The 55,521-nt window shown below is 72.1% G+C and carries 53 protein-coding genes, 1 pseudogene and 1 riboswitch (1 of these 55 only partly in view); of the genes and pseudogenes, 22 read left to right on the top strand and 32 right to left on the bottom strand.

Annotated features, from left to right (window positions below; genetic code table 11):
• The first annotated feature begins 34 nt into the window (after nt 1–34).
• Complete coding sequence (thrS, locus tag ACWCQ1_RS07730) at nt 35–1,273, top strand: threonine--tRNA ligase (protein ID WP_451026053.1); 1,239 nt, start codon at nt 35–37, stop codon at nt 1,271–1,273.
• Nucleotides 1,274–1,316: 43 nt separating this feature from the next.
• Complete coding sequence (locus ACWCQ1_RS07725; protein WP_451026052.1) at nt 1,317–2,282, top strand: nucleoside hydrolase; 966 nt, start codon at nt 1,317–1,319, stop codon at nt 2,280–2,282.
• Nucleotides 2,283–2,312: 30 nt separating this feature from the next.
• On the opposite strand, the gene ACWCQ1_RS07720 is transcribed toward ACWCQ1_RS07725, so the two are convergent.
• Complete coding sequence (locus ACWCQ1_RS07720; RefSeq protein ID WP_358597994.1) at nt 2,313–3,395, bottom strand: Nickel transporter NicT; 1,083 nt, start codon at nt 3,393–3,395, stop codon at nt 2,313–2,315.
• A 26-nt stretch (nt 3,396–3,421) separates the two neighbouring features.
• Nucleotides 3,422–3,610: riboswitch (cobalamin riboswitch) on the bottom strand.
• An 80-nt stretch (nt 3,611–3,690) separates the two neighbouring features.
• Between ACWCQ1_RS07720 and ACWCQ1_RS07715 the strand changes: the two genes are divergently transcribed.
• Nucleotides 3,691–4,050 carry an ArsR/SmtB family transcription factor gene (locus tag ACWCQ1_RS07715; RefSeq protein WP_358597632.1) on the top strand — a complete coding sequence of 120 codons (360 nt, stop codon included), beginning with the start codon at nt 3,691–3,693 and terminating at the stop codon, nt 4,048–4,050.
• 159 nt (nt 4,051–4,209) lie between these two features.
• On the opposite strand, the gene ACWCQ1_RS07710 is transcribed toward ACWCQ1_RS07715, so the two are convergent.
• A complete protein-coding gene (locus tag ACWCQ1_RS07710) occupies nt 4,210–5,130 on the bottom strand; it encodes an LAETG motif-containing sortase-dependent surface protein (RefSeq protein WP_451026051.1) in 921 nt (306 codons plus the stop codon).
• A gap of 334 nt (nt 5,131–5,464) precedes the next feature.
• A complete protein-coding gene (locus ACWCQ1_RS07705) occupies nt 5,465–6,217 on the bottom strand; it encodes a DUF4142 domain-containing protein (protein WP_133044048.1) in 753 nt (250 codons plus the stop codon).
• Between the two features lie 264 nt (nt 6,218–6,481).
• On the opposite strand from ACWCQ1_RS07705, the gene ACWCQ1_RS07700 reads away from it, so the two are divergent.
• Nucleotides 6,482–7,168, top strand: coding sequence for a DUF6445 family protein (locus tag ACWCQ1_RS07700; RefSeq protein ID WP_133044049.1), 687 nt, complete (start codon nt 6,482–6,484; stop codon nt 7,166–7,168).
• A gap of 46 nt (nt 7,169–7,214) precedes the next feature.
• On the opposite strand, the gene ACWCQ1_RS07695 is transcribed toward ACWCQ1_RS07700, so the two are convergent.
• Complete coding sequence (locus tag ACWCQ1_RS07695; protein WP_133044050.1) at nt 7,215–7,583, bottom strand: DUF6479 family protein; 369 nt, start codon at nt 7,581–7,583, stop codon at nt 7,215–7,217.
• Between ACWCQ1_RS07695 and ACWCQ1_RS07690 the strand changes: the two are divergent.
• A pseudogene (locus ACWCQ1_RS07690) lies at nt 7,533–7,658 on the top strand (hypothetical protein); the annotation flags it as partial. The gene ACWCQ1_RS07695 and the pseudogene ACWCQ1_RS07690 sit on opposite strands and share 51 nt — an antisense overlap.
• A 145-nt stretch (nt 7,659–7,803) precedes the next feature.
• Here ACWCQ1_RS07690 and pstB read toward each other — a convergent pair.
• The 7 genes from pstB to pstC form a co-directional block, all read right to left on the bottom strand.
• Nucleotides 7,804–8,568, bottom strand: coding sequence for a phosphate ABC transporter ATP-binding protein PstB (gene pstB / locus ACWCQ1_RS07685; protein WP_358597997.1), 765 nt, complete (start codon nt 8,566–8,568; stop codon nt 7,804–7,806).
• Between the two features lie 91 nt (nt 8,569–8,659).
• Nucleotides 8,660–9,550 (bottom strand): sortase, encoded by an 891-nt coding sequence (locus ACWCQ1_RS07680; RefSeq protein WP_358597641.1) that lies wholly within the window; start codon nt 9,548–9,550, stop codon nt 8,660–8,662.
• An 82-nt stretch (nt 9,551–9,632) separates the two neighbouring features.
• On the bottom strand, nt 9,633–11,627 hold the full coding sequence (locus ACWCQ1_RS07675) for an Ig-like domain repeat protein (protein WP_451026050.1): 1,995 nt from the start codon (nt 11,625–11,627) through the stop codon (nt 9,633–9,635).
• A 253-nt stretch (nt 11,628–11,880) separates the two neighbouring features.
• A complete protein-coding gene (locus ACWCQ1_RS07670) occupies nt 11,881–14,487 on the bottom strand; it encodes a hypothetical protein (RefSeq protein ID WP_358597647.1) in 2,607 nt (868 codons plus the stop codon).
• On the bottom strand, nt 14,484–16,151 hold the full coding sequence (locus ACWCQ1_RS07665) for a substrate-binding domain-containing protein (RefSeq protein WP_358597650.1): 1,668 nt from the start codon (nt 16,149–16,151) through the stop codon (nt 14,484–14,486). Before ACWCQ1_RS07665 ends, ACWCQ1_RS07670 begins: the two co-directional genes overlap by 4 nt.
• Nucleotides 16,151–17,443 (bottom strand): phosphate ABC transporter permease PstA, encoded by a 1,293-nt coding sequence (gene pstA, locus ACWCQ1_RS07660; protein ID WP_358597652.1) that lies wholly within the window; start codon nt 17,441–17,443, stop codon nt 16,151–16,153. The genes ACWCQ1_RS07665 and pstA overlap by 1 nt, the downstream gene beginning before the upstream one ends.
• Nucleotide 17,444: 1 nt before the next feature.
• On the bottom strand, nt 17,445–18,461 hold the full coding sequence (gene pstC / locus ACWCQ1_RS07655; RefSeq protein WP_358597655.1) for a phosphate ABC transporter permease subunit PstC: 1,017 nt from the start codon (nt 18,459–18,461) through the stop codon (nt 17,445–17,447).
• 246 nt (nt 18,462–18,707) lie between these two features.
• Here pstC and ACWCQ1_RS07650 point away from each other — a divergent pair, with 246 nt between their 5' ends.
• Nucleotides 18,708–19,109: a luciferase domain-containing protein gene (locus ACWCQ1_RS07650; RefSeq protein WP_133044058.1), complete on the top strand. Its 402-nt coding sequence runs from the start codon at nt 18,708–18,710 to the stop codon at nt 19,107–19,109.
• A gap of 135 nt (nt 19,110–19,244) precedes the next feature.
• Nucleotides 19,245–21,212: an NHL repeat-containing protein gene (locus tag ACWCQ1_RS07645; RefSeq protein ID WP_358597658.1), complete on the top strand. Its 1,968-nt coding sequence runs from the start codon at nt 19,245–19,247 to the stop codon at nt 21,210–21,212.
• A gap of 24 nt (nt 21,213–21,236) precedes the next feature.
• Here ACWCQ1_RS07645 and ACWCQ1_RS07640 read toward each other — a convergent pair whose 3' ends face one another.
• Entirely contained in the window at nt 21,237–21,431 is a 195-nt protein-coding gene (locus ACWCQ1_RS07640; protein ID WP_358597661.1) for a DUF397 domain-containing protein, read from the bottom strand.
• A 5-nt stretch (nt 21,432–21,436) separates the two neighbouring features.
• A complete protein-coding gene (locus ACWCQ1_RS07635) occupies nt 21,437–22,318 on the bottom strand; it encodes a helix-turn-helix domain-containing protein (protein WP_358597664.1) in 882 nt (293 codons plus the stop codon).
• A gap of 210 nt (nt 22,319–22,528) precedes the next feature.
• Here ACWCQ1_RS07635 and ACWCQ1_RS07630 point away from each other — a divergent pair, with 210 nt between their 5' ends.
• Nucleotides 22,529–22,966 (top strand): ATP-binding protein, encoded by a 438-nt coding sequence (locus tag ACWCQ1_RS07630; protein ID WP_358597667.1) that lies wholly within the window; start codon nt 22,529–22,531, stop codon nt 22,964–22,966.
• On the opposite strand, the gene ACWCQ1_RS07625 is transcribed toward ACWCQ1_RS07630, so the two are convergent.
• Both ACWCQ1_RS07625 and ACWCQ1_RS07620 read right to left on the bottom strand, forming a co-directional pair.
• Nucleotides 22,959–23,423 (bottom strand): hypothetical protein, encoded by a 465-nt coding sequence (locus ACWCQ1_RS07625; protein ID WP_451026049.1) that lies wholly within the window; start codon nt 23,421–23,423, stop codon nt 22,959–22,961. The two genes, ACWCQ1_RS07630 and ACWCQ1_RS07625, sit on opposite strands and share 8 nt — an antisense overlap.
• Nucleotides 23,424–23,643: 220 nt before the next feature.
• Nucleotides 23,644–24,054, bottom strand: a complete 411-nt coding sequence (locus ACWCQ1_RS07620; RefSeq protein WP_451026048.1) for a hypothetical protein — start codon at nt 24,052–24,054, stop codon at nt 23,644–23,646.
• A 362-nt stretch (nt 24,055–24,416) separates the two neighbouring features.
• Here ACWCQ1_RS07620 and ACWCQ1_RS07615 point away from each other — a divergent pair, with 362 nt between their 5' ends.
• Nucleotides 24,417–25,085 carry a DUF4328 domain-containing protein gene (locus ACWCQ1_RS07615; RefSeq protein ID WP_451026047.1) on the top strand — a complete coding sequence of 223 codons (669 nt, stop codon included), beginning with the start codon at nt 24,417–24,419 and terminating at the stop codon, nt 25,083–25,085.
• Here the strand turns inward: ACWCQ1_RS07615 and ACWCQ1_RS07610 are convergent.
• Together ACWCQ1_RS07610 and ACWCQ1_RS07605 are read right to left on the bottom strand one after the other, a co-directional pair.
• Complete coding sequence (locus tag ACWCQ1_RS07610; protein ID WP_451026046.1) at nt 25,063–25,929, bottom strand: SCO2400 family protein; 867 nt, start codon at nt 25,927–25,929, stop codon at nt 25,063–25,065. The two genes, ACWCQ1_RS07615 and ACWCQ1_RS07610, sit on opposite strands and share 23 nt — an antisense overlap.
• Nucleotides 25,930–26,080: 151 nt before the next feature.
• Nucleotides 26,081–27,145 (bottom strand): chitinase, encoded by a 1,065-nt coding sequence (locus ACWCQ1_RS07605; RefSeq protein ID WP_358597681.1) that lies wholly within the window; start codon nt 27,143–27,145, stop codon nt 26,081–26,083.
• Nucleotides 27,146–27,357: 212 nt separating this feature from the next.
• On the opposite strand from ACWCQ1_RS07605, the gene ACWCQ1_RS07600 reads away from it, so the two are divergent.
• Together ACWCQ1_RS07600 and ACWCQ1_RS07595 are read left to right on the top strand one after the other, a co-directional pair.
• Entirely contained in the window at nt 27,358–28,503 is a 1,146-nt protein-coding gene (locus ACWCQ1_RS07600; protein ID WP_451026045.1) for a sugar ABC transporter substrate-binding protein, read from the top strand.
• A gap of 165 nt (nt 28,504–28,668) precedes the next feature.
• A complete protein-coding gene (locus ACWCQ1_RS07595) occupies nt 28,669–29,460 on the top strand; it encodes a COG4705 family protein (protein ID WP_451026044.1) in 792 nt (263 codons plus the stop codon).
• Nucleotides 29,461–29,476: 16 nt separating this feature from the next.
• Here ACWCQ1_RS07595 and ACWCQ1_RS07590 read toward each other — a convergent pair whose 3' ends face one another.
• The 3 genes from ACWCQ1_RS07590 to ACWCQ1_RS07580 are packed head-to-tail and all read right to left on the bottom strand — an operon-like array spanning nt 29,477 to nt 32,250.
• The gene (locus ACWCQ1_RS07590) at nt 29,477–30,295 is read right to left on the bottom strand and encodes an SAM-dependent methyltransferase (protein WP_358597690.1); all 819 of its coding nucleotides are present in this window, start codon (nt 30,293–30,295) and stop codon (nt 29,477–29,479) included.
• A gap of 45 nt (nt 30,296–30,340) precedes the next feature.
• Nucleotides 30,341–31,000, bottom strand: coding sequence for a response regulator transcription factor (locus tag ACWCQ1_RS07585; protein ID WP_133044069.1), 660 nt, complete (start codon nt 30,998–31,000; stop codon nt 30,341–30,343).
• Complete coding sequence (locus ACWCQ1_RS07580) at nt 30,988–32,250, bottom strand: sensor histidine kinase (protein WP_358597696.1); 1,263 nt, start codon at nt 32,248–32,250, stop codon at nt 30,988–30,990. Before ACWCQ1_RS07580 ends, ACWCQ1_RS07585 begins: the two co-directional genes overlap by 13 nt.
• Before the next feature lie 171 nt (nt 32,251–32,421).
• Between ACWCQ1_RS07580 and ACWCQ1_RS07575 the strand changes: the two genes are divergently transcribed.
• The 3 genes from ACWCQ1_RS07575 to ACWCQ1_RS07565 all read left to right on the top strand — a co-directional run bounded on the left by ACWCQ1_RS07575 (nt 32,422) and on the right by ACWCQ1_RS07565 (nt 36,102).
• Nucleotides 32,422–32,658, top strand: coding sequence for a hypothetical protein (locus ACWCQ1_RS07575; protein ID WP_165954851.1), 237 nt, complete (start codon nt 32,422–32,424; stop codon nt 32,656–32,658).
• On the top strand, nt 32,655–33,374 hold the full coding sequence (locus ACWCQ1_RS07570) for an ABC transporter ATP-binding protein (RefSeq protein WP_358597699.1): 720 nt from the start codon (nt 32,655–32,657) through the stop codon (nt 33,372–33,374). Before ACWCQ1_RS07575 ends, ACWCQ1_RS07570 begins: the two co-directional genes overlap by 4 nt.
• Before the next feature lie 208 nt (nt 33,375–33,582).
• Nucleotides 33,583–36,102, top strand: coding sequence for an FtsX-like permease family protein (locus tag ACWCQ1_RS07565; RefSeq protein ID WP_451026043.1), 2,520 nt, complete (start codon nt 33,583–33,585; stop codon nt 36,100–36,102).
• 12 nt (nt 36,103–36,114) lie between these two features.
• Here ACWCQ1_RS07565 and ACWCQ1_RS07560 read toward each other — a convergent pair whose 3' ends face one another.
• The gene (locus ACWCQ1_RS07560) at nt 36,115–36,588 is read right to left on the bottom strand and encodes a hypothetical protein (protein WP_358597705.1); all 474 of its coding nucleotides are present in this window, start codon (nt 36,586–36,588) and stop codon (nt 36,115–36,117) included.
• A 183-nt stretch (nt 36,589–36,771) separates the two neighbouring features.
• Here ACWCQ1_RS07560 and ACWCQ1_RS07555 point away from each other — a divergent pair, with 183 nt between their 5' ends.
• Both ACWCQ1_RS07555 and ACWCQ1_RS07550 read left to right on the top strand, forming a co-directional pair.
• Nucleotides 36,772–38,043, top strand: a complete 1,272-nt coding sequence (locus tag ACWCQ1_RS07555; RefSeq protein WP_358597708.1) for a sensor histidine kinase — start codon at nt 36,772–36,774, stop codon at nt 38,041–38,043.
• Nucleotides 38,031–38,681 carry a response regulator gene (locus tag ACWCQ1_RS07550; RefSeq protein ID WP_133044074.1) on the top strand — a complete coding sequence of 217 codons (651 nt, stop codon included), beginning with the start codon at nt 38,031–38,033 and terminating at the stop codon, nt 38,679–38,681. Before ACWCQ1_RS07555 ends, ACWCQ1_RS07550 begins: the two co-directional genes overlap by 13 nt.
• A gap of 179 nt (nt 38,682–38,860) precedes the next feature.
• Here ACWCQ1_RS07550 and ACWCQ1_RS07545 read toward each other — a convergent pair whose 3' ends face one another.
• Complete coding sequence (locus tag ACWCQ1_RS07545) at nt 38,861–39,517, bottom strand: TetR/AcrR family transcriptional regulator (RefSeq protein WP_358597711.1); 657 nt, start codon at nt 39,515–39,517, stop codon at nt 38,861–38,863.
• Nucleotides 39,518–39,620: 103 nt separating this feature from the next.
• Between ACWCQ1_RS07545 and ACWCQ1_RS07540 the strand changes: the two genes are divergently transcribed.
• On the top strand, nt 39,621–40,652 hold the full coding sequence (locus tag ACWCQ1_RS07540) for a medium chain dehydrogenase/reductase family protein (protein ID WP_358597713.1): 1,032 nt from the start codon (nt 39,621–39,623) through the stop codon (nt 40,650–40,652).
• Nucleotides 40,653–40,735: 83 nt separating this feature from the next.
• Here the strand turns inward: ACWCQ1_RS07540 and ACWCQ1_RS07535 are convergent, their stop codons facing one another.
• A complete protein-coding gene (locus ACWCQ1_RS07535) occupies nt 40,736–42,088 on the bottom strand; it encodes a S53 family peptidase (RefSeq protein ID WP_358597716.1) in 1,353 nt (450 codons plus the stop codon).
• Between the two features lie 164 nt (nt 42,089–42,252).
• Nucleotides 42,253–43,671, bottom strand: a complete 1,419-nt coding sequence (locus ACWCQ1_RS07530; protein ID WP_451026042.1) for a helix-turn-helix domain-containing protein — start codon at nt 43,669–43,671, stop codon at nt 42,253–42,255.
• Between the two features lie 186 nt (nt 43,672–43,857).
• On the opposite strand from ACWCQ1_RS07530, the gene ACWCQ1_RS07525 reads away from it, so the two are divergent.
• Together ACWCQ1_RS07525 and ACWCQ1_RS07520 are read left to right on the top strand one after the other, a co-directional pair.
• On the top strand, nt 43,858–44,604 hold the full coding sequence (locus tag ACWCQ1_RS07525; protein WP_451026041.1) for a DUF4232 domain-containing protein: 747 nt from the start codon (nt 43,858–43,860) through the stop codon (nt 44,602–44,604).
• Between the two features lie 109 nt (nt 44,605–44,713).
• A complete protein-coding gene (locus tag ACWCQ1_RS07520) occupies nt 44,714–45,307 on the top strand; it encodes a hypothetical protein (protein ID WP_358597724.1) in 594 nt (197 codons plus the stop codon).
• A 26-nt stretch (nt 45,308–45,333) separates the two neighbouring features.
• On the opposite strand, the gene ACWCQ1_RS07515 is transcribed toward ACWCQ1_RS07520, so the two are convergent.
• Nucleotides 45,334–46,374: a LacI family DNA-binding transcriptional regulator gene (locus ACWCQ1_RS07515; protein ID WP_358597727.1), complete on the bottom strand. Its 1,041-nt coding sequence runs from the start codon at nt 46,372–46,374 to the stop codon at nt 45,334–45,336.
• 84 nt (nt 46,375–46,458) lie between these two features.
• Nucleotides 46,459–47,232, bottom strand: a complete 774-nt coding sequence (locus ACWCQ1_RS07510) for a polysaccharide deacetylase family protein (protein ID WP_358597730.1) — start codon at nt 47,230–47,232, stop codon at nt 46,459–46,461.
• Between the two features lie 175 nt (nt 47,233–47,407).
• Here ACWCQ1_RS07510 and ACWCQ1_RS07505 point away from each other — a divergent pair, with 175 nt between their 5' ends.
• Nucleotides 47,408–47,782 carry a hypothetical protein gene (locus ACWCQ1_RS07505; RefSeq protein ID WP_133044084.1) on the top strand — a complete coding sequence of 125 codons (375 nt, stop codon included), beginning with the start codon at nt 47,408–47,410 and terminating at the stop codon, nt 47,780–47,782.
• Between the two features lie 42 nt (nt 47,783–47,824).
• Here ACWCQ1_RS07505 and ACWCQ1_RS07500 read toward each other — a convergent pair whose 3' ends face one another.
• Together ACWCQ1_RS07500 and ACWCQ1_RS07495 are read right to left on the bottom strand one after the other, a co-directional pair.
• The gene (locus tag ACWCQ1_RS07500; protein ID WP_451026040.1) at nt 47,825–48,652 is read right to left on the bottom strand and encodes an MBL fold metallo-hydrolase; all 828 of its coding nucleotides are present in this window, start codon (nt 48,650–48,652) and stop codon (nt 47,825–47,827) included.
• A 142-nt stretch (nt 48,653–48,794) separates the two neighbouring features.
• Complete coding sequence (locus ACWCQ1_RS07495) at nt 48,795–50,267, bottom strand: MFS transporter (protein WP_133044085.1); 1,473 nt, start codon at nt 50,265–50,267, stop codon at nt 48,795–48,797.
• A 141-nt stretch (nt 50,268–50,408) separates the two neighbouring features.
• Here ACWCQ1_RS07495 and ACWCQ1_RS07490 point away from each other — a divergent pair, with 141 nt between their 5' ends.
• Entirely contained in the window at nt 50,409–51,353 is a 945-nt protein-coding gene (locus ACWCQ1_RS07490; RefSeq protein ID WP_358597739.1) for a LysR family transcriptional regulator, read from the top strand.
• A 9-nt stretch (nt 51,354–51,362) separates the two neighbouring features.
• Here the strand turns inward: ACWCQ1_RS07490 and ACWCQ1_RS07485 are convergent, their stop codons facing one another.
• The 3 genes from ACWCQ1_RS07485 to ACWCQ1_RS07475 form a co-directional block, all read right to left on the bottom strand.
• On the bottom strand, nt 51,363–52,169 hold the full coding sequence (locus tag ACWCQ1_RS07485) for an AfsR/SARP family transcriptional regulator (protein WP_133044086.1): 807 nt from the start codon (nt 52,167–52,169) through the stop codon (nt 51,363–51,365).
• 165 nt (nt 52,170–52,334) lie between these two features.
• The gene (locus tag ACWCQ1_RS07480; protein ID WP_451026039.1) at nt 52,335–53,450 is read right to left on the bottom strand and encodes an IS701 family transposase; all 1,116 of its coding nucleotides are present in this window, start codon (nt 53,448–53,450) and stop codon (nt 52,335–52,337) included.
• 182 nt (nt 53,451–53,632) lie between these two features.
• On the bottom strand, nt 53,633–54,244 hold the full coding sequence (locus tag ACWCQ1_RS07475) for a TetR family transcriptional regulator (RefSeq protein WP_358597746.1): 612 nt from the start codon (nt 54,242–54,244) through the stop codon (nt 53,633–53,635).
• A gap of 182 nt (nt 54,245–54,426) precedes the next feature.
• On the opposite strand from ACWCQ1_RS07475, the gene ACWCQ1_RS07470 reads away from it, so the two are divergent.
• The gene (locus ACWCQ1_RS07470) at nt 54,427–55,197 is read left to right on the top strand and encodes an SDR family NAD(P)-dependent oxidoreductase (RefSeq protein ID WP_358597749.1); all 771 of its coding nucleotides are present in this window, start codon (nt 54,427–54,429) and stop codon (nt 55,195–55,197) included.
• A 118-nt stretch (nt 55,198–55,315) separates the two neighbouring features.
• On the opposite strand, the gene ACWCQ1_RS07465 is transcribed toward ACWCQ1_RS07470, so the two are convergent.
• Nucleotides 55,316–55,521 carry the final stretch of an HAD family hydrolase gene (locus tag ACWCQ1_RS07465; RefSeq protein WP_358597752.1) on the bottom strand. Its footprint extends 520 nt past the window's final position, so 206 of the gene's 726 nt are visible here — the last part of the coding sequence; its start codon lies beyond the right edge, outside the window; the stop codon is at nt 55,316–55,318.

Genomic DNA, 55,521 nt, shown 5'->3' with positions numbered 1-55,521 from the left:
GGTCGCCCGTCCCTCCCGAGTGAGGAGTAGGACCATGCACGACCACCGACGTCTCGGGCGTGAACTGGCGCTGTTCGACACCGATCCGCTGATCGGCGCGGGGCTGCCGTACTGGCTGCCCGACGGCGCGACCGTGCGGCACGTGCTGGAGGAGTACGTGCGGGGGCTGGAGCGGGCGGCCGGGTACCGGCACGTGTACTCGCCGGTCCTCGGTAAACGCGAGCTGTACGAGATCTCCGGGCACTGGGCGCACTACGGCGACGACATGTTCCCGCCGATGCGGCTGGGCGGCGAGGAGGTCGTGCTGCGCCCGAGCCTGTGTCCCCACCACGCCCTGATCTACCGCTACCGCTCCCGCAGCTACCGGGAACTCCCCTTGCGGATGGCCGAGTTGGGCGGCATGTACCGCTCCGAGCCGTCCGGGGTGCTCGGCGGGCTGACCCGGGTGCGGTCCATCCAGCTCAACGACGCCCATGTCTTCTGCACCCTTCAGCAGGCGGTGCAAGAGGCGCGCGGGGCCTTGGAGTTGATCGGGCGGGCCTACGCGGACCTGGGCATCCGGGCCGCCCGTCACCGTCTCTCCCTCCCGGGCGAGGGCGGCAAGTACGTCGCGGATCCGGCCCTTTGGGAACGGGCCACCGCGCTGCTCCGCGAGGTGCTGGACGGGGCCGGCGTCGCCTACGACGCGGTCGAGGGCGAGGCCGCCTTCTACGGCCCCAAGATCGACGTGCAGATCACCGATCCGGCCGGGCGCGAGTCGACCCTGTCCACCGTGCAGATCGACTTCCACCAGCCCGAACGCTTCGACCTGCACTACATCGGCGCGGACGGGGCGAGGCACCGGCCGGTCATGGTGCACCGCAGCGTCATCGGCAGCATGGAGCGGGCGGTCGCGCACCTCGTCGAACAGCACGGCGGCGCCTTCCCCGCCTGGCTCGCCCCCGTCCAGCTGATGGTGCTTCCGGTGTCCGAGCAGCAGCGCCCGCAGGCGCAGGACCTCCTGACCAGAGCCCTCGCCCGTGGTCTGCGGGCAGAGCTCGCCGGCCCCGAACACGGCTCCCTCGGCGCCCGCGTCCGAGCCGCCCGTCTGGTCCCCTACCAGGCGGTGATCGGCGAACAAGAGGCGACCGAGGGCCTGGCGGCCCCGCGCCTGCGGGACGGAACCCGCCCCGGAGCCCTGCCGGCTGAGGAACTACTGCGCCGGATCGACGCGCAGGTGGCAGCCAGGAGCACCGCGTTGTGGGCGCCCGCAGAGAGGTCGGCCAGGGATTAAGGTCGGTCCCGTACCGATGGTGTGGCGAAGAGGGGGGTCCGCTGTGACCGGTCAGCCCGTTCCGGTGATCATCGACTGTGACACCGGTGTCGACGACGCCCTCGCCCTGCTCTTCGCCGTGCGGCACCCGGGGATCGATCTGCGGGCGGTGACCTGTGTCGCCGGGAACACGGACGTGGACGGCGTCGTGCGCAACACCCTCACGGTGCTGGAGCAGGCCGGCGCCCCGGAGATCCCCGTCGGACGGGGCGCCGAGCGGCCGTTGATCGAGCCGGTGCGCACGGCACGGCATGTGCACGGGGTGGACGGCATGGGCGACATCGGTCTGCCCGCGCCGACCCGCGCCCCGGCCGACGTGGACGCCGTGACGCTGCTGCGCCGCGAGATCCTCGCCTCGCCGCGCCCGGTGACGCTGGTCCCGACGGCGCCCCTGACCAACATCGCGCTGCTGCTGCGGACGCACCCGGACGTGGTCCGCAACATCGAGCGGATCGTCTTCATGGGCGGCGCGGTCGCGACCGGGAACGCCACCGCGGTCGCCGAGTTCAACGTCTGGCACGACCCGGAGGCCGCCGCCGTCCTGCTCACCGCCGGCGTGCCCATCACGATGTACGGCCTCGACGTGTTCCAGCGGGTCGTGGTGCCGGGCGCGGACGTACGACGGCTGCGGGCGAGCGCGGAGCCCGGCACCCGTCTCGCCGGTGAACTCCTCGCCCACCGCCCGTCCTCGCCGGACCCGGACAGCGACGAGATCGCCGGCGGGCTCGGGGACGCGGGCGCGGTCTGCTCCGTCGCCGACCCGGCCGGCATCACCACCAGCCTGCTCCCCGTCGAGGTCTCCCTCGCCCCCGGACCCACCCGGGGACAGACGATCGTCGACCGCCGCGCCCGCCCCGGCGAGTCCGAGATCCACGAGGGCGCCCGCGCACAGCCCCTGGTCGACGTGGCCCTGGACGTGGACGTGCCCCGCTTCGTCAAGCTGTGGCTGTCGGCGGTCGAGAGGCCGTGACGGCGCGCGGGCCGGCGAAGACGGTGCGGGTCACGGGCTTTCCGCCGCCCGCACCGACCACTTCTGTTCCACCTTCGCCACCCGCCAGTAGGTCAGCGCCGCCGCCCACACCACCACGAACAGGCCGACGATGACGTAGCCGACGTTGTCCAGGTCGAGGCCGGCGATCCAGCCCGTGACCGAGTCGGTCAGGTCGAACTTCTCGTGCAGGACGCCCACCAGCTCGATCGTGCCGATGAAGAAGGCCACGGCGATGGACAGACCGGTGATGGTCAGGTTGTAGAAGACCTTGCGGACCGGGTTGGAGAAGGCCCACTGGTAGGCGAAGTTCATGAACGTGCCGTCCAGCGTGTCGAACAGGCTCATCCCCGCCGCGAAGAGCAGCGGCAGGCACAGGACCGCGTACCAGGGCAGTCCCGCCGCCGCGCCGGAGCCCGCCATCACCATCAGCGTGACCTCGGTCGCGGTGTCGAAGCCGAGCCCGAAGAGGAAGCCCAGGGGGTACATCTGGCCCGGGCGGGTGATCGACCTGGTGAGGCGGCCGAGGATCCGGTTCATGAAGCCCCGGGAATCCAGGTGGGCTTCGAGCTCCGACTCGTCGTACGTCCCCGCCCGCATCGCCCTGAAGACCTTCAGGATGCCCATCAGGGCCACCAGGTTGAGCGCGGCGATGATGTAGAGGAACGTGCCCGAGATCGTCGTACCGAGGAAGCCGAGCACCTTGTGGGTGCCGGAGTTCTCGTTCATGACCTTGCCGGCGAGCGCCGTGCCGCCGGCGATCATCGCGGCCAGCACCACGACCACGCTGGAGTGCCCCAGCGCGAACCAGAAGCCCACCGACACCGGCCGTTTGCCGTCGGCCATCAGCTTGCGGGTGGTGTTGTCGATCGCGGCGATGTGGTCGGCGTCGAAGGCGTGCCGCACGCCCAGCGTGTAGGCGGTGACGCCGAGGCCGATGCCGAAGGCCTTGGAGCCGACCTCGTAGTGGCCGGGGACGACGAGGAGGAAGAGGATCCCGAAGGCGGCGACGTGGAGGGCGGCGATCACCGCCACCAGCCCCACGGTCTTGACGGTGTCCTCGCGCCGCCAGCGGAAAGAAGCAGCGTCGGGCATGTTCACGCTCCAGCACCTCGTGGATCACTTCGTGAGATGCCGTGGCCGGTCTCCTGGCTGACGGGTCGTGCGTCCCCGGTCCGCCTTCCCGGCCGTGGTGAAACGGCCAGTGGCTGTCCCCTGCGGGACGTGGACCGGTGACTTCCCGATCACAGTGGCGAGGGCCGCGTCGGCATCGCACCGACTTCCCGAACACCACGGCCCGCCCACCGTAGGGGGGAGCGGCCCTTCCTGCATAGCTGCGTACCTGTGCAGGTATCGAAGATCACAGAGGCACGCCTGCGAGGATGTGTGCATGCATCTCGTCCCGGCCGACCGCGCGGAGCGCCGCACCATCGACGGCCACCGGGTGTGCGACGCCATCGCCGCCATCGGTGACGAGGCCCATGTGCGCACCTGGGCCGACCGCTTCTCGCTGCTCGCCGACCCCAAACGGCTCGCGCTGCTGCTCGCCCTGCACCGCACCGGCCCGCTCGCCGTCTCCGACCTCGCGATCGCGACCGGCATGAACGACCCCGCCGTCTCCCAGGCCCTGCGCCTGCTGCGGGCGGCCGGGGTGGTGGCCGGCGATAAGGAGGGCCGCGTCGTCCGCTACCGCCTGGTCGACGACGACACCCGCCTCCTCCTCAAACACTGCACGGCCGACGGCACGTGACAGCTGACGGCGCGTAGCAGCCGACGGCACGCCGCGCATGACCTTCAAGGCACACGACCAGCACCCGCACCGCACATCACCAGCACCGCACGACCGGTGCCGCGCGTGACGAACGCCCCGGAGCGGGGGATCTCCGGGGCGTTCGTCTTCGGGGGTGGTTCAGGAGCGGGCGCCGCGGCGGCGCTTGCTCGCGACGACGATCGCCGCGCCGCCCGCCAGGAGCGCCGCCGCGCCGCCGGCGATCAGGCCGGAGTCGCTGCCGCCGCCGGTCTCGGCGAGGCCGCCGCCACCGCCGTTCGGCGTGGCCGCCGGGACGGTGGTGGACGCCGAGGCGACCGGGGTGTCGGTCGAGGCCGGGGTCGACTCGGAGGCGCTCGGCGTCGGGGTGGCGCTCTCGGAGGCCGGGGGCGTCGACGGCGGCGTGGAGGCCGGCGGGGTGCTCGGGGGCTGCGACTCGGTCGTGCAGTCCTTCGTACCGCCGTTCCAGGACGCGATCAGCTTGTCCTTGATGACCGCGTGGTCCGGGCCGGCCGGCAGGTCGCCGTGCTGGAACCCGTCCTTGGCGTCCAGTTTGCCGTCGAACTTGGTGGCGCCGCGGTAGAGGTCGATCTGCGCGAAGCAGCCCGCGTCCGGCACAGCGATGTCCAGCGAGTCGGTCTGCCCGGGCTTGACGGTCACGGTGTCGAAGTCGACGAAGACCTGCTGCCCCGAGGTCGCGAAGCTCGCGCCGTGGGCGAGGTAGGAGGCGAGCGAGGCGGTGCAGGTGGAGGCGTCACCGGCGGTACGGACCTTGATGTGGACCTTGCCGTCGTCGGTGGGCTTCAGCGTCTGGTCGTCGACCTTCACCGAGTCGTAGAAGTCCGTGCCGTCCAGCGAGAACTGGCAGCGGTCGGCCTCCGTCTTGGTGCCCGCACCGGTGCCGGGCTTGTAGGAACCGCCGGCCTTCCAGCCGTCACCGCCCGGAGTTCCGCCGTGGGCCCAGGCGCCGGAGGCGGCGGCGACGGTTGCGGCGCACAGGGCGAGCGACGCGGCGCCCGTCCCCATGAGGCGGCGCACGGTGACACGTCTCACTATGGACATGCGGATCCCCATCTTGGCGTGCGTGACCCGGGCACGGCGGCGCGGGACAGCATGCGGCGGCCGGCCGTGCCGGGGAGAATGGTCTGTGAAAACACCGGGCCCATTGGTCACATGCGCCTCAGTGCGCTCACATGGTGGATCTCCCGGCCGAACACTGTCAACCTGCGGTGACGCGCCGAAAGTTCAACCAGCCATCACGATTACGCCACAGTAGGAACGGGCGGATCCGCTTCCGTTCGACCGCCCGAACCTCTTGACCGACAGGAGTTGTTCGACCCTTCCCGTAAGGCCGTACGACCGTTCCCGCGGGGCCGTACGAACGTTCCCGCGGGGGCTATCCCACCGTCGGGCTCGGGCTGACCGCGGTGCCTCCCGCGCCGCCCGTGCCGGGCGAGGACTCACCGGGCAGGATCGGGGGCTGGGTCGTCGTGTCCACCGGCGGGGTGAGCACGATCTGGGGCTGGCCCGCGAGCGGGGGCGGCGGGGTCAGGTCCTTGGCGGGCAGCTTCGGCGGGGTGGTCTCCTGGAAGAGCACCTGGTCGAAGTTGACCAGCCCGGTCTGCTCCATGACCGTGATGTGGTCCAGGACCGTCGCGTTGGCCTGGTCGGCCAGGGCGCGCACCACCGTGTTCTTGGTCGTGGAGCGGATCTTCGCGATCGTGTTGAAGATCGAACCGTGCGTCACCCGCAGGATGTTGGCGAAGTCCGTGTCGAACTGCTTGCCGCTGTCCGCCTTGAGGGTGTTGACGAAGCCCACCTGCTGGGGGCTCGCGATGTTGGGGATCGTGATGTTCAGCATCGTGCTGATCTTGCGGCAGCTGGCGTCCAGCGCCGCGTGACCGTCGATCAGGTGCTTGCTGGCGATCTTGACCGCCTGGCTCTGGCCCTTCTGCAGGCCCAGCTGGCCGACGGGGTACTCCCACAGACCGGCCGCGCGCACCTTCACCACGAAGTCGCGGTCCGACTCCGTCAGCGGACCCCACTGGGTCTGAGCGATGACTCTGGTCCCTGAGGCCGACACGGTGTTCACCCCGAGCATCGCGGGATAGGCGAGTGCGGCCAGAGTCAGACTCAGAGCACCGCCCACGAAGAGAGTTCCCGTCGCGTTCCGCGAAAAGCGCACCGTGCCTCCTGCCCGGTCGGGGATCCGCCGTCGTGCGGCGGGGTAGGACGGTGTGGAATACGGACCGGACCCGGCGCGGAACCTTTTGGTTTGGTAAAAACCAGGGGATGTGAGCCATGTCTCCGGGGAGTTGGCGGTCCGGCCCTTCGGTGGTCATGACAAGTCGTTGACGGAATGTTGACCTGTTCACGGGAGAGTGCGGGGGAATCCCCGACCTAGATTCGGCCCATGCCCCCACAGCCCCCGCCCCGGGTCCCCGCGGCCCTTCCTGTCCTGCCCTACCGCAAGCCCACCAAGGGCCGCGACTACTGGGTCATCGACGACGTCCTGCCGGACGTGGACGCCGTACGGGAGCGCTGTCTGGCGAAGGACGACTGGGTCAAGGGCTACCCGTACACCTCGGAGACCTGGCCGGGCCTGCGCACCATGCCGGGCCTGGAGCCCGACGAACTCGCCCGCGTCGAGCGCCTGGTGAAGAAGGCGACCGGGGCGAAGGAGCTGTGGGTGCAGCAGGCGCCCGGCGGCGGCACGCTCAACCACAACTGCGTCCAGGTCGTCGGCGAGGGCGAGAGCGAGCCGCGGCCGCACACCGACTCACGGTCGCTGTGCCGGTACGCGGCCGTGCTGTACCTCAACCCCGGCGTCGGCAAGGACTGCGGCACCGCGTTCTACCGTCAGTCGCTGCCCGGCGGACGGCTCGGCGGCAACATCGTCCAGGCGCCGCACAACAACCTCGTCGAGGCGCTCGGCACCCGGTTCGTGCCCGGGGACCACTTCGAGGAGGACGTACGCGTCCCCCACAAGTACAACCGGCTGCTGCTGTACAACGCCAACCTGGTGCACAGCGCGACCGGTTACTCCGGCAGCACGCTGGAGGACAAGCGGATGACGGCCGTCTTCTTCTGGATGGCCTGAGCCGGCCGCTCCCGCCGCGGGGCAGGCGGGACTTTCGCAACAGGCGCTAGCGCACGCCCAGGCCACCGCTGCCGAAGGAGCCGCTGGAGCCGGGCATCCAGCGCCGTCGGTGCTGGTCCTTGCCCGTCTTGCTCGACGCGCGGTGCATCTCGTGGGGCATCAGCCGTTTTCCGTCCTCGGAGAGCGGCACCTCGTCCGGTTCGCGCACCTCGCGCATCTCGCGGACGGCCCCGCCGTCGGGAAGGTGGGGCTGCTCGTCCGGGAGCGGCCGCGGCAGCTCGCGGTCGCGCACCCGCATGCCGAACCAGAAGGCCCAGACCAGGGCACCGGCGATGACCAGGCCACCGATGAAGGCGCCGACCACGTGGCTTACGTCCACCGACGTGGCCGCCATGACAAACGTCGCCGTACTCATGGCTCGATTATCGACCCAAACGCCGCGAAAGGAGAGGTCGAGCACATCGGCTCCACCGCGGCCCCGACCCTCGCGGCCAAGCCCATGATCGACCTCACGCCCGCCGCGCCCGCCGCCCACGCACAGCGCCCGGCGGGGAAACCCCGGCCGGGCGCCTGCATGAACCGCTCAGGGCCTGATCGACACAACCACGTGTCGCAACGACCGTCGGAAACCGCCGTCAGCCGAAGCGGCCCGCCACGTAGTCCGCCGTGCGCGGGTCCTTCGGGGTGCCGAAGACGTCGTCCGTCGGGCCCGCCTCGACGATGCCGCCGGGGGTGCCCTGCTCGGCGAGGAAGAAGGCGCACTGCTGGGAGACGCGGGCCGCCTGCTGCATGTTGTGGGTGACGATCACGACCGTCACCTGGTCGGCGAGCTCGTGGATGGTCTCCTCGACACGGCGGGTCGAGGTGGGGTCCAGCGCCGAGCACGGCTCGTCCATCAGCAGCACCCGGGGCCGTACCGCCAACGCCCGGGCGATGCACAGGCGTTGCTGCTGGCCGCCGGAGAGCGCGCCGCCCGGCTTGCGCAGCCGGTCGCGGACCTCCTTCCACAGGCCGGCCCGGGAGAGCGACTCCTCCACCAGCTCGTCCTTCTCGCGGCGGCTCGCGCGGGCGCCGGTCAGCCGGAGGCCGGCCACCACGTTGTCGTAGATCGACATCGCCGGGAACGGGTTCGGCTTCTGGAAGACCATGCCGATACGGCGGCGGGCGTCCGTCAGCCGCCACGAGGCGTCGTAGATGTCCTCGCCCTCGAAGAGCACCTCGCCCCCGAACTGCGCCCCCGGGATCAGCTCGTGCATCCGGTTGAGGGTGCGCAGGAACGTCGACTTGCCGCATCCGGACGGCCCGATGAGGGCGGTGACCCGCCCCGCGGGCATGGTCAGCGACACCTGGCTGAGCACCTGGTGCCCACCGAACCAGGCCGAGACCGACCGGGCCTCGATCGTGGCGGGAGCGGTCACGGCGGCGGTCCCCACCGGCGGCAGGACGACCGTGTCGGTCACGGAGTCGGTCACTTCGGTCACTTGGGACACCTCACAGCAGGTTCGGCAGGAGTTCGGTGGTACGCGTGGCGACCTGGAGGCCCAGCACCGCGACGAGGGGCGCGAAGACGATCCACGTCTGGTGGCGGCCCCAGCGGTGCCAGGCCCACACGGCGGCGACGGCGGCCAGCAGCAGCGCCTGCAGCCACATCACCAGCGGCCACGGCACCCCGGAGGGCCGGGCCAGCGGCTCCTCGGAGCCGGGCAGCGTGCCGGTGCGGATCACCGCCGCCGGCGTCTGGAAGGGCGCGGAGACCAGGTCGGCGTCGACGCGCAGTACCCCGGCCGGCACGAACCGGGCGCCGGTCGCGGTGACCAGCACCAGCCGCCCCTTGCCGGCGGCCACGGGGGCGGGCGCCGGATCACCGGCCCGGCGCACGTCCAGGACCTGGTACGTCGCCTTGCCCTGCCCGGTGACCACGGTGATCCGGTCGCCGGACGACAGCGAGCCGAGCCCGCGGAACGGCCCGCCGTAGGCCGCGGCCCGCCCCATCAGCACGCTGGTGCCGGCCTGCCCGGGCATCGGGGTGTCCCGACGGTGACCGGGCCCGTCGGTCAGCACCGAGGAGTCGGTGCCCTCCAGGACCACCTGCGTCGTCCCCAGCCTGGGGATGCCGACGATCGCGACCGGCGTGCCCGGCGCGAGCAGCCTGCCCTGCTGGTCGGTCTGCGCCACCGGCGCGGTCCCGAGGGCGAGTTGGCCGCGCAGCTCGTCGAAGGCGGAGTGCTGCGCGGACCGCTCCTGGATGCCGCTGACCAGCAGCAGCTGGGCGGTGATGCCGAGCAGCAGGGCGGCGAGGCTGAGCAGGCCGCCCCGGGCGAGATGGCGGACGACGGTGACGCTCCGGACGCGCGTGAGCGTGAGGGGTACGGCGAGTGTCACGGCGGCCCGCCTCCTTCGGGAAGTTCGAGAGGGGGGCTGCCGGGGAGGAGGGGCCCTCCCCGGCAGCCCGGTGGGAGATGGATCAGGTGGACTTGATCGTGAAGACGGGGCCGGTCTTGGCGTTCACCGTCGCCGAGCCCGAGTAGGTGGCGTGCAGGTTGTGCTTGCCCCGGGCCAGCTTCGGCAGGGTGATCGTCACCTTGCCGCCGCTGAGGGTGCCGGTGCCGAGCAGCCTGGAGCCCTCGTAGATCTTCACGGTGCCGGTCGGCGTGGTGCCGGTCGCGGTGACCTTGACGGTGACCTTGGCGCGCGCGGTGTGGCTGACCGTGGCGGGCGCGGTGCTCGCGAGGGAGGCGGTGGCCTTGGTGACCTTCAGGGTGGCGGTCGCCGAGGAGGCGTTCAGCTTCGCGGCGCCGCCGTAGGAGACGGTCAGGGAGTGCGTGGCGACCTTGAGGTGGTTCGACAGGGCCACGGTGACCTTGCCGGAGGCGTCCAGCGTGCCGCTGCCGAGGACGGTGGCGCCCTCCTTCACGGTGACCTTGCCGGTGGGCGTCACGCCGTGGCTGCCGGTCACGGTGACGGCGACCTTCGGGGCCTTGCCGTACGGGGTCGCGGCGACCGCGGCGGTGGTGGCGCTCTTGTACTTGACCGGGCCGGTCCAGGTGGACACGGCACCGGTGCCGTTGATGTTGTTGCCGGTGACCGTGGCGGTGTACGTGCCCACGGCCAGACCCGTGACGGTGTACGAGGTCGTGGTGGCCGGCAGGTCCTTGACGGCGACGACCCCGCCGTCCGCGTCGGTCACCGTGACCCGGTAGTCGGTCAGCGGAAACGCGGTCGCGGACGGGGCGGTCCAGCTCAGCTTCAGGCTCGCGTCACCCGGCGTGGCCTTCAGCGCCGGCGCGGCGGGCACGGCGGTGGAGATGCCCGACTCCTCCAGGCCGCCCTGCTTGGCGTGCCGGGCCAGGTTGACGGAGCCGTTGTAGGACTCGTTGACGAAGCCGAAGGCGGCGATGACCTTCTCGGCGTCGTCGGAGGCCAGGGCGGCGGTGTGGCTGCCGCTGGTGACGAAGACGTCGTAGAGGTCCTTGTCGAAGAAGATGCTCGTCGGGTCGATCGCCCGGGTCGGCACGACGTTGAAGACGTCGCGGCCGAAGGTGGAGTTCTCGTAGTACGGCTGGACCGGCGCGAGCTTGCCGTTGACCGTGGTCACCGGGCTGGTGGCGCCGGCGTCGCCCGGCAGCTGAATGGCGGCCAGGTGACCGCCGGCCGCGACCGAGGTCGTGGTGTAGTCGGGGGCCACGCCGTTGTTCTGGGCGATCCAGCTGCCGACGGAGAACGGGACGAGGGCGCCGGCCTCGGTGAGCGCGCTGTTGCCCTGGTTCTCCTGGACCGCCTGGACGCTCGGGGCGAGGTCCGCGTCCTGCAGGCCGAGGATGGACAGGAAGAACTTCCGCGTGCCCGAACCGCTCTGCGGGATCTTCGGGTGCACGGTCTGGCCGTTCACCGTGGTCAGCGTGCCGACGTAGATGTCGTGCAGCTGGGCCACCGTCAGGGTGTCCAGGCCGGAGCCGCGCACCGCCACGCCGATCGCGTCACGCGCCATCGGGATGTAGGTGAGCGCGCTGCCGGAGAAGGACGGCCCGCTGGAGGAGCGGGCGAAGTCGACCTGGCCCTTGATGGCGACGCCGGAGGAGTCCGGGAACTTGTCGCCGGTCAGCGACTCGCTCAGGGCGAGGCGGCCCTTGCCGGATCCGTTCGGGCGCAGGAAGGACGGGCCGCCGGAGCGGGTCGTGATGTTCGAGGTGGTGGAGCCGGTGCCGGGCTCGATCGCGTCGTAGGAGGCGATGCCGGCACCGCTCGCCGACTTCACGGCGGTGGCGGCGTAGCTCTTGCCGGCCACGGTGTCGCCGGCCAGGGCGTTGAGCACGTCCTGGGTGGTGTCGGAGCCCACGCCGACCAGCTGGCGGAAGGTCCCCGCGGGGGTGGGGTCGGCGTACGCCGGGCTCGCGAGAGCCAGGCCGCCGGCCACCACGGCGGCGGCGACGAGCGCCGCCGTAGAGCGCGTTCTGCGCATCGAGAGTCTCCGTGACTGTGCGAAGGGGTGGATCTGGCAGGGTGGTACGGGCCGTCCGCCCCGACTGCCTTTCGGGGCGGACGGCCGTCTGTGGGAGCGCGGGCCCCGTGGGGGCTCGGCTCGGAGGGTGGGACGCGGGCCGGTGAGGGCCGCGCGCCGAGGGGCATGGGGCGCGGGGGCGGTCCGCCGGGCGGTGGGCGTCAACCGCCGCCCGGCGGCGGGCCGGTGCTCGCCCCGGTCCGTGGCACGGTGCTCACCCCCGGCCCGGCGGCAGCAGCTTGCGCAGCCGCTCCGGCAGGGTGTCGGGCACGAGCGTCACCGTCCGGCCGCCCGGCAGCGGCATCCGCAGCGGCAGGCGGGGTCGGCCGCCGCCCGCGAAGGGGGCGCCCGCGCCGGCCACGGCGCCGAGGGCGGCACCGACCGGGACGGCGTAGCGCAGCGGGTTGGCCGGGTCGGCGGGGGTGTTGCCGGCGGCCGTCGTCTGCACGGCCTTCCCGCCGCCGTACGAGGCCTGCGGGCTCGGCGAGGTGCTCGCGCCCGCGCTCGGCGTACCGGTGCCGCCGTCGGTCCCGGTGCCGCCAGAGGACCCGGAGCCGGTCGAGCCGCCCGTGCCGCTGCCGCCGGACCCCGCGGACGACCCGGAACCGCCGTCCGCGGAGCCGCCCTTGTAGTGCTCGAGCGTGCCGGCGACCTGCAGGGCACGGGCGCGCAGCGGCTGCGGCAGCGGGGCGTACCCGGCGGGCAGCCGGCCCGGGTCGGCGCCGCTGAGCTGCCCGTTGCCCGCCGCGTACCGCAGCAGGGCCGCGTAGTCCCGGCGGGCGTCGGCGGTGAGCTTGGCCGGGCGGGCGGCCGCGTAGACCAGCTGGGACAGGGGATAGGCGTTCTTCGCGGTGGCGCCCGCCGGGGTGATCTCGGCGACCGTCTTCCCGGCGGCGCTCTTCGCGGCGGCGGTCAGGGAGCCGGTCGTCGGGGCGACGAACTTGCCCGCCGCGTTGCGCAGTTGGGCCGTCTGCAGCCCGTAGCGGGCCGCGGAGGCCGCGTCCGTGACGGTGATGACGAAGCGGGAGCCGACCATCTGCGGGCCGGGGCTCTTGAAGGCCGGCGGGCTGGCCAGCGGGTCCCAGGTGGACTTCCACAGGATGTCGGCGCGCCGGGTGTGCAGGGCACCGGCGTGCATGTCGTCGACGTACGGGTGGAAGTCGGTCATGCACTGCTGGAGGGTGGCGCCGGTGCCGGGCGGGATCGTGCACCAGGGGTCGCTCTTCGGGTACTCGTCGAGGTTCGACGGGTCGAAGGCGGCGCCGGTCGGGTTCAGGTCGGCGTTGGTGCTGTAGTACGGGTTGACCCGCATCCCGTCGTCGTCGGGGACACCGGCGAGGAACTGCCGGGCCTCCTTGTCGGACCGGATCCACTGCCACAGGTCGTGCGCGGTGTCGCTGTGGCCGAGCGAGGTCATCAGGTCGGTGTCGGTGGCCGGGGTCTCGGCGACCGACAGATACGCGAACTCGGGGTTGAGCGCGATGAACTCGGGGTCGCTCGCGAGGCCCGCAGGGTTGTTCCTCGCCCAGCCGTACTTCTTGGCGACGGTGGAGGCGACCACCGCTCCCCAGGGCGAGTTGCGGTAGGACTCGGTGAGCAGCTTGGCGACCAGCCGGGGCGTGAGCCGGATCGACTCCACCTTCGTGCCGGCGAGCTTCGTCACCGAGTCGGGCGCCCCCGCCTTCGGTCTGCGTTCGATGGTGAAGCCGATGACGGCTCCGGAGAGCGCGACCGGCGCGTACGTCGTTTTGTCCGGGGGCGCGGCCGAGCTGGCGTCGGCCCCGAGTGCCCGGGTGGTGAAGGCGAGTCCGGAGGAGCCGTCGTTGCCGAGCCGGCCCCGGGCGTCGGGCTCGCCCTGCTCGGTGTAGCTGTACACCTTCCCGGCCGGGCACAGCGCCGCCTGCCAGCTGGTCATGGCGTCGGCGGCCAGCTCGCTGCCGGTGGTGGGGCGTTCCTTCGCGCCGAGGGCGCAGTTGGTGCCGACCGAGTTGAAGTGCAGCGGGATCGCGATGCGGTTCTGCCAGTTGGTGGAGGACACCGGGGAGCCCGCGTTGACCTGGCTGTGGTCGGCGTACGGCTTGCCGTCGAGGTCGAGGTGGCCCTGCGGGACGATCACCAGCCAGCAGTCGCGCGGCTTCGTCACGCCGTTCGTCTTCACCGGCAGGCCGCAGCCCAGGTGCGGGGCCTCGTTGGCGGTCTGCACCTCGAAGTACTCGGTGCCGGTGCCGCCGGCGCCGGTGCGGGCGAAGTCGACCTCGTTGGTGGTGTTGCGGTTGAAGAACGGGTTGTTCTGGGTGTTCGTGGTGACCGTGGTGCCGTCGACTGACTTGAAGGGGACCTCACCGGGCGCGTTCGGGTTGGCGGCGCCGTACCGGTTGTCCTGGCCGTAGTTGGTGGGGTCGGCGCTGTAGAAGACCCTGCGGGTGTCGTCGTAGTCGTTGCCCGGCCAGCTGGTGCGGTCGGTGGTCGGCGAGGCGCCGTACTGGCACTGGGTGCGCGGCGGACCGGGGTTGGCCGGCACCGTGCCGTCGTCGTCGCCCCAGCACTGCATGATCTGCACGAAGTCCGTGTTGAATTGCGTGCCCGCGAAGGTCGTGGGGGTGCCGCCGGTCCAGGAGACGGTGATCGCCTGGCTGGTGAGATGGCTGGTCTGGGAGACCGTGAACTTCATGGCGCTGAACTCCCCGCGCCCCGGCACCGTGACGGCGGAGGAGCTCGCCGCCGTCGCCGGCGGTGCCGACTGGGCGACCGCGAGTCCCGCGAGCGTGCCGACGGCGGTCCCGGCGACGACCCTCAGCAGCAGACGTCGTACCCGGTTCATCGCGAACCCCCGTCCGAGGCGCGGCTGATGAGGCGGGAGACCAGCGAGGGCAGCAGGACCAGACCGAGCACCAGGAAGACGGCGAGCACCATCAGGGTCTGCGTGGTCGTCCAGCCGCTGTGTCCGGCCACCGCGACGGGCTGCGCGAGGGCGATGGTGCCGCCCGCGGTCGTGGCCGCCCCGGTACCCGTGCCGTCGGCGGCGATGGTCTGCCCGGTGTCGGGGTCCACGGAGGGCTGCGCGGAGGCACCGGCGCCCCCGGCCGCCGTACCGCCCCCGGCCGCCGTGCCGGCGGAGGACCCGCCGGCCGAACCGCCCGCGGACCCGCCCGTGCCGCTGCCGCCCGAACCACCGCTCGAGCTGCCGGACTTGGCGCCGCCGCTGCCGCTCGTGCAGGGAGCCGCGCCCTTCTTGTCGCAGGCGGCCGGGTAGGGAGCCGTCTCCGCGAGCTTGTTGCGGCCGTTGGCGGTGAAGGTCGGGTTGTTGCAACCCCTGATGTTGATGTTCTGCGTCTGCACACCCGGGATGCGGCGGATCTGGTCGAAGCCGGCCTGCACGAGGTTGATGGGCAGCGGCGAGTAGCCCAGCTGCGGCGCCTGTTGCTGGCCCTGGCACATGAAGTAGTACGAGAACGCGCCCAGCGTCTTGCCCTTGGCCTTGGTGAAGGTGCCCTGCACCTTCAGCGGCAGGATCATGTACGAGTAGCTGGAGAGCGGGTAGTTGCGGCGGTCGCTGTCGGTGTAGACGCCGTCGAGCTGCTGGGTGAGGTAGTCCGGCGAGCTCTTGTTGGTGTTGATCTTCGCCTTGAGCAGCGAGACCGCCACGTTCTGCGGGGTCGGCTCGGTGTAGTAGCCGGCGTGGTTGAGGACCTTGGCGACCGGATAGTGCGCGTTGAGGGCGTAGGAGTAGTTGACGTAGCCGATCGCGCCCTCGCCGTAGTTCTGCGCGACGTAGCCCGCGACGCCGAGGTCGCCGGACTGGGCGATCATGCCGGAGACGGTCGGGTAGTACGAGGTCTGTCCGCACGCCCCGGAGCGGCCGACCTTGGCGCAGTACGCCTGCCACAGCGCCCTGTGCTGGTTGGCCATCCACATCGTGAACTGGGCGGTGGAGCCGGAGCCGTCGGAGCGGACGACCGGGACGACCGGGCGGTGCGGGAGCTGCAGACCGGGGTTGTCGGCCTTGATCGCCGGGTCGTCCCAGGTCTTGACGACCCCGGTGAAGATCTTGGTGACGACGTCGCCGGAGAGGCGGAGGTTGGTGACGCGCCGGCCGTTGACCGTCAGGTGGTACATGAAGACGGTGCCGCCGGCGACGATCGGCATGTAGGCGTACGACCCCTGCGCGGGGCGTTCGGCCGCGCTTCCGTCGGTGGGGTGGGTCTGGAAGGGGATGTCCGAGACCGCGAAGTCGACGGTGCCGGAGAGGAACTGACGGCGGCCGTCCGAGGAGCCGGTGCCGGCGTAGCTGATGCGCATGCCGTACTGGTTGACAGCCCGGCGCCACTCGTCGACGGCGTTCTCGGCCCAGGTGGATCCGGCGCCGGCGATCGGCGTGTAGCTGTCGGCGGAGGCGGGGGTGGCGGCTGTCGGAACGGCCAGGATGCCCAGCAGCGCGGCGAGGACGCCCAGCCGGCGGAGGGCGTTGATGACAGGGCTGGACATCAGTGACTGTCTCCGGAGTCGTTGGTCTGCTCGGTGTCGTCTTGGGAACCGCTGTCGAACAACTGCAGTGCGGGAGCGTGCAGTTCGGCGAACCTCTCCTCGTCCCGGCGGGACGCCTTCGCCGTCCTGCGGGCCTGGCGCTTGCTCTGGTGGCCCGGTCCCCTTCCGCCGATCACCCGGGCGATCGCGAACAGCACCAGGACCAGGGCCATCAGGACCGCCGCCGCTCCGAAGCCGCGGGCGATCATCGTGGGCTCGGGGGACCTGACGAAGGTGAAGACGGCCAGCGGGAGGGAGATCATCGGGCCGTTGGCCGGGTCGCCGTTGAGGGCCGCCGTGTAGCCCGCCGTCAGCAGGACCGGGGACGTCTCGCCGATACCGCGGGCGGTGCCGAGGATGACCGCGGTGGCCAGCCCCGAGCGCGCGGTGGGCAGGACGACGTGCCAGACGGTCCGCCAGCGCGGAGCGCCCAGCGCCTCCGCCGCCTCCGTCAGCGTGCCGGGGACCAGGCGCAGCACCACGTCCGAGGCACGGATCACGATCGGCAGCATCATCACGCTGATCGCGAACCCGGCCGCGAGGCCCGACTTCTGCATGCCGAGACCGAGGATCCAGACCGCGTACACCATCAGGCCGGCGACGATCGACGGCAGCGCGGTCATCGCCTCGACGATGGTGCGCACGAACCGGGAGAAGCGGCCCGGGATCTGGTTCAGGTAGACCGCGCAGGCCAGGCCCAGCGGGACCGTGATGGCCAGCGCGATCGTGATCATGATGAGCGTGCCGAGCATCGCGTGCGCGATACCGCCGTTGGTCAGCGGGTCCAGGGGGCCCGCCGCCTGCATGTCCTGGGTGAAGAAGTTGCCGTGCGGCAGGGCCTCGCGGCCGCGCCAGGCGGTGAAGCCGACGACGAGGGTGAGCGCGGTGAACAGCAGCGCGGCCGCCGTCCACAGCACGACCGTCATCACCCGGTCCCGTACCGCCTGCCGGTCCTCCTCCAGGCCGGTCAGCACCGCGTAGATGGCGAGGAAGGCCGCGTACGCGGTGACGGTGAAGCCCAACGTGCCCGAGAAGGGGGCGACTTCGCCGAACAGCAGCACGGCGACACAGAGGCCCGAGACGGCGGCGCCGGCCAGGGACAGCACTCCGGAGCGGCTGACGCCGCCGATACGGCGGGGACGGTCGGGGAGTCCGGACCCGGGGACGGCGTCCACCGGGCCGTCGGCGTCCTTCCGGACGTCGGTTTTTTCTCCTCGGCCTTCGGTCAGGCCGGTCTCTTCGACGACGGTCATCTCATGCCTCGCTCTGCGCGCCGGACCGGGAGCGGGCCACGATGGAGGAGGCGGTGAAGTTGACCGCCAGGGTGAGCAGGAACAGCGCCAGGCCCGCCGCCATCAGCGCCGACATGCCGAAGGTGGACGCGTCGCCGTAGTGCAGGGCGATCAGCGAGGACACCGAGTTGGAACCGGTCTGCACGATGTGCGGCTGGATCACGAAGACCGGCGAGATGATCAGGTACACGGCGATGGTCTCGCCGAGTGCCCGCCCGAGCCCGAGCATCGTGCCGCCGATGATGCCGCCCTTGCCGTACGGCAGGACGACCGCGCGGATCATCCCCCAGCGGGTCGCGCCCAGCGCGTACGCCCCCTCGCGCTCGCCGGCCGGGGCCTGCGCGAACACCTCGCGCATCACCGAGCACTGGATCGGCGCGACCATCAGCGCCACCACGATCCCGGCGACGAAGGTGGAGGCGGTGTAGACGCTCTCGGAGGCCAGCGGCTCACCGGGCCGGGTGCCGTCCACCGTGAACAGCGGTATCCAGCCAAGCCAGTCGGACAGCCAGCGCGACAGACCGATCACGTGCTGCTGTAGGAAGAACAGTCCCCACAGCCCGTAGACCACCGAGGGGACGGCCGCCATCAGGTCGACCATCGTCACCAGCGTGTGGCGCAGCCGGCGCGGTGCCACGTCGGAGATGAACAGCGCGGTCCCCACGGCCAGCGGCACCGAGATCGTCACCGCGACGGCGGCGATCAGCAGGGTGCCGGTGAGCACGGCGGCGATGCCGAAGTTGTGGACGTCCGGCTGCCAGGCGGCGGTGGTGAGGAACTTCAGGCCCCGCACGCGCAGCGCCTGCGCGGCCCGCAGCAGCAGGAAGAGTCCGACGGCCGCCATGATGGCGAGGACGGCGACTCCGGTGGCCGTGAGCTGGTACCGGAAGAGACGGTCGCCCAGGCCACGCGCCGTGAGGAGCCGGCGGGGAACGGGTCTGTCGGGCTCCGGTTCGCCGGAAGCCTCCACTGCGGACACCACTGAGGGCCCCCCAAAGGAAACGGTATTTCCCCATGCGGCCTCGTGTTCGAGCCGCGCGGGGGAAGTCAATGGCCGGTTCCTGTCGGCGCGAGGAGTCGGATGTGGAGGACCGGTGAACGGCTGATGTCATTTCGGTGGGACTGATGTGGAGGCGGCCGTCCGGTCAACCGGACCTTCGTCACCTAAGGGTTACGGATCCCTCAATCCCTGGTGGCCGGGCGGTGAGCACAGCACCATGGGCACATGACACCGGCCCAGAGAGCCATGCGGCAGTTGGAGACGTGGCCCGACCTCAGCCCGTGTCCGGCCGACTGCGGGACGGGCCGGGCGTTGCGCTCCGCCCACCACGAGATCGTCCACTTCCACTCCGAGCGCGATGTGGACCTCCAGCTGACCGCCCGGGCGATCCAGCGGCTGCACTACGACTTCGCCGAGTCGACCGCCATCCGCCTGGTCCCCGGCTCGCGTTGGGTCACCGTCCACCTCGACTGCGACGCCGACGTGGACCTGCTGCTGGGCCTCGTGAGCGTGGCCCTCAAGGCGCACTCCGGCGGACGCCCGGGGAGCGTGCCGAGCGAGCGCGCGGTGTGCAACTTCCGCCGGGTGACCGTGCTCGACGCCGTCACGGAACCTCCTCACAGCTGAAATTCCCTCCACGACTGTCACAGGCATGACATAGGCTGCCGGGGCAGCCGCGCCCCGTGTGTCATCGCCGGGTGCTGCGCGGCGCACTCGCCCGCCCGGTCGTACACCGGGTTTTCCTCAGGGGGTTACACCACTGTGCGTACGCGCAGCATCTCGACCGCGACAGCGCTTGCTGTCCTGTTCTCCTCGGCGGCGCTGAGCGTCGTCGCGGCCGGCACCGCCTCCGCGGCCGCCGCCCGGGTCACCACGCCCGGCGGCATCGTGGCCGACGACGCGCTGAAGCGGGTCTTCGTCGGCGACGCGGCGGCCGGCACGGTCACGGCGGCCGACTACTCCGGCAACACCGTCGACTCGACGAGCGGGGTCCCCGGCATCACCGACCTGGCGGTGTCGGACGACGGCGCCACCCTCTACGCGGCCCTGCCCGCCACCCACGAGATCGTGGCCCTGGACGCGGCCACCCTCGACATCCAGCACCGTTACACGGTCGCCACCGACACCGGCCCGCGCCATGTCGCCTTCAGCGGCGGCAAGGTGTGGTTCACCTACGGCGATCAGTGGGACGGCGACCTGGGCTCGGTGGACCCGTCGGTGGCCCCGGGGGGCGGCACCGACCCGGTGACACTGCAGCAGTTCCCCACCGAGGGCACCGGGACGGGCATCTGGGGCCAGGGCCTGCTGGACACCGACGCGAGCCAGCCCGGCATCCTCGCCGTCGGCGAGACCGGCGTCTCCACCGACTCGATGGCCGTCCTGGACGTCTCCGGCGGCACGCCGAAGCTGGTCTCCTGGTACGAGCGCGACTACACGCTCAACAGCGGCATCGGGGACATCGACCTGGTGCCCGGCGGCAAGCAGGTCCTCGTCAACGGCAAGGACCGGGACGCCTACGCGGACGGCAGGTTCACCGCGGCCGGCTCCTACCCGACGGGACAGTTCGCCGACATCGCGCCGAACGGCGTCGTCGCCCAGGCGTCGGACCACAAGGTCCTGACGTACCGGCCCGACACCGTACAGCCGCTGCACACCTACGACCTGGGCACCTCCTACCCTGCCGCCCTGCGCTGGGCCCCGGACCTCTCCCGGGTCTTCGCGCTGGTCGGCACGGGCTCGGACGGCGGCGGCTACACCCTCAAGGCGCTCACGGCCCCGACCCTGAACAACCCGGCCCTCACGGTCAACGCGCCCTCCAGCGCGCCCCGCGCCAAGAAGCTGACGGTCACCGGCAGGATCTCGGCGTCCGTCGCGCTGCCGGCCGGGGTGAAGCTCCAGGTCACCCGGACCGACCTCGAATCCCCCAACGGCAAGGCGCTGCCCGCCGTCACGGTGCGCTCGGACGGCACGTACTCCTTCACCGACACCCCGCCGGCCGGCGGCACGGTCACCTACAAGGTGTCCTACGCCGGCGACGCCGAGCACTCCGCCGTGACCGCGTCCGACAAGGTCGCCGTCTCCCGCACGGCGACCGCGCTCAGCCTCAACAACAACGGCAAGGTGTACGGGTACGGCGCGGACGTGAAGTTCACCGCGCACCTCGGCAAGACGTACAAGAACCGCACGGTCGAGATCTGGGCCGACCCCTTCGGCGCCGACAAGCCCAACAAGCTGGTCAGGTCCGCGAAGGTCAACTCCAGCGGCAACCTCACCGTGACCATCGACATGACCCGCGACACCGCGGTCACGGCGGTCTTCAAGGGCGACGCCCAGTACGCGCCGAAGTCCGTCAAGGTCAACGCCTTCGCCAAGGTCCGCGTCTCCACGGCCATCACCAAGCACTACAAGAAGGCCGCGATCGGCTCGCACACGTACTACTGGTTCCACAAGAACACCGCGCCGATCGTCACGACGACGATGACGTACTACCGGGGCCGTGCACAGCGCCTTGAGCTCGAGATCTACTACCAGGGCACGTGGTACCCGAGCGAGGACAGCCCGCAGTACTTCGCCCTCGGCACCAACGGCAAGTCGGCCGTGAATCTCGGCGCCCCGGGCCAGTCCGGCATCAAGGCCCGCGTCCGGGCGGCGTACGTCAACGGCGCGTCGGGCGACACGGTCAACACGACGACGCTGAGCGACTGGAAGTACCTCTACTTCACCAACTAGCACCGCCCGCCCGCGCCGGGGACCTCACCCCAGGTCCCCGGCACGGACGCCGTCCTGGAACGACCCCCAGGCGGAGACGGCGAACCGGAGCACGGGCCCACGGGTTTTCTTGGAGTCCCGGACGGCGACGGTGCCGGGGATGTTGCGGGCTATCTCGACGCACTCCTGGCCGGCGTTGCCGCCGCTGTAGCTGGACCTGACGAACTCGAACGCGGGCACGAGGACTACAACTCCTTGTGGATTCCGTCGATCAGTCTGACCGAGTTCCGCTGCGCGAGGCTCATTCGCGTGATCCGGTCGAAGAGCCCGTTGTGGTGGTCGGCATCAGTATCGCTCTCCAGCCAGAGGGTGGACGAGGTGGTGTCCACGTGGACCACGTCCAACGCGCCCGGATCGGCGAACGAGACGATGGTGAAGGCGCTGGTCATCCCAGGATGGGCGCCGGCGAGGAACGGAAGCACCTGCAGCTTCACGTTCGGTCGCCGTGCCATGTCCAGCAGGTGCTCCAACTGGGCCCGCATGACGTCTCGTCCACCCACCAGCTGGCGCAGTGCACCCTCGTGCACGACCGCCCACAACTCCAGCGGGCTCTCACCGTGGAGCCGGGTCTGCCGGGCCATCCGGGACTCGACGAACGGCTCGATCTCGTCCGGATCCTCCCAGTTCCCGTTCCCCACGGCGAGCGCCCGAGCGTAGTCCGGCGTCTGCAGCAGCCCTGGGACGATGGCGCCCTGCCAGGTCCGGACGCCGGTCGCGATGTCCTCCAGGGCGACGTACTCGACCATCGCCTGCAACTGCGGGTACTGATTCCACCATCCGCGGGCCTTACGTCGCTCCCGATCCGCCTTGGCCAGAGCCAACAGCTTGCCGATCACCACCTCGTCGCTCTCGCCGTAGAGACGACACAGTGCACGGACATCCGGGTCCCGCATCGGGACCTGGCCCCGCTCGATCTTCGCGACCTTGGCCACGGACGCTGTCAACGCTTCCGCAGCATGTGCCTGACGCAGCGCACACGCCTCGCGCAGCCGCAGCAACTCACCGCCGAGCCGCCGCCCCAGCACAGTGGTGACCGTCTTCCCCCGGTCGGGGTCCCTGCCTGCCATCCCGCCGTCCCTCCCTGCCTGTCGACTCGACAGCCTAGGGCCATCAAGTTTTCTGCCCAACTAGGTTGATGGCCCACTCGTGATGCCGCTACCGTCAGTACTCAACCACCCACTCAGCGAAGTCGGCGTCGGGGAAGTGCACCGTGCTGCCCGCTCGCACCGCGTACGGCGAAGCCACCCCGACCGGCCCCGTTCCTGGAGGTATGCCGCGTGACGGACTCCTGCCCTCCCCGCCCCCTCAAGCCCTACGACCGCCACGACGCCGTCAGTTACACCCCCTACCCGCACAACATCCCCCGCGCCAGAAGCCACGTAGCCCGACTCGCCGTCTCCTGGGGCCACCCCCACGCCGCAGGCGACGCCGCTCTGCTGGCCAGTGAGTTGTGCACGAACGCCCTGCTGCACGGCTGCCTGCGTGACCGCCTGTTCCGCCTGGAGACGACCCTCACCGCCGACGCCCTGCGCATCGCGGTGACCGACCCGAGAGGCGAACGCCTCCCCGACCCTCAACCACCCACCCCCACCGACCAGTTCGGCAGAGGTCTGCTCATCGTCGGCACTCTGGCCGACCGCTGGGGCACGGAGAAGCTCATCGTCGGCAAGACGGTCTGGGCGGAGCTGGACCTGAAGAGGGGCTTCGTCACGTAGTGGAGCGGAGTCGCGTGGATGCGATCCGCCGCACCTCGACGAACCGCCCGTCCTGCCGAGTACCACCGGCAAGCGCGCTCAGGGCGTACGCCGTGTACTTGAACCCGTCCGTCGTGTGGAACTCCGCTCCCCAGTTGCCCAGGATCACCGCGCTGACGCGCGACCACGCCAGTCGCTGCGTGCCCCAGGGGTTGACCATGACGATCACGTCTTCGTGGAGTTCGAGGCGCACGCGGAGCAGGACCCACCGGGCAAAGAGACCGAACCCCACGGCGACGGCGGTCGCGATGCCCGCGGAGGTGACGTTCTGGCCACTCGGGTGGATGAGAGCGCTGAGCCAGGTGATCACCGCGCCCAGCGCAGGGCCGAGAGCCAAGAAGTAGCCGCCGACCCGACCGGGCAGGCCGACTCGCCATATGCCGAGAGTGCCGTCCGGAGCATGGTCCGGACAGTGCACGATGCTCCATCGCGAGACCCGCCTCATGCTCTTCGCGACCACTTGACCGCGGAGCGGATCCGCCACCACAGCCTCCGCAGCGCAGGAGTTTCGGTGGAGTAGGTGACCGGGGTCCTCGACCGGTGGGCGGGACCGTGTTCCAGGGGCTTGCCCTCGGCCGGGTATTTCTCGGGCGGAATCCGCGTCATTGATCCTCCGCTCGCTCGACTGATCAGACGGCTCAGTGGGGTTTGGGCGGGTGCGGGTCCAAGCCAACGGTGAAGGACCACATGACATCCGGCTTCGCGGTGAACCGCAGCGAGCCCAGGGAGTGGCTCGAATCCATCTGGAACTCGTTCAACGCGGGTAGCACCGTGCCCTTCTCGCACGAAAGGGAGAACGACATACCGACCGCCCGCACCTCCGCGTCGAGCCGACCGGGCCCCTGACAGTTGACCGCGATGACGAGGGCCTCACCGGCCCTGGCTCGGCCCGGAATCGGATAGATGACACTGCCCTTGAGGCGCGACCCGCTGACCAGGGTGGTGATGCCGTCCGAGGCGAGTTTCGGGGGTTTGTCGACCGAGGCGGCGTGGGGGCCACGGGTGACGTAGGGCGAGGCCGCAGCCGGCCACGGTGAGTACGGCGGCAAGGGCGCAGCGCTTCACAGACAGACGCACCTTCGTCCTTTCGCCGTCTCTTGTCTCGACGCTGAGGCGAGACTAGATCAGCCAGGCGGCCTCGGCCGCGATTCGGAGACAATCCGATGCAAGCAGAACGGCGCTCCGGCTCGCCGACATGGGCGACGAGCCGGAGCGTGGCTGTCTGTCCCTCGTGGCTCAGACGCCGACCAACTCGGTTTCCTTGTCCGTCCTTTCGTCCCGAGGTCGGTCGGCATGTGGCTCCACACCAAGGCCGCGTTGACGCCCACTACTTCACCCGGGCGGTGCAGTGGGTGCCGTCGGCGTACTTTGGCGGTGGTCAGCCAACGCCGTTGTGCGCCAGGATGCTCCGGTGAACGATCACATAGCACCCCCTGCCCCCCGCCCCACCCCCGCCCCGCACCCCATGGGCGGAGCCGCCCGGTTCGCCGTCGGGGCGCTCGCTCTCGCCGGGGCCGCGTGGACGGTGCGGGCGATATGGGAGATACGGCTGGCCGTGACGGGGGAGCCCGCGTCCGGGGCGCCGGATCAGGGGAACGGGGTGCATCGACCGCTGACCGGGCTGGAGAACCAGTACCACCTGGTCGTCTCGGTCTGCGGGATCGCCGTGGTCATCTGCGCGGTGGCGTTCCTCGGATGGCTGGGGCGCGCGCGGGACAACGCCCGTGAGCTGTCCGGGAAGCGGCCTCGCTACTCCGGGCTGTGGGTCTTCCTCGGCTGGGTCGTCCCGGTCGTCAACCTCTGGTTCCCGCGCGGCATCGTCGCCGAGGTCCACCGTGACAGCGCGCCCGGCGAGCGGCTGCCACGGTCCGTGAACGTGTGGTGGGTGTTCTGGCTGATCGGGCTGTTCAGCGGTGTCGGACTGATGTCCGCCGACTCCACGGACCAGATCATCGCCCGCGCCTACACGAACGTCGGGACGCTCCTGGTGTCCGACGCCGCCATCGTGGGCGCGGCCGTCGCCGGCATCTTCGTCGTCCGCGCCCTCAGCCGGAACTTCAGCTCACGCAGATCAGATTGAGCACGCACAGGCCCGACGGGGACGTCGAGGCCGTGTTGGTGTTCGTGTTCGAGCTCGTGCCGGAGGACTGGGACGACGTTCCGGACGTACCGGTGTCACCGGCCGACGTGGACGACGTTGAGGACGAGGACGATGAAGACGACGAAGAGGATGAAGAGGACGTAGACGACGTCGACTGGTTCGACTTCGCGCTCGTACCACCCGTGGTCGTCGTCGATGACGTGTTCGCCGTCCGCGGCCGCGTGTCCGTCGAGGACGTGTGTGACGTGGAGGCGCTGTACGGCGCGGTGTGCGCCGAGTCGGTGTGTGCCGCTGTCGGCGTGGTGCGGCGGTGCTTGCCGCCGGTCGTGGCGGGCCGGGAGGAGTCGCCGCGTGAGGTGTGGAGCGCGGTCGGGGAGGCGGGGGCGTCCGTCGGCTCCACCGCGGGCTGCTCCTCCGCGCCCATGCTCGTGAGGTCGGGGCCCGCCGAGGCCTGGCTGCGGTCGCCGGAGCCGCTGTCCATCGAGGCGACCGTCAGGCCGCCGCCGACGAGCGCGACGGCGGTCGCCACCACCGCGCGGCGCTGGTTCTTCTTCCAGCGCGCCCGCTGGCGGCGGCGTGCCGCCCGGCCCGCCGGGGCGGACGGCACATCCTCCAGGTGCTCGGACATGTCCTCGGGTTCGGCGAGTTCGGCGAGTTCGGCGGACGGCCCGGGGGCCGGTTCCGGCCAGCTCGCCGGTGTGGCGAGAGCCGGGGCCATCCGGCCGGCCCCGGTCACCGGCGCGATATCGGGCGCATAGGCACCGCAACCGGGGCACACCAGAGCGCCGTTGAGGTGCCGGCGGCACGAGGAGCAGTAGTCCATCCGCTGTTTACCTGACCATTCGCACGAGGGATCGAACGGCCTGCAACGCTAACGAGGGATTCGCAAGAGTCTATGGAGTCCTTGTGGGGCTCCTGCACACATTCGGCGCTGAAGTTCCAGACGGTGCCGGAAGTGCGCCTGTACGGACCCTTCAGCCCCGGGTGAACCGCTCGAACGCGTGGCTGAAGTACCACGTGTCCTGCGCGATCCCGGAGCAGGAGTTGGCGCCCGCCGTGCCCACGCAGCCGCCGTTGTCCCGCTGGAGCGCCCAGAAGGAGAGGGTGTTGATGCCCCGCGCCGCGGCCCAGTGCTCCACCTTCACCGCGTCCTGCGTGGTGAACGTCTCCTCGGGGCCGAAGTCGTCGATGCCGGGCATCTCCGTGACACCGATGCGGTGCCACAGCCGGGCCGGGTCCGACTTCGGGTACAGCGCGGTGAGCTGGCTGTGCAGGCCGGTCGCGGCCGTCACGGTGTCGGCGGCCATGTCGTGCGTGGCGCCGTCCCAGTAGTCGAACGTCATGATGTTCACGACGTCCACACGGGCGTGGTTGTCGACGGCGTTCTGCAGCAACGCGACCCCGCTGGGCGCGAGTCCGGTGTTCGTCGTGGGGAGCGTGTACGAGAACTGCACCTGCCGTCCCGTGCGCGCCGCCCAGCGCTGCACCTGCGCGATCGCCTTGTTGCGGCGGTCGATCCCCGCCGCGTTGGTGATCGAGTCGACCTCGACGTCGAGGTCGATGCGGGTGATGCCGTACGTCGTCACCAGGCTCTCGTAGACCTTGGCGATGGAGTCGACGTCCGTGCAGCTGTCCGCGAGTTCGGTGTTCGTGGTGTCGGCGCCGTAGCCGCCGAACGAGGGGATGACGTTGCCGCCGCGGGCCTGGATGGCCGCGATGTCCGCGCCGAAGGTGGACTTGGAGATGGGCTGGGTGGTGTCGCCGTTCCAGTACGCGGTGCAGGAACCGGGCTTGTCCGTCTGGAGGAAGGCCATGGTCAGGTACTTGTTGCCGGAGGCGGCCGCCAGTGCGGCCGGGCTGTCGCCGGTCCAGGCCTCGAAGTAGGGAGCCGCCACCTGGGCGGGCAGGGGCCGTACGGGATGGGCGGGCGCCTGCTCGGCCGCGAGCGCGCCACCTCCTCCGAGGGCGACGAGACCGGCCGCAAGGCCGGTCACCGAGATGCAGGACAGCAGCGCACGCAGCGCGCGGGGTCGTCTCATGGCGACCCATAGTTGGACTAGACCATTCCACTGTCAAGGTTCTTTACTGTTGCCTGACCAACCGTTCCACCGCGGCGCCGCCATAAGAGGGCGGGGAGATTCCGTGGGTATTCGCGAAAAGACATCCAGATGTCTTGACCTGACCTTCACAGCGCCGTTGGCTTCTCAGTCACCGTGGCCCGCTCCCCTCCCGCCCGGAAGGCACCTCGCACGTGAACGCACGAACTCCCCGCAGAACCACCGCACTTCGCCCCGCCGTCCCCCTCGTCCTCCCCCTCGCCGCCGCCGGTGTGCTGCTGCTCGGCGGCTGCGGTGTCGTCGACGGCGTCACCGGCAGCGGCGACTCCTCCACCCCGTCCCGGCGGGAGGACATCAAGGTGGGCCTGCTGCTGCCCGACAAGGACACGGCCCGTTTCGAACGGTTCGACTACCCCCTCATCAAGTCCCGGGTCGCCTCCCTCACCGGCGGCAAGGGCAAGGTCGTGTACGCCAACGCCGGGGCCAGCGCCTCCCGGCAGAACAAGCAGTTCGCGCAGCTCGTCGCCGACAAGGTGGACGTGATCCTCGTCGACGCGGTGGACGCCAGGGCGATCGCGCCGGGCGTCCGGAAGGCCAAGGACGCCGGGATACCCGTCATCGCGTACGACCGGCTCGCGCAGGGCCCGATCGACGCCTATGTCAGCCACGACAACGAGCTGGTGGGCGAGGTGCAGGGGCGGGCGATCGTCGACGCGCTCGGGGACAAGGCCGCCACCAGCAAGATCGTCATGATGAACGGCTCGCCGGCCGACCCCAACACGGCGCTGTTCAAGGAGGGGGCGCTGAGCGAGCTCAAGGGCCGGGTCGTCATCGCCAAGTCGTACGACACCAGGGAGTGGCTGCCCGAGGTCGCCAAGGCCAACATGGCGAAGGCGATCGCGTCGGTCGGCCTGAAGAACATCGCGGCCGTCTACTCGGCCAACGACGGCATGGCGGGCGCCGTCATCGACGAACTGGAGCAGTCGGGCGCCACCAAGCTGCCGCCGGTGACCGGGCAGGACGCCAACCTCGACGCGGTGCAGCGGATCGTCGCCGGCGAGCAGACCATGACGGTCTACAAGTCCTTCCTGCTGGAGGCGCAGGGCGCCGCGGAGATGGCGGTCTACAAGGTGCAGGGGCGGGACATCGCCTTCGACGCGATGACGCAGGACACGATCGACAGCCCGACGCGGAAGGACATCCCGGCGATGCTGGTGCCGGTGGTCGCCCTCACCAAGAGCAACATCAAGGACACGGTGATCAAGGACGGCGTCTACACCGTCAAGGACATCTGCACGGCGAAGTACGCGGCGGACTGCACGGCCATCGGCCTGAAGTAGGGCCGCTTTTACCACTGTTCACAGGCCCCTGGCCAGCGATACGGCTGCGGCTTTCAGGTTGTGTTCAGGCTCGGGCGTTCCTCGGGCAACACAACCTCCAGAAGCGCCAAAACAATGGCAAAGGGGTCTGTGGCAGGACTGCGGAGCCATGCGATCGTGCCCGCCATGAGCACAGATCGCCTCGCCCCCGGCCGGCATTCCGGCCCCGTACGTCACGCCCTGAGCAAGGTCCCGGAAGTGACCGTCTACTTCTGGGTGATCAAGGTGCTGACCACCGGCATGGGCGAGACGGCCTCGGACTGGCTCGCCCATCTCCTCGGCCCCATCCCGGCGGTCGCGCTCGGCGCGGTGGCGCTCGCGGCGGCCCTGGCCGTGCAGTTCGCGGTGCGCCGGTACGTGGCCTGGATCTACTGGACGGCGATCGTCATGGTGAGCGTCTTCGGCACCATGGCCGCGGACGTCCTGCACGTCGGCCTGGGCGTGCCCTACCTGCTCTCCACGCCCTTCTTCATGGTCGCCCTCGCCACCGTCTTCGCGCTCTGGTACGGCAGCGAGCGCACCCTGTCCATCCACAGCATCCACACCCGCCGCCGTGAGGTCTTCTACTGGGCCGCGGTGCTCGCCACCTTCGCCCTCGGCACCGCGGCCGGCGACCTCTCCGCCACCCTCGGCCTCGGCTACCTGGGCTCCGCCGTCCTGTACGCCGTCGCGATCGCCGTCCCCGCGCTCGCCCACCGCGCCGGCAGGCTGAACGCGGTGACCGCCTTCTGGTCGGCCTACGTCCTCACCCGTCCCCTCGGCGCCTCGGTGGCCGACTGGATGGCGGTCGGCCACGGCCGGGGCGGCCTGGCGTGGGGCCTGGGCCCGGTGACCCTCGCGTGGACGGCGGCGATCCTGGTCCTGGTGGCCTACCTGGCCGTGTCCCGCAAGGACGTGCAGAGCGACGTCACGGGGTGACGAACCTGCCGTGCGCTCAGCGGTCCTTGCGCGCCACCCCGCCGTAGATGCCGATCGGCGGGGCGTCCGGCGCCGGGGGCTCGTCCGGACGCCACTGCGGGACGGGGACCAGGCCCGGTTCGAGGAGCGTGAAGTCGCCGAAGAACCGGGTCACTTCGTCGTGCGAGCGGAGGTTCATGCTCGCGGTCGCCCGCTGGTAGACGGCCGCGGCATCCGCGCGCCGGTCCGCGTGGACGTCACCGGTCGCGTGCGACAGGACGAGATACGAGCCGACGGGCAGCGCGTCGCGCAGGGTGCGGACGACGCCGTACGGGTCGTCGGACTCGGCGAGGAAGTGGACGACGGCCACCAGCAGCAGCGCCACCGGCTCGTAGAGGTCGATCACCTCGCGGACGCCGGGGTGGTCGAGGACGGCGCGGGGGTCGCGCAGGTCGGCCAGGACGACGGAGGTGGCGGTGTCCGTGCCGTCCAGCAGGGCGGCGGAGTGGGCGCTGACGAGGGGGTCGTTGTCGACGTACGCGATGCGGGTGTCCGGTGCGAGGGCGCGGGCGGTGCGGTGCACGTTCGGCTCGGTCGGCAGGCCCGTGCCGATGTCGAGGATCTGCCGGATCCCGCCCTCGCCGACGACGTGCCGGACGGCGCGGTGCAGGAACCGACGGTTGGCCCGCACGCCCTCCCGCACCTCCGGGGCCGCCTTGACGAACTCCTCGGCGGCGGCCCGGTCGGCCTCGTAGTTGTCGGTGCCGCCGAGGAAGTAGTCGTACATCCGCGCGGGATGCGGCCTGCTCGTGTCGATCGCGACCGGCCGTCCGTCGCCGTTTGGAAAAGAGTCCATGGCCGGCATCGTGGCACGGTCAACTCCCTTGTGGGTCACACAAGTTCACGTCAGGCGGCGCAGGTCCTCCAGATACCGCAGGACCGCGGCCACCCGGCGGTCCACCCGGTCCGTGGGGGCCAGGTCGAGCTTGGCGAAGATGCTGCGGATGTGCTTGTGGACCGCGCCGTCGGTGACCACGAGGCGTTCGGCGATGGCGCCGTTGCCCAGGCCCTCGGCCATCAGGGCGAGGACGTCACGCTCGCGCGGGCTGAGCCGTTCGAGGCGGCTGTCCTGGCGGGAACGCGTGAACAACTGCGCGACCACCTCGGGGTCGATGGCGGTGCCACCGCCCGCCACCCGGTGCAGCGCGTCCAGGAACTCCTCGACACGGCCCACCCGTTCCTTGAGCAGATAGCCGAGCCCGCCCACGCCCTCGCTCAGCAGCTCGGTGGCGAAGCTCTGCTCCACGTACGCGGAGAGCACCAGGACCGCGAGGTCGGGCCGGCGGCGCCGGGCCCGCACGGCGGCGACGATGCCCTCGTCGGTGTGGGTCGGCGGCATCCGCACGTCGAGGATGGCGACGTCCGGCTTGTGCTCGTCGATCGCGGTGAGCGCCTCGTCGGCCGTGCCCGCGGTGGCCACCACGTCCAGGCCCTCGGCGCGCAGCAGCAGGGCGAGCCCCTCGCGCAGCAGGGGGTCGTCCTCGGCCATCACGATCCGCATGGAAGCTCCACTTTCAGGGTGGTCGGGCCGCCCGGCGGGCTGGCCAGGGACAGGGTGCCGTCGTGGGCCGCGACCCGGCGGCGGATGCCGGTCAGCCCGGAGCCGCCGTGCTCGTCGGCGCCGCCCCGGCCGTCGTCCTCGACGCACAGGGTGAGACGTCCGCCCTGGCTGCGCGCCGTGACGGTGGCGTGCGCGGCGCCGCTGTGCTTGGCGATGTTGGTCAGCGCCTCGGCGACGACGAAGTAGGCGGTGGCCTCGACGGAGGCGGCGCACCGCGCGGGTACGTCGACGACGATCCGGCACGGCACCGCGCAGTCGGCCGCCAGACCGGACAGCGCGCCCTCGAGCCCGCGGTCGGCGAGGACCGGCGGCAGGATGCTCCGGGAGACGGTGCGCAGCTCGGCGAGGGCCTGTTCGGCGGCGGACTGGGCGCGTTCGAGGAGTTCGTCGGCGCCGGCGGGGTCGCGGGCGACCATACGGCGGGCCGCGCCGAGCAGGACCGTGACGGAGACGAGGCGGTTCTGCGCGCCGTCGTGCAACGACCTTTCGATACGGCGCAGTTCGGTGGCGTGGGCGTCGAGGGCGGCGGCCCGGGTGGCGGTGAGCTCGGCGACCCGCAGCGAGAGGTCGGTCTCCGGACCGGCCGCCAGCAGCGCGCGTCCCGGGCGGGCCTGCAGCCGGGCCATGCCGGGGCCGAGCCCGAGGAGGATCAGAATCCAGCCGATGCCCAGCAGGGCCACCGCGAGCGCGTCCGGCCAGGAGTGCGCGGTGCCGATCCCGATGGAGGTGGCGGTCGCGTCCTTCGGCGCCAGCTTCCAGTACAGGGGGAAGGCGCTGTCGCGCACGGCGGAGATCGGGAGCAGGACCCCGAGCAGCCCCACCAGCAGTCCCAGGGTGGCGTGCTGGGCCAGCCAGCGCAGTTCGCGTCGGGTGGTGGCGTCGACCAGGGCGGCGCGCAGCCGGGTGGGCGGCGGGTCGGGTGCCAGGACCTCGGGACCCCAGCGGCCCAGTCGCCGCCGCTCCCGCTCCGCCAGCGCGTGCAGGGCCCGCAGCAGCGCGGGCGCCATGAGCAGCCCCACGCCGGCCACGCCGGTCAGCGCGGCGACGGCCAGCCACAGCAGCACGAGCAGGGCCAGGAAGGCGGTGCCGAGCCCGGAGACGAGCTGCGCGATCGCGGCACCGGCGGAGCCCAGGGCCCGTACGACGGTGTCCTTGAGCCCGGTGTGCGCAGTCTCCGTCCGGACGGCCATGCGCGCCCTCCCTTCGTCGCGAAGGACCTTATGCCGCATGCCCGTTCGCCGTCAGCCGCGGGGCCGGGAAGTACAGCCTGCTGTACCTCGCACCGGGCGGGCTGCGGGATCGGCCCGGGGGGTGCCCGGTCCCTAGCGTCGAGGACGACAGCCGACCTCGGGAGGAACACCGTGCCGAACACCGACCCCTACCGTCTGACCAGCGCCGACACCACACCGTCTACCACCACCGTGAGCCGCGGCGAGGTGGCCCGCGCGCTGTTGTGGAGCCTGGTGGTGATCAGCGCCGTCGCCAACATGGCCGCCTCCTACGGCGACGCCAACACCTGGATCCATCTGGCGTGCGGCGCGGTCACCGTGCTGTGCGGCGGCACCCTCGTCGTGCGCAACCTGCGGGGCCGTCGGTGAACCCGGCGATCGCCCTGGACCGGGTCAGCAAGGACTATCCGGGGGGCGTACGGGCGCTCGACGAGGTGTCGCTGACGGTGGAACGCGGCATGTTCCTCGCGGTGATGGGGCCCTCGGGTTCCGGCAAGAGCACGTTGATGCACTGCGCCGCCGGGCTGGACTCGCCGACCTCGGGCAGTGTCCGCATCGACGGGCGGGAGATCGCGGGCCTGAACGAGACCCGCCGTACCGAACTGCGCCGGGAGCGCGTCGGGTTCGTGTTCCAGGCGTACAACCTGATCCCCTCGCTCAGCATCGAGGACAACATCACCCTGCCGCTGCGGCTCGCGGGGCGGACCCCGGACCACGACTGGCTGCGCACGCTGGTGGAGCGCGTGGGCCTCGCCGACCGGCTCACCCACCGCCCGGCCGAACTCTCCGGCGGCCAGCAGCAACGGGCCGCCGTGGTCCGGGCGTTGGTGGCCAGGCCGGCCGTCGTGTTCGCGGACGAACCGACCGGCGCGCTCGACCTGCGCAGTGCCCACGAGGTCCTCGACCTGCTGCGGGACCTCGTCCAGGACCTCCACCAGACCGTCGTCATGGTCACCCACGACCCGGCCGCCGCGGCCCGCGCCCACCGCGTCCTGGTGATGGCCGACGGCAGCGTGGTCGATGCCCTCGACAAACCGACGGCCCCCGAACTGGCCGACCGCCTGGTCATGTTGGGCGAGTCCTGAGCCGAGCCCCACGCGACCAGCCATCCCACGGATGTCCGCGCAGACAAGCGCCGCCGCCCGCGCCACCCCACGACCGCCCGCCGAGCGTCTCGCGGCGCCCGGGGCATGCGCCGCCCCCTCGCCTCACCGCCCCCTCGCCTCACCGCACGGACCCCCACCGCACGACGCTCACCGCCCGCCCCACCCCCGACCGAAAGGGAAATGAACCATGCTTCGTCTCGCCACGCAGATGGTCCGGCATCGGCTCAGCGCGCTGATCGCCGTGGCCTGTGCGGTGCTCGGCGGTGCCGCGTTGATCACCGCCACCGGGGTGCTCGCCGAGTCCGGGCTGCGGTCCCACCTGCCCGCCGGTCGCCTCGCGGGCGCGGACGTCGTGGTCGCCGCCGACCAGGAGTACCACCCGCCCGGCGACCTGCCGATCGCCCTCCCCGAACGCCGTACCGTCCCCTCCCGGCTGGTCGGCGAGCTCGCTCATCTGCCGGGTGTCACCGCCTCCGTCGGCGACCTCGGTTTCCCCGCCGCTCTCCTCGACGCCCACGGCCGCCCCGTACCGGCCGCCGATCCGCGGTCGGCGGGGCACGGCTGGTCCTCGACACGGCTGCTGACCAGTGCCCGGATCGACGGCAGCGCGCCCGCCGGGGCCGCCGAGGTCGCCGTCGACAGCGCCACGGCCGCCGCGGCCGGCGTCCGGCCGGGCGACCGCGTCCGGATCGTCGCCGCCGGACGCCAGGCCGCCGCCTACCACGTCTCGGCGCTCGTCGACGCCCCGGGCGCCGGCGTCTACTTCGCCGACCCGACGGCCGTACGGCTCTCCGGCCGCGGCGACCGGGTCGACCTGGTCGGCCTGCGCACCGCGCCCGGCGCCGGGGAACGGGTCGCGGCGGAGGTCCGTACGAAACTGAAGGGCACCGGCCTCGTCACCGCGACCGGAGCCGGACGCGGCGACCTGGTCGCGCCCGGCGAGGGCGCGTCCCGTTCGCTGCTGATCCTGCTGGCCGGTTCGCTCGCCGGGGTCATCCTGCTGATCACCGGGTTCGTCACCGCGAGCGCGCTCGCCGTGTCGATCGCCGGTCAGCGCCGGGATCTCGCGCTGATGCGGGCCGTCGGCGCCACGCCGAAGCAGATCCGCCGGCTGGCCGCCGCCCAGTCCACGGTGGTCGCGGCCGTGGCCGTCGCTCCCGGTGCGGGGCTCGGCTATCTGCTCGCCGGGCAGTTCCGCCGGCTGCTCGCCGACCAAGGGGTCATCCCCTCCGGACTCCCGCTCACCGTCAGCCCGTTGCCCGCCCTCGCCACCGTCCTGCTGATGGCACTGGCCGTGCAGCTCTCCGCCCGGGGCTCGGCGTGGCGCACCTCGCGGATGCCGGCGACCGAGGCGGTCGCGGAGTCGCGCAGCGAACCCCGCGCCCCCTCGCGGACCCGGACCCGGATCGGCCTGCTGATCGTGGTCGCCGCGACCACCATGTCGGTCGTCCCCCTGTTCTCCCGCACCGTCATCGCCGCGACCGCCACCTCCATCGCGGGCATCCTCGGCGCGATCGGACTGGCGCTGTCCGGTCCCGCGCTCGTCCGGGGCATCGGCGCCGTCGCGGCCCGGCGCACCCGCACCGGGGCCTCCGCGCCGACCTGGCTGGCGATGGCCAACGTGCGGGCCTACGCGCTGCGCAACGCGGGGATCGTCAGCACGCTGGCGATGGCGGTCGTGTTCGTGCTGACGTACACCCTCACCCAGACCACCGTGCTGGCCGCCACCGCCGACGACACCCGCACCGGCACCACCGCCCAACTGCGGCTGACCGCCCCGGCGTTGGGAGGGCTGCCGGAGGGCACACTCGCCGCGGTGCGCGGGACGCCCGGTGTGCGGGCGGCGGCGCCCGTCGGGTCGACGACCGTGGTGTGGCCGTACAGGATGCTCGGCGACACGGAGACCGACTCCGGCTCGGCGATGATCCTCACCCCGGACGCGGCGCACGTCCTCGACCTGGACGTGAAGGAGGGCGGCCTGGACCGGCTCACCGGCACTGCCGTCGCCGTCAGCAGCGACGTCGTCCGCTCGCGGGGCGCCGGGCTGGGGAAGCGGGTACGGCTGGTGCTCGGCGACGGCACCCCGGTCGAGGCGACGGTGGTCGCCGTCTACGGCCGCGGGCTGGGCTTCGGCACGGTGGCGCTGTCCCGGGACCTGGCCGCCGGACACACCACGACGCGGCTCGACCAGAGCCTGCTGGTCCGGACCGACGGCACGGCGGCCGCGCGGCAGGCCCTGACCGCCCTCGCCGCCGCCCGGCCGGGGCTGACGCTCGCGGAGACGGCTCCCGCGTCGGGCCTGCGGAACGCCCCGCCGGAGGTGTGGATCAACCTGGCCACCATCGTGGTCCTGCTGGTCTACCTGCTGCTCAGCATCGCCAACAAGCTGGTCGCCGCGACCGCACAGCGCCGGGTCGAGCTGGGCGCGCTGCGCCTCAACGGCACGACCCCGCGTCAGATCCGCACGATGATGCGCCGTGAGGCGGCGGTGACGGCCGCGACGGCACTCGTCACGGCCCTGCTGCTGTCGGCCGTACCGCTCGCCCTGCTCGGCCAGGGTTTCCTCGGCCGCCCCTGGCCGTCCGGACCGGTCTGGCTGCTGCCCGCGCTCGCCGTCACGGTCACCGCCACGGCGTTCCTCACCACGGAACTCCCCACCCGCCAGGCCCTGCGCACCCCGCCGGCCGACGCCATCCGGGCCCAGTGACCCCGGGTCGGGTCAGCCGTGGTTCCTCCGGGGCAGCGCACGGACCGCGAGTGCCGTGCACAGGGCGGCCATGGGCAGTTCGGCACCCAGGGCCATCGCGACGGCCGTGGTGAGTTCGGGGCCCGGCGCCGAGGTCGTCACGTCGAACCAGGCGTCGACAACCAGCAGCGCGGCCGTCGCCGTGGCCGTGAGACAGAAGCGGGGGTCCCGGCGCAGCAACAGCCGGCCGGTGGCGGCCAGACCGAGCGCCTCCAGGGCGTCGAGCCCCACCCAGGCGGCGGACCAGTGCCGGACCTGGGCCGTGTCCGGCAGGGTCTTCGCCAGGACGACGAGCCAGGGCACCATCGCGACACCGCAGCCGACGAACGCCGGCCCCAGATACCGGGACCGGAGCCCGGTCCCCGAGCGAGGTGCAGGGGACCTCAGCGGCGGGCGGTCCTGCACCGCCTGCCGGACTCCCGAGTCGTCCGTGTGCGCTGTGTGCATGGCGTCCTCACCCCGTTCGTGTTCGCCAAGTGCCGCCGTCCGACGGCCTGTTCACCAGCCTGGGCGTCGGGGCGGCGGCTGTCGGTAACGGCCGGGTCCGGGTTCGGGGTGGTGCCTGCTTCACCATGGATCCTGCGGACAGGTGCATGGTCCGGGCCCCACCCCGGGTCCTACGGTCGGTGCATGACACTCCCCTCCGCACTGGGGCCGCCCGCCCGTCTGCTGCGCCGCCGGATCGGGACGGCCCGGCGGGACACCGCCTTCCTCGCCTCGGGCGTGCTGCCGCATCTCGCCGCCGTACCGGCGTGGCTGTCTCTCGGCGCCAAGCCGGTCCTCAAGGCGGTCCACACGTGGGGCGTCCTCCTCCCCGGGCTCGTCTCGGTCTTCCTCCTGCTCCCGCTGCTCGCCCTCCCGCTGACTGCGGTCCAGCGGTGGCGGTACGCCGAACTCCTCGCCGTGGACATCCCGCGCTCCCCGTCGGCCGAAGGGCCGCGCCTTCGGCGGGCGTTGCGGCTGCTCGTCTCCGCCGAGACCTGGCGGCGGGTCGCCTACCACACCCTCCTGGGACCGGTCCTCGCCGTCGCGGAGGTGCTGGTGCTCGCGGTGTGGGGCGCGGGCGTCGTCTGCGCCACCGTCTATGCGTGGATGTGGGCGGTGCCGGACACGGGCGTCGCCGACCTGTACACGGTCCAGGCGGCGTACGTCACCGCCGCCGGGCTGCTGCTGCTCGCCGCCGCGCCCTGGTGCGCCGGGACGGTGACCCGGGTGGAGAGCCGCGCGGCACGGGCGCTGCTCGGGCCGAGCCGCGCCCAGCGGCTGGAGCGGCGGGTCACGGACCTGTCGGTGAGCCGGGCCGACCTGGCGGAGGCGGCCGACGCCGAGCGGCGCCGCATCGAACGCGATCTGCACGACGGCACCCAGCAGCGGCTGGTCTCCCTCGCGGTCAACCTCGGGCTCGCCCGGGCCACGCTCAAGGACCTGCCCGAGGAGGCCCGCCGGGTCATCGACGAGGCGCACCGCGAGGCCAAGGAGGCCATCAGCGAACTCAACGACCTGGTACGGGGGTTGCACCCCGCGGTGCTCGACGACCGCGGCCTCGACGCGGCGCTGTCCGGACTCGCCGCGCGGGTACCGTTGCCGGTGCGCCTGCACGTCGACCTGGACGGGCGGCCGGCGCCCGCCGTGGAGTCGGTCGCGTACTTCGTCGTCTCCGAGGCGCTGGCCAACGTCACCAAGCACGCCCGCGCCGGCCGGGTGGAGGTGACGGTACGGCGGATGGGGAGGGTGGTGCGGGTGCAGGTCACCGACGACGGGGTGGGCGGCGCCGACCCGGCCGCGGGCACCGGACTGACCGGGCTGGCCGGACGCGTCCGGGCCGTCGACGGCACCTTCCGCATCGACAGCCCGGTCGGGGGCCCGACCACGCTGGTCGCGGAGCTGCCGTGCGGGCGGTGATCGCCGAGGACTCGGTGCTGCTGCGGGTGGGCCTGGTCAGGGTGCTGCAGACGGCGGGCTTCGAGGTGGGCGCCGAAGTGGGCGACGCGGAGGCCCTGCTGGCGGCGGTCGAGGAGCAGCGGCCCGACCTGGCGCTGATCGACGTCCGTATGCCGCCCGGGTTCAGCGACGAGGGCGTGCGCGCGGCGCTGTCGATCCGCCGCCGGTGGCCGGGGACCGCCGTCGTCCTGCTCTCCCAGTACGTCGAGGAGCGCTACGCCGCCGACCTGCTCACCGCCGACACCAGCGGCGTCGGCTATCTCCTCAAGCAACGCGTCGCCGACGTCGAGGAGTTCGCGGCCACGGTACGGCGGGTGGCGGCCGGCGGTACGGCCCTGGACCCGCAGGTCGTCGCCCAGTTGCTGCTGCGCCGGGACAGCGACCCGCTGGAGCGGCTCACTCCGCGCGAGCGGGAGGTGCTCGCGCTGATGGCGGAGGGCCGGTCGAACGCCGCCATCGCCGAGGACCTGGTCGTCACCGACAGCGCGGTCGCCAAGCACATCAACAACATCTTCGCCAAGCTCGACCTGCCCCCGGCGGACGCCCACCACCGACGCGTCCTCGCGGTCCTGCGGTTCCTGGGCGCGACCCGGGGCTAGGGCGAAAGTCCCGCCTGCCCCGCGACGCCCGGCACGCTCCCCCACGCTCGAACCACCTCGCGCCGGGGGACCCCCATGACGCCGCAGGGCCCGCCCTCCGGGCGGACGGCGGGACTCTCGCAACAGGCCCTGGGGCGGGCCCGGCCGGCAGCCGAGCGCTGCCTCGAACTGCCTCGGGGTCAGTGCGCCGGTCGGCCGGTCAGGTCGTCCAGTTCGGCGGCGAACAGGCGTGCCGGGTCGAAGCCCATGCCGGTGAAATGGCCGGCGAGTTCCAGGGACAGCACGCCGTGCAGCCGGGTCCAGAAGGTCAGGGCGCGGTGCAGGACCGCGGGCGGTGCCGGATGGCCGCCCGCCCAGGCGCGATGGCCTTCGAGGTGTTCGTCGAACGGTGTCGCGGGGCCGGCCGGGGGCAGCTCGGCGCAGGCGTCCAGCAGCATCGCCATGATCTCGACCGCGATCGCGGTGATGTCCTCGGGCGCGTGGTAGCCGGGGACGGGCGTGCCGTAGATGAGGAAGTAGCGCTGGGGATCCTCCAGCGCCCAGTCGCGCAGGGCGTGCGCCAACGCCGTCACGTCGGTGCCGGACTCCGCGGTCGCGCGGAAGGTGTCCGCCAGGCTCCGGTACGCGTCCCGGACGAGCTCGGTGATCAGCTCGTCCCGCCCGCCGAAGTACCGGTACAGGGCCGGTCCGCTCATGCCCATCCGCTTGGCGATCGCGTTGAGGGACAGCGCCGAGGCGCCCGCCGTGGCGATCTGCTCCCACGCGTGTTCCTTGATCTCCGTGCGCACCTGGGCGCGGTAGCGCTCGCGGGGGCTCTTCGCTTCCGAACTCACCATAGTTAGAGGGTATCACTGAAGTTATTGACACTTCCGCTCTCGGTGGGTTACAACTTCTAACGAACACGAAAGCCAGTAACCAACCGAAGCGGTGGAGGTCGTCATGCGTACCGAGGAACTCGTCGAGGTCGTCCTGCCGGGCAAGGTCGAGCCCGAGGGGCTGCGGATCCGGCACGGAGCCGTCCCCACCCCGGGCCCCGGTCAGGTCCTGATCCGCATGGAGGCGACCGGCGTCTCTTTCGCCGAGCAGCAGATGCGCCGGGGCCGCTACTACGACCAGCCGCCCTTCCCCTTCGTCCCGGGGTACGACCTCGTCGGCACCGTCCAGAGCACCGGCGAGGGCGTCGAGCCGGGCCTGGCCGGCACCCGGGTGGCCGCGCTGCTCAAGGTCGGCGGCTGGGCGAGCCACGTCCTGGTCGACGCGGCGGACGTCGTGCCGGTGCCCGAGGGGATCGACGCGGCCCAGGCGGAGACCCTCGTCGTCAACGGCGTCACCGCCTGGCAGATGCTGCACCGCAAGGCCCGCGTCCGCGCCGGGCACACGGTCGTGGTGTACGGCGCCAACGGGGGCGTCGGCTCGGTCCTGGTCCAGCTCGCCCTGGCCGCGGGCGCGCGCGTCATCGGCACGGCGTCCGTACGGCACCACGACGCCCTGCGTGAGCGGGGGGTCGTCCCCGTCGACTACCGCGCGGCCGACGTCGCCGCCCGCATCCGCGAGTTCGCCCCGGGCGGGGTGGACGCCGTCTTCGACCACGTCGGCGGGCGCGGCATCGTCGACTCCTGGCGGCTGCTGGCCCCCGGCGGCACCCTCGTGTCGTACGGCAGCGCCTCCACCCGGGACGCCGAGGGCTCGAAGCAACTGCCCGTGCTGAAGCTGCTGGGCCGGGCGTGGCTGTGGAACGCGCTGCCCAACCGCCGCCGCGCCTGCTTCTACAACGTCTGGGCCGGCCGCGCCCTGGCGAAGAACCGCTTCCGCTCCCGGCTGCGCGCCGACCTCACCGAGGTCTTCGCGTCGCTCCGGCGCGGTGACCTCACCGCCCAGATCGCCGCTGAACTCCCCCTCACCGACGCCCCCGAGGCCCTGCGCCTGGCCGAGTCCGGCACGGTCGCCGGCAAGGTCGTACTGCGCCCGTGAGCAGGGTCCAGCCCCCTCACTTCGCCGGAACGCGGGACGGCCCGGGTGCGATGACCCGGGCCGTCCTTGAGCGGTGACGCACGTCAGCCGTGGCGGCTCGCCTTCGCGAGGGCCGGGACGAAGCGCAGGGCGTCCACCGTGCCGACGCCGGTGGCGAGGTCGTAGCCGTTGACCGCCTTGTAGCCGGTCACACCCTGGTAGCTGTTGTCCGTGCCGTCGTTGACGTCGACGACGCCGTTGCGCCCCGCGTGGTGGGCGTAGAGGCCGTACAGGGCCTGCTGGATGTTGCCCACCCGGTGGCCGGCCACCTGGTCGGCGAGGGCGACGATGCCCGCGAAGAGCGGGGTGGCCTCGCTGGTGCCGCCGGTGACGTCCCAGCCGACGGCGGTCGGGTCGTAGCTGGAGTAGATCCAGGCGCCGCCGTTGACCGCGGCGGCCATCGAGACGTCCGGGGTGCCGCGGCGGGCGCCGACGACCTTCTTCACACCGTTCTGGAAGGCCGGGCGGGTGAACACGTGGGACTGGCCGCCACCGCCGGAGCCGTAGTCGTTGTAGACGCTGTCCGGCTTGACGCGCTCGCCCTTGTCGTCCAGGTGCAGCTGCGTACCGCCGATCGAGGTGACCAACGGGTCCGAGGACGGCCAGGAGTTGACCCGCTTGTCGTAGTACGTCTTGCCGTCCAGCTGGAGGTCGGTCGCGCCGCCGTCACCGGAGGCGGCCAGCACCGTCACATGCTTCTTGTCGGCGTCCTTGAAGGCGTACCGCAGCTTCTTGATGCTGGAGAAGTCGCCCTTGTCGAAGCCGGGGAAGGTGTTCTCGGTGGCACCGAAGCTCTGGCTGATGACATCGCCGACGCCGTGGTCGATCAGGTGCTTCTCGGCGTCCATCATCTCCGGCAGACCGGTGGTGCCCTCGGTCTCGGAGACCGCCGTCTCCACCAGGACGATCTTGGCCGCGGGCGCCACCGCGTGCGCCATCTCGACGTCGAGGGTGCTCTCGCCGGCCCAGCCGGTCATGTCCTCGTTCTTGGGGTCGAAGACGGGGACGTTGCCCCACTTCACCACCTGCACCTTGGTGCTGGGCAGCCCGAACTGCCTGCTGTAGACGTCGAGATCGTGCTGCACGGTCGGCGAACCGTAGGAGTCGACGATGACGATGGTGCGTCCCTTGCCCGTGACGCCCTTCTTGTACAGCGCGTTCAGGTCGTACGCGGTGCGGTACTGCAGCGGGTTGTAGCAGTTGATGTGCCACTTGGCCTGGCACTGCTCACTGCTGAGCGGGCTGCTCACACCGTGGACCAGGGTGTGCCCGGCGACGGCCGGTACCGCCAGGGTGTGCGGTACGGCGGCGGGCGCGGCGGTCCCCAGTGCGGTGACCGCGAGGGCGGCGGCCGACGTGGCGGCCGCGAGGCCCAGCCCGGAACGGGCTATGTGCATGGATCCCCCTGGATTCGGAGTCTCACGAAGTGATCGCGATGTGATCGCGAGAGGTCTCCGCGCATCCCATCGAATGGGTCATGCACATATCAAGGTCATTGAACGGACGATTCCGAACCCTTTACCCGCGACGGACCGCCGGGTGGTGCTCCCTTGACTTCTGGTCAGCCGCCCTCCCGCTTGATCCACTCACTGCCGCCCAGTGGGTAGTCGTAGCCCGGCCGGTTGGCATCCGCGCTGGTACGGAACGGTGTACCCGAGTTGTCGATGTGGACCGTGCCGCGGCGGCTGCCGCTGGACCAGTCCAGGGTGAGGTCCCAGCGGACGTCGTACGCCGTGGTGTGGGCGACGACGTAGAAGACCTCCGGGTCGGACTCGCTGACCTTGTACGGGAAGTCGCGCTGGCCGCCCTTGACGGTGACCGTGGGGCTGCCGCCGTCGAGGGCGATGTCGAAGGACTTGGTGTCCACCCCGCCGCCGCAGCCGACGCCCATCGAGTAGTCGTTCCAGGCGAGCGGCGCGCCCTTGCTCAGGACGCGGACGTGCAACGCCTCCAGTACGACCGTCTCCGCGCCGGTCCCCTGGACGGTGAGGGCTATCTCCTGCTCGCCCGAGGAGACCGCCCCGTACGCGGCGGCCCAGCGCGGCGCGTCCTGCTCACTGGCCGGCGGTCCGACCTGCGCGGGTTCGCTGTCGACCAGGAAGTGCTGGCTGCACGGACTGTCGTAGACGTAGGGCCGGGTGCCGACGGTGAGCGGTACGGCGCCACCGGTGGCGTTGGCGGCGGGCTTCTCGGTGCTCCGCGCGCCGCCGCGCTTCGACGTGCCGGCCCCCGAACCCGCCGAGCCGGAGGGGGAGACGGAGGCCGACGCGCTCGCTCCGCTCGGGGACGGGGGCGCGGAGGACTTCCCGGCGTCCGCCGTGCCGTCGGCCCGCTCCGTCACCCCGGCCGGCCGCCGGGCGGCCGTGTCGTCCCCGCTGAACGGCTGCACGGCGAGCACCACGGCTCCCACCACGGCGGCCGCGGCGACGGAGGCGATCAGCGCGGTACGGCGGCCACGCCCGGGCCGACGCGACGGCACGGATCCGCCGGGAATGTCTACTACGACCGGCTCATCGTCGTCGACATCGGCCTGCTCCTGTGGGTGTGCGGAGGAGGAGAGTGACGTGACGGGCGGTGCGGCCGAACTGTCCGCAGTTACCGCGCTGTTGGAGCCCGCTGCCGGATCGGAACCGGTCACCGCTCTCCGGTCCGAGTCCGCCGGCGCGCCCTGATCCGTGTCCGCCGCCGCCTCGGCCGCCGTCCCCGCCTCGGCCCTGCGCCCCCGCGCCGCGTCCGCCAGGATCCAGCGCCGGTGCAGCTCCACCAGCTCCTCCGGAGTCGCCCGGCAGACCCTGGCGAGGCGCTCCACCGGCGCGTACTCGACCGGCACCGCGGTGCCGTTGCAGTAGCGGTGCAGCGTCGACGTACTCATGTGGAGCCGCTTGGCGAGCACCCCGTAACTCAGCCCCGAGCGGTCCTTCAACTCCCGTAGCAGCCGCGCGAACTCCTCGGTCCGCTCGGCCTCCGTTGCTCCCGACACCCGTTCCCCTCAACCCCCGCGTTCCAGTCGCGCGTTCCAGGGCCCCTGTGTTCGCCCTGGTCAGCGCCTGTTCCGGCGTTCCGGCGTCCCCAACTGCCCGCTGGGCGTGGCGGTTGGGACGGATCGCCGCACAAGCTTCGGTCATCCAATCACCACCACCACCCGAACACCGAAGGGCTCAGACGCATGTTCAAGCTCCGCACCTCCCGCACCCGTCTCGCCGGCGTCGCCGCGACCGCCGTTCTCGCCGCGCTCTCCCTGACCGCGTGCGGTGACGGGACGGGCGCCAAGAACGAGGGTGCCGCGAGGAGCAGCTCCACGAACGCTTCGTCGGACGTGGTTCCGGCCGGCTCCGTCGCCACCCCGCACCCCAGTGGCTCGGCGAGCGCGACGGCCTCGACGGTTTCCAAGAGCTCCACCCGCTCGACCGGTACCCGTTCGACCACCGCCCGTTCGAAGCGGACCGTGCGCACCCCCGCCCCGAAGGCCCCCGCCCCGGCCGGCAAGCCGGTCACCTGCGAGGGGTCCAACACCCGTACGGTCGCTGCCCCGTTGACCCGGCCCGTGAACCACATGCTGCTCACCGTGACCAACACCGGCAGCAGGACCTGCTACCTCTACGGCTACCCGGCCCTCCAGTTCACCGACGCCCAGTCCGTGCCCCCGGTCATCGAGGCGTCGAAGCCGCAGGCGGTCGTCACCCTCCAGCCCGGCGAGTCCGGTTACGCGTCGGTGAGCCTGTCCGCCACCGACGGCAGCGGCACCGACGGCCGCACGGTGAAGTCCCTCGCCGTCCACTTCTTCGGCCGCTCCCTGTCCGGGAGCGTCGGCGCCCCTGCCCACCCCGCGCTGCCGGCCAAGGGCGTCTGCATCGACGACTCGCTCGCGGTCAGCTACTGGCAGCAGTCGATGGACGACGCCCTCGGCTGGTAAGTCCGGCCGGGCTCCCCGCACCGTAGGGAAACAACAACCCAAACGTTTGGGCTCATCCATTGACCCAAACGTTTGGGTTCGTCATTCTGGCGTTCCGAAGGGGGAGCCGATGAAGCAAAAGAAGTCCGTGGTCCTCGGGTTCCTGGCCGGTGCCGTCGTCGCGGCCGGGCTGTGGGGTGCGGCGCGGGGGCTCGCCGGACTGGCCTACGACCAACGCAATGACAGAATCGTCCTGTTGTGGCTCCTGGTGACCGCCGTGGTGTTTCTCGCCATCGTGCAGATGAGCGAACAGGGCTGGATCGCGGCCCTGTTCGCCGTGGCGGTCTGCGCGATGCCGATGCTGCGTCTGCACGTGCTGCACCAGGAGGCGTTCCACGACCGCGGCCGGGTCGAACGGGCCGTCCTGACAGCCGAGTACGAGCAGAGCTCGATGGACGGCAGCAGTTACTCGTACGACGTGAAGGTGCCCGGCGCGACAGCGGTCGGCGGACTGGACACCGGTGCACAGCGGTTGAGAGTCGGCCGCACGGTGACCGTCACCGTCGACCCCCTCGGCGAGGTCGCCCCCGCCCTGGGCCGCCGTACGGGCGCGCCGACCGTCACCCGCGCCCTGGAGACGGGTGCCGAGGCGACCATGGCGTTGGTGGCCGTCGGGTTCGGCGCCTGGCGGGGACTGCGGCGCCCCGTGGTGGGAGAGCCGTAACGGCATCGCTCTCGAACCCTAGGCCGTCAGCCGAGGGACGGGCCGACCGGACCGCCCGTCGAGGCGCGGGCCATCAGCTCCGGGCGCAGCCGCTCGGAGCCGGCGCTCTCTCCGGCGATCAGGCGCACCAGCTGGCGTACGGCGATCCGGCCGAGGTCGGCCATGGGGGAGCGGACACTGGTGAGCGGGACGGGCAGTTCGGCGGCGAGCGGGGTGTCGTTGAAGCCGGCCAGGGCCAGGTCCTCGCCGAGGCGCAGGCCGAGGTCGCGGGCGGCGCCGATGGCCCCGATCGCGGCGAGGTCGTTGACGGCGAACACGGCGGTCGGCCGGTCGGGGCGGCCGAGCAGTTCCGTGGCGGCGCGATGCCCGCCGGTGGTGTCGAAGCCGCAGTGGCGGACGCGGTGGGATGGCAGGGGCAGCCCGGCCTCGCGGTAGCGGTCGGTGAAGCCTGCGGTGCGGTCGGCGCCCGTACTGGCGAACGGCTCACCCGCGATCACCGCGACGTCCCGGTGTCCCAGGGCCAGGAAGTGCTCGGCGACCAGCCGGCCGCCGAGCCGGTCGTCGCAGGTCACCGCCGGAAGACCGGTCCGGGTGCGGCGGTTGACGAGGACGAACGGGGCGCGTTCGAGCGCCGGGTCGGTGAGCGCGGCGCCGTCCAGATGCGCGTCCCCGATGATCAGGCCGTCCACCCGGCGGCCCAGCACCATCGCGATCCGCTCGCGCTGCAGGGCGGGGTCGTCATGGGTGTTGGTGACGAAGGTCGACAGGCCGTGCTCGGTCGCCTCCTCCTCCACGCCCTCGTAGATGGTCGCCACGACGATCTCGGACAGCCGGGGGAACAGCACGCCGACGAGGTTGCTGCGGCGGGTGCGCAGGCTGGTGGCGTGCGGGTTGGGCCGGTAGCCGAGTTCGTCGGCGAGTTCCCGGATCCGCCGGGCGGTGTCGCCGGAGGCGGCGCCCTTCTGCGCGTCCGCCGGGCCGTTGAGCACCCGCGAGACCGTCGAGACATGCAGCCCCAGGCGCGCCGCGATGCCCTGCAACGTCACCGGCCGTCCGTCACCCGCCACACCCGACACCTGCTCACCGCCACCCGATCCGCGCGCCTCGTCCCCCCCATTCTCACCGGCGGCCCGCTCGCTCCGCCCCGGGGTTCAGCGCACCGGGAAGCCGAAGGAGTAGCCCTGCCCCTTGAGCCAGGGGAGGATCCGGCGCAGCGCCTCGACGGTCTGGGAGCGGTCGCCGCCCGCGTCGTGGAAGAGGAGCGTCGGACCGTTCGGCACTTCCCGCTGGACGGTGGCGACGATGGCGTCCGTGCCCGGCCGCTCGAAGTCCTTGGAGTCCACGTTCCAGCCCAGCGGCCGCATGCCCCGGGAGGCGGCCAGCTTGCGGCTGTAGGGGGTGAACGCCCCGCCGGGCGCCCGGTAGTACATCGGCCGTACGCCCCCGGACGCCTCGGTGATCATGCGCTCGGCGTCGAGTATCTCCCTGGACTGGTAGGCCTCGGGCTTCTTGTCCATGGTGGTGTCGTGCGAGACCGAGTGGTCGCACAGCCGGTGGCCGGCCGCGACCACCTTCCTCACCAGGTCGGGGTGGGCCTGCGCCTGCGTCCCCACCATGCAGAACGTGGCCTTCACCCCGTACTGCCGCAGCACGTCGAGCACCTGGGGCGTCCACACCGGGTCGGGACCGTCGTCGATGGTGATGTTGACGCCGCGGGCGCCCTTGTCGGAGGCGTGGACGATGGTCACGGCCACCGGCTTGACCTCGGTGTTCCGCTTGGCCGACGCGTTCGTCCGCGGCGACGACCCGTTCACGGCACCCGCCTGCGCGGTCCACACCGAGGCCCCGGCGGCCAGCAGCGTCACCCCGAGCGCCGCGCCGATCACCTTGCCGTACCAGCCCCGCCCACCGACGTGCCGTGCCATGTCCGCCCCGCTTCCGCTCAGTTCCTCGCCCGCCCTCGGCCGCGCTGCGGCCACCTGGCAGGACGAGCGGAGCGGACCCGGGGATGCGTCCGTTACGGATCACGGACAATTCCGGGGGAGTTCGCGGACAACCCGCTCGGCCCGGCGTGCGGCCGGTCCGGAATAAACTCCTCTCATGTCGAACCCAGATGAGCTGCTTGTCGCCATCTCCGCCGCGGTGGAGTCCGAGCGGAGCAATCAGATGGCGCTCACCGTGGTCGTCGGCGGTGCCGTCATCACCGGCCGGCTGGCGCCCGAGGCCGTGTGGCGCGAGCGGGTGGCGGAGGTCCTGAAGAACTCGGACCGCCTCGGCCCGTTCTCCGACGTCTTCGCCGGCCCACCGCGAGCGAAGGGCCCCGCACGCGGCGAGGCGCCCACCCATCTGCACTTCCATCTCGCCCGGATCCTGCAGGGCAGCCTCGGGATCCCGGAGACGGGCGGCATGTACCGCGTCGCGATCAAGGACGTCAGCGCGTGGACGGTGGGCGACCTCACCTACACGGACCGCTGAGACGCGCGCCCGGCCCGGTGCCGTGCGTGACGGGGCCGCGGATCACAGGGGGTGCCAGACCGCCCCCGTCCCGTGCGGCCGTACCCGGCCGAAGACCACGTCCGCGAAGCGGATGCCGAAGCCGAGGGTGTCCGGGCGCAGGAGCTCGGCGATCAGCAGGCGCCGGTCGTGTGCGGAGCGGGCGGGGTCGGCGTCGGGGACCGCGGACCACTCCGGGTGCCGTATCTGCAGTGAGGAGACCAGGGCGTCTCCGAAGGCGAGCAGCCGGGTGCCGTGGGAGGCGATGACGAAGCCGCCCTGTTCGGCACCGTCACCGGGCAGGGCCAGGGCGTGGACCCCGGGGAAGACCTCGTCGCCCGCGAGCACCGGCCTGGTCCGGGGTCCGAGGGCCGCCACCGCGGGGTCACGGGGGTCCCACGCGGCCTTGTGGATCACGAAGTCGGCCTGCGTGAACAGGGGCGGGTCGACGCACGCCCAGCCGGTGCGGTCGGGGCGGAGGCGGGTGAAGGCCACCGTCTCGATGTCCTCGGGCGACCGCCCCAGCAGGGACAGGTTGCCGGGCAGCGAGCCGCCGTGCACCGCGCCCCGGCCGGGGTCGCCGGGGTCCTCCGGCACCGCGCGCGGACCGAACCCCGCGTCGATCAGCAGGGCCCGGCCGCGGAACTCGACGAGCAGGCCGCCGGTGTTGGCGACCAGCCGCCGGGTGTCGTTGAGGTGGGCGCCGTACCCGCTCCCGGGGCCGTCGGCGGTCCCGGGCGGCGTCCCGGCGGGCTTCAGCAGCATCGCCCCGTCGGGCACGTAGCTGACCTTCAGCTCCCCCACGCGCAGGGTGCGCACGGCGGAGGGCCGGCGCAGTCGGCTGTCGTTCACGGATGCTCTCCTCGCGGGCCAAGGTGCCCGGCGCGGCTCGGACACGGGGACGGCGCGGCCGTCCGCCGAGTGGCGGCGGACGGCCGCGCCGGGTGCGCGGACGGTGCCGGCGGGCGATGCCGTGTGCCGGACACGGGACGGCCTACGCCGCGGTCCGCTTGCGCAGTACGGTCCCCACGAGCAGGGCGCCGACGAGGGCGACGACACCGGCCGTGACCATGCCCGCGTGCAGTCCGCCCAGGATGTCGGCGCGGGACGGAGCGGCTCCCGAGGAGAGGGCGTTGGTGCGGGCGGCGGCGATCGCGCTCAGACCCGAGACGCCGATCGCGGCCACGTACTGGGGCAGCTGCGACAGGCCGCCGACGACACCCTGGTCCTCCTCCGTGACGCCCGTGGTCATGACGGTGATGAACGACACGACGCTGAAGACGTGGCCCAGCCCCATGACCGAGGACGTGACGAGCAGGGCGGCCAGGTTCACGTCCTGGGGCAGGGCGAACATCGCGACCGTGCCCACGCCCTGGATGAGCAGGCCCGCGGCCAGCACCCGCACCCCGCCGAACCGGCCCAGCAGCTTCGCGACGTACATGCCGCCGAGGGTCGCCGCCGCGCCCTCGCCGAGGTAGCTCAGACCGGCCTGCAGGGCGGTGAAGCCGAGCACGTCCTGCATGTACAGGCTGAGCAGCACGGTCGTACCGGCGCACATGCCGAAGGTGATGACACCGAACAGCCCCGACCACTTCACGGACGGCCGGTTCAGCACGGACAGCGGCACCAGCGGCTCCGGGTGGCGCCGCTCGACCAGCAGGAACGCGGCCAGCAGCACCAGGCCGCCGACGATCGGGCCGAGGGCCGCGGGGCGGGTCCAGCCCTGGTCACCGCCGGTGGAGATGCCGTAGACCAGACCGAACAGGCCGAGCGTGGCCAGGATCGCACCCGGGATGTCCATCCGCCGGGCGGCGCCGGACTCGTGGATCGACGGCAGGGCGAGCGCGCCGGCCAGCGCCACGGCGCCCATCACGCACAGCGCGACCATGGTCCAGCGCCAGCTGAAGCCGTTGGTGATGACACCGCCGCCGAGCGCGCCGAGCACGAAGCCCAGCGACATGACGGCCCCGTTGAGGCCCAGGGCGCGGGCGCGCTTGGGCCCTTCCTGGAAGTAGCCGGTCATCAGCGCGATGGCGGCGGGGGCGATCATCGCGGCGGCGGTGCCCTGGCCGATGCGGGTGGCGATCAGCATGCCGGGGCTGTTCGCGAGGGCGGCGCCGAGCGAGAACAGGGTGAACACGGCGACGCCGAGGGTGAACAGTCGCTTGCGGCCGATCAGGTCGGCGACCCGGGCGAACAGGGGCAGCAGGCTCGCCGACGGCAGCAGACTGGCGGTGGCCACCCACTGCAGGGTGCCGGCCGAGGAGAACCCGAGGGCGCTGCCGATGTCGGGCAGGGCGACGGTGACGATGGAGAAGTCCAGGCCGCACATGAAGGTGGCGCAGCACAGGGTGATCAGCACCAGCCACTCCCGTGTCCCGAAGGCGGAACCTTCGGCGGCGGGCCCGGGCGGTGCGGCGACGTCGTGCGTGGGGTGGGCGGGGGGTGAGGATTCGGTGACGGCCATGAGCGGTCCTTCCTGGCGATCCGGCTTACCTGATCAGCTTCGAATCGGGGGACCTGCGCAACAAGGACGATCTGTGCAACGATCGATTCGCTGAGCTCATCGTTCGAGGTCGCGGAAGTGAGGGGCGCGGGAGAGGCGGTCATGGAACGCCAGGAGATCGAGATTTTCCTGACCCTCGCGGAGGAGTTGCACTTCGGGCGGACCGCCGAGCGGGTGGGCGTCTCGCAGAGCCGGGTCAGTCAGACCATCGCCCGGCTGGAGCGCCGTGTCGGCGCCAAGCTGTTCGACCGCACCAGCCGCCAGGTCACCCTCACCCCCATCGGGGAACAGCTCAGGGACGACCTCGCGCCCGCGTGGCGGGGGGTCGAGGAGGCCGTGGCGAGGGCCATGGCGGCCGGGCGGGGCATCACCGGCTCGCTGCGGATCGGATTCTCCGGCGCGTTCACGGGCCATCTGCTGCACAGCCTGGCGGAGGTGTTCGGACGCCGGTATCCCGGTGTGGACGTCCAGATACGGCAGGTGCAGATCTCGGACCCCTACGGCCCGCTGCGCGCCGGGGACATCGAGCTGCAGGTCACCGAACCTCCGGTGGCCGAGCCCGATCTGACGCTGGGTCCGGTGCTGGTCTCGCAGCCGAGGGTGCTGCTGATGGCGTCCACGCACCCCTTCGCGCGGCGCGACGCGGTGAGCGTGGAGGACTTGGCGGAGGCGACGCTGCTGACGGTCGCCGGTAACGTGCCGGCGCACTGGCTGGACCATCACTTCCCGCGGCAGACGCCGTCGGGGCGGCCCATTCCGCACGGGCAGGCCATGACGCACTGGGAGGACGCGCTCTCGCTGGTACTCGCGGGCAAGGGCGTGACACCGGTGGCGGCCGCCGGCGCGCACTACTACAGCCGTCCGGGCCTGGTCTTCAAGCCGTTCACTGACGCCCCGGGCATCGACTACGCCTTCGTGTGGCCCACCGGCCACGAGACGGCCCGGTTACGGGCCTTCGTCCGGGTCGCCATGGACGAGGTCCGCGGGCTGGGCGGCCCGACGCGGGCCGTGGAGAGCCTGTGGACGGACGGGGACGCCGGCACCTGACCGGACGCCTCAGCGCAGGGCGCCGGCGCCCGCGGCGGCGAGGTACCGCTGGTCGGGGCTGTCCTGCAGCATGACGTGGTGCAGGGTGGTGGTGGACGGTGACGGGGGGATGCCGAGGTCGTCGGTCATACGGCGGTGCAGCGACTGGTAGACCTCCAGCGCCGCCGCCCGGCGGCCCGAGGCGTACAGCGCCCGCATCAGCTGGGTGTGCAGGTTCTCGTGGTACGGGTGCTCGTCGACCAGGGCGACGGCCTCCCCGACCGCCTCCTGGAAGCGCCGGCACAGCAGCAGCGCGTCGATCCGCACCTCGCAGGCCGCGAGGTGCGCCTCGTTCAGCACCCGGGCCTGCACGGTGAGCCGGCTGCCGTGCCGGACGTTGCCGAAGGGCGCGCCGCGCCACAGGGCCAGTGCGTCGCTCAGCACCTCGGTGGCGGTGTGCGCCTCGCGCTTCTCCAGCAGCCCGCGGGCCTCCAGGACCAGCCGCTCGAAGCGGGGGCGGTCCCAGTCCTCGGGGCGCAGCCGCAGCACATAGCCGTTGCCGTCGGTGACCAGCCGGTGCTCGGCGATGTCGCGGACACTGGTGCCGGCGCCGGCGGCGAGTGCCTTGCGTATCGCCCCTATGTACGTCTGCAGTGCGGTCGTCGCGGTCCGGGGCGGCTCGCCGTCCCACACCTCGCTCAGCAGCGCCGGCACGGACACCCGGTGGTTGGCCTTCGCCATCAGCAGGGCCAGCACCTGCCGCTGTTTGGGCGCGCTGGGGGTGACGTCTCGCCCCTGCTCGCGGATGTCGATCGGTCCAAGGACGCGGAACTCCACAGCCACTCCTCAAGGTTGGGTGTCACCGCCCGGCGCGGCCTGCGGTGTACGGGCGAACGGATCGGCGGGAGCCCGGCCTCGCTGCGGGGTTCCCGTGGTGCTGGGTGGGGGGTGCGGGGGGAGGGGGGAGACCGTCGGCCGACGGTCTCGGCCCGGGTACGGCGGTCAGCCGCCGCCCGGTGCCGGACACGCGGCGTGCCCGAGGCTGCGGTGCGCCGAGGCGACGGAGACCAGCGTGGCGTGGCGGTGCCAGCCGGGGTAGGACCGGCCGGCGAAGTCGTGCAGGCCGAGGTCGGCCTCGGTGTCCCCGATCCGTACGGCGCTCGCGGAACCGATGACGTCGAGGGCGCGGGTGTCCGCCTCGGGCAGGTTGGTCAGCCAGATCCGGTCGGGCCGCGGCCGGGAGCCGGTCCAGACGCCGACCAGCAGGCCCGCCCCGGCCCCCGGCAGCAGGACCCGCACGGTGCCGAGCCGGGACCGACCCGGGGCGAGGGGGCCGTCGGCGGCCGGTCGGGCGCGCCGCCGCAGCAGGTCGCCCGCCGGCTGCGGGGCCGGGGTGGGCGCCGCCAGGTCCGCCGGGTGGGGGCCGTCGGCCGGGGCCGGTGACAGGGGCAGGGTGTCGGGTACGGCCACGATCCACTCCAGACCACGGGCCTGCAGGCCCGCGATCACGGGTTCGGCGTCGATGTGACCGTCGGTGTGGACGACCACCGGCGCCATCCGCGGTGTGTTCCGCGCCAGTTGGGCCGCGAGGGAGAGGCAGAGCTCGGCCACGGTGGCGTGCCCGGTGGACTCCGGTATGCGGGCCTGCTGCCGCAGCGCCGCGTCCTCGGTCCAGCGCCGCGGAAGATACAGCCGCCAGTCCACGGACAGGTCGCCGAACGCGCCGGAGTGGAAAGCGCCCACGGCCAGCTGGCAGTTGACGGTGCGTCCGAAGGCGGGCACGAAGCGCCGGTGGACACCGGCGGACAGCGCGCCCCGCTTGGGGATGACCACGGGGGAGAGCGTCCAGACGTGCGCGGCGGTCTGCTCGGCGATCCAGCGCGCCAGTTCGGCGCGGACCGGCCGCCACGGCCAGGCGCTGTCGTTGACGAACTGCTGCAGCGACTGGGGCGCCGTCGGGGAGGACGTCACCGAGGCCGCTATGCGCCGCAGCGTCTTCTTCCCCGGGGTGGCCAGCAGCCCCCTCAGATAGACGTCGGCCCAGCGCCGTTGGTCGGCCCGCGGCAGATGGGCGAACAGCCGCTGGGCCGGGGGGATCCGCGTGGTGGCCGTACCCATGGACGGGCTCCTCTCTCCCGGTGGGCCACAAATATACAGAACATTCTCTATGTTTCTAGTCCGGACTTCCGGACGGAGCGGGGCGCCGTGGTGCGCGCAAGCCTCTGAGCTGCGACAGGAGGGATCCGCCGGGTGCGGGGAATTGCATACGGAACAAGGCGTTCCGCCGACGTGAGGGGTGGTCAGTCCCCGGCCGGGCCAGGGGTGTTCGCGGGGGCGAGGAGGGCGCCCAGGGCCTTGAGGGCCTGGGCGAGGCTCTCCTCGGGGGCGTCGCCGGTGACCGGCCGCAGCGCGTCCGGGGCGGCGGAGGTGGCCTCGACGCCGAGCAGGACGTGGGAGAGCAGCGAGGTGGCCGCGAGCGGGGTCAGTCCGCTGTCCGGGCGCCTCTCGTACCAGGCCCGCTCCAGTGCCTCGCGCAGTCCGGGGGCCCAGGAGTCGTACCAGCCGTGGCCGGCGGCGTGTCCTTCGCGGGTGAGCCGGGCGGCGGCGCGGACGGTCCGGGCGGTGCGCAGGGCCGAGGCCAGTGCCAGCACCTCGTCGAGCACGCCCTGCAGTCCCGGTGCGGGCGCGGTGGCGTCGAGGAGTTCGCGGGTGGTGGCGGCGCCGGCCTCCTGGACCGCGTCCGCGAGGGCCGACTTGCTGGGAAAGTGGAAGGTCAGCGCGCCCATGGTGACCCCGGCCGTCCTGACGATCCCGTGCAGGGAGGTGCCGTCGTAGCCGTGTTCGGCGAACTCGGCGGCCGCGGCCTCGATGAGCCGCTGCCGGGTCTGCTCAGCCCTCTCCTGCCTCGCCACGTGCGCCTCGTCCTTCCTCCCGCCCCCGTGCGCCGCGGCAGGTCCGCGACAGCACCACGATAGGTCAAGAGATTCCCAAGAGATCCGGAGAACGAGCAGCTCGGAACGTTCTTGGCAGGTTGGCTGATAACAGCTGCCCCATCCGGCTGACTCTCCGGGTGACGGCTGTTTGACTGGGTGTCATGATCGAACAGACGTGCGTAATGGACGGCCGAGTGGTCATGGTCACCGGGGCTTCGTCGGGCATCGGCGCGGCGGCGGCCCGGCTCTTCGCCGAGCGCGGCGCGGCCGTCGTGCTCACGGCCCGCCGGGAGCGGGAACTCGCCTCGGTGGTCGAGGAGATCGAGGCGAAGGGAGGCCGCGCGACCCACGTTCCCGGCGACATACGCCGCGGTGAGGACGTCGAACGGGTCGTGGAGACGGCCGTGGAGCGCTACGGCCGCCTGGACGCGGCCTTCAACAACGCCGGGCACGCCACTCTCGGCACCGATCTGCACGAGATGTCCGACGACGACTACGACGCCGTCATGGACGTCAACGTCCGGGGCGTGTGGAACTGCATGCGCCACCAGGTCCGCGCCATGCTCCGCACCGGCGGCGGCGCGATCGTCAACACCGCCAGCGTGGCCGGACTGATCGCCACGGGTGTGGGCGCGCCCTATGTGGCCGCCAAGCACGCGGTGATCGGCCTGACCAAGGCCGCGGCGGCCTCGTACGGGGACCGGGGCATCCGGGTCAACGCGCTGGCCGTGGGCAGCACGCTCACCGAGATGATGGAGGCGGCCGTCGCGCAGATGCCCGGGGTGGAGCAGACGTTCTTCGCGCGTGCCGTCCAGAAGCGGTTCGCCGCCCCGGTGGAGATCGCCCAGGCGGCACTGTGGCTGTGCAGCGACGCGTCGTCCTTCGTGACCGGCGCGACCGTCCCGGTCGACGGCGGCACGCTGGCCGTCTGAGGCGACGTACGACCGTCCGGGCGGGGCGTGTGAGTTGGCGTACGACCGTCCGGGAGCCCGCGGACCGTCCGGGGCCCCGTTCCCGCGAGGCGCCCGGACGGTCCGGGGTGGGCCGTGCCTAACGGGACGCCGGCACCGGCGTCCCGGCTCCCGCCGGCCACAGCGTGCCGGCCGTCGCCTCCTCGTCCAGGGTGCGCAGCAGCGGCTCGTCGATCTCGTCCAGCGCGTCGACGAGGTGGCGGACCCCGGCCCGGCGCATCAGTTCGGCCTGGTGGCTGTGCTCGAAGCGGGTGGGGCGGCCGATGAACGGCGCTCCGAGGGCGC

This window comes from Streptomyces sp. NPDC002144 (genome assembly GCF_053593695.1).
Note: the sequence above shows the minus strand (reverse complement) of the source record. Positions and strands in the feature narration are given on the sequence as shown.

Coding starts and splice junctions, on each gene's coding strand:
- thrS (WP_451026053.1), top strand. CDS start 35: ATGCACGACCACCGACGTCTCGGGCGTGAACTGGCGCTGTTCGACACC.
- ACWCQ1_RS07720 (WP_358597994.1), bottom strand. CDS start 3,395: ATGCCCGACGCTGCTTCTTTCCGCTGGCGGCGCGAGGACACCGTCAAG.
- ACWCQ1_RS07715 (WP_358597632.1), top strand. CDS start 3,691: ATGCATCTCGTCCCGGCCGACCGCGCGGAGCGCCGCACCATCGACGGC.
- ACWCQ1_RS07710 (WP_451026051.1), bottom strand. CDS start 5,130: ATGTCCATAGTGAGACGTGTCACCGTGCGCCGCCTCATGGGGACGGGC.
- ACWCQ1_RS07700 (WP_133044049.1), top strand. CDS start 6,482: ATGCCCCCACAGCCCCCGCCCCGGGTCCCCGCGGCCCTTCCTGTCCTG.
- ACWCQ1_RS07695 (WP_133044050.1), bottom strand. CDS start 7,583: ATGAGTACGGCGACGTTTGTCATGGCGGCCACGTCGGTGGACGTAAGC.
- ACWCQ1_RS07675 (WP_451026050.1), bottom strand. CDS start 11,627: ATGCGCAGAACGCGCTCTACGGCGGCGCTCGTCGCCGCCGCCGTGGTG.
- ACWCQ1_RS07670 (WP_358597647.1), bottom strand. CDS start 14,487: ATGAACCGGGTACGACGTCTGCTGCTGAGGGTCGTCGCCGGGACCGCC.
- ACWCQ1_RS07665 (WP_358597650.1), bottom strand. CDS start 16,151: ATGTCCAGCCCTGTCATCAACGCCCTCCGCCGGCTGGGCGTCCTCGCC.
- pstA (WP_358597652.1), bottom strand. CDS start 17,443: ATGACCGTCGTCGAAGAGACCGGCCTGACCGAAGGCCGAGGAGAAAAA.
- ACWCQ1_RS07650 (WP_133044058.1), top strand. CDS start 18,708: ATGACACCGGCCCAGAGAGCCATGCGGCAGTTGGAGACGTGGCCCGAC.
- ACWCQ1_RS07635 (WP_358597664.1), bottom strand. CDS start 22,318: ATGGCAGGCAGGGACCCCGACCGGGGGAAGACGGTCACCACTGTGCTG.
- ACWCQ1_RS07610 (WP_451026046.1), bottom strand. CDS start 25,929: ATGGACTACTGCTCCTCGTGCCGCCGGCACCTCAACGGCGCTCTGGTG.
- ACWCQ1_RS07605 (WP_358597681.1), bottom strand. CDS start 27,145: ATGAGACGACCCCGCGCGCTGCGTGCGCTGCTGTCCTGCATCTCGGTG.
- ACWCQ1_RS07595 (WP_451026044.1), top strand. CDS start 28,669: ATGAGCACAGATCGCCTCGCCCCCGGCCGGCATTCCGGCCCCGTACGT.
- ACWCQ1_RS07590 (WP_358597690.1), bottom strand. CDS start 30,295: ATGGACTCTTTTCCAAACGGCGACGGACGGCCGGTCGCGATCGACACG.
- ACWCQ1_RS07585 (WP_133044069.1), bottom strand. CDS start 31,000: ATGCGGATCGTGATGGCCGAGGACGACCCCCTGCTGCGCGAGGGGCTC.
- ACWCQ1_RS07580 (WP_358597696.1), bottom strand. CDS start 32,250: ATGGCCGTCCGGACGGAGACTGCGCACACCGGGCTCAAGGACACCGTC.
- ACWCQ1_RS07565 (WP_451026043.1), top strand. CDS start 33,583: ATGCTTCGTCTCGCCACGCAGATGGTCCGGCATCGGCTCAGCGCGCTG.
- ACWCQ1_RS07560 (WP_358597705.1), bottom strand. CDS start 36,588: ATGCACACAGCGCACACGGACGACTCGGGAGTCCGGCAGGCGGTGCAG.
- ACWCQ1_RS07555 (WP_358597708.1), top strand. CDS start 36,772: ATGACACTCCCCTCCGCACTGGGGCCGCCCGCCCGTCTGCTGCGCCGC.
- ACWCQ1_RS07545 (WP_358597711.1), bottom strand. CDS start 39,517: ATGGTGAGTTCGGAAGCGAAGAGCCCCCGCGAGCGCTACCGCGCCCAG.
- ACWCQ1_RS07540 (WP_358597713.1), top strand. CDS start 39,621: ATGCGTACCGAGGAACTCGTCGAGGTCGTCCTGCCGGGCAAGGTCGAG.
- ACWCQ1_RS07535 (WP_358597716.1), bottom strand. CDS start 42,088: ATGCACATAGCCCGTTCCGGGCTGGGCCTCGCGGCCGCCACGTCGGCC.
- ACWCQ1_RS07525 (WP_451026041.1), top strand. CDS start 43,858: ATGTTCAAGCTCCGCACCTCCCGCACCCGTCTCGCCGGCGTCGCCGCG.
- ACWCQ1_RS07520 (WP_358597724.1), top strand. CDS start 44,714: ATGAAGCAAAAGAAGTCCGTGGTCCTCGGGTTCCTGGCCGGTGCCGTC.
- ACWCQ1_RS07510 (WP_358597730.1), bottom strand. CDS start 47,232: ATGGCACGGCACGTCGGTGGGCGGGGCTGGTACGGCAAGGTGATCGGC.
- ACWCQ1_RS07505 (WP_133044084.1), top strand. CDS start 47,408: ATGTCGAACCCAGATGAGCTGCTTGTCGCCATCTCCGCCGCGGTGGAG.
- ACWCQ1_RS07495 (WP_133044085.1), bottom strand. CDS start 50,267: ATGGCCGTCACCGAATCCTCACCCCCCGCCCACCCCACGCACGACGTC.
- ACWCQ1_RS07490 (WP_358597739.1), top strand. CDS start 50,409: ATGGAACGCCAGGAGATCGAGATTTTCCTGACCCTCGCGGAGGAGTTG.
- ACWCQ1_RS07480 (WP_451026039.1), bottom strand. CDS start 53,450: ATGGGTACGGCCACCACGCGGATCCCCCCGGCCCAGCGGCTGTTCGCC.
- ACWCQ1_RS07470 (WP_358597749.1), top strand. CDS start 54,427: ATGATCGAACAGACGTGCGTAATGGACGGCCGAGTGGTCATGGTCACC.